Annotated in this window: 50 protein-coding genes and 3 tRNA genes (2 of these 53 running past the window's edge); 23 read left to right on the plus strand and 30 right to left on the minus strand. The window is 68.8% G+C overall.

The window, feature by feature from the left end; genetic code table 11:
• From ACSHV8_RS40970 to ACSHV8_RS40980, 3 genes are all read left to right on the plus strand, one after another.
• Positions 1 to 64: transfer RNA gene (locus ACSHV8_RS40970), tRNA-Leu, on the plus strand; it begins 19 nt to the left of the window's first position.
• Between the two features lie 375 nt (positions 65 to 439).
• Entirely contained in the window at positions 440 to 1,210 is a 771-nt protein-coding gene (locus ACSHV8_RS40975) for a WecB/TagA/CpsF family glycosyltransferase (protein WP_436537154.1), read from the plus strand.
• Between the two features lie 271 nt (positions 1,211 to 1,481).
• Positions 1,482 to 2,105, plus strand: a complete 624-nt coding sequence (locus ACSHV8_RS40980; protein ID WP_436525024.1) for a hypothetical protein — start codon at positions 1,482 to 1,484, stop codon at positions 2,103 to 2,105.
• Between the two features lie 258 nt (positions 2,106 to 2,363).
• On the opposite strand, the gene ACSHV8_RS40985 is transcribed toward ACSHV8_RS40980, so the two are convergent.
• A complete protein-coding gene (locus ACSHV8_RS40985; RefSeq protein WP_436525026.1) occupies positions 2,364 to 2,822 on the minus strand; it encodes a hypothetical protein in 459 nt (152 codons plus the stop codon).
• 170 nt (positions 2,823 to 2,992) lie between these two features.
• Entirely contained in the window at positions 2,993 to 3,217 is a 225-nt protein-coding gene (locus ACSHV8_RS40990) for a DUF397 domain-containing protein (RefSeq protein ID WP_436525028.1), read from the minus strand.
• Positions 3,218 to 3,867: 650 nt separating this feature from the next.
• On the opposite strand from ACSHV8_RS40990, the gene ACSHV8_RS40995 reads away from it, so the two are divergent.
• On the plus strand, positions 3,868 to 4,170 hold the full coding sequence (locus tag ACSHV8_RS40995) for a hypothetical protein (protein ID WP_436525030.1): 303 nt from the start codon (positions 3,868 to 3,870) through the stop codon (positions 4,168 to 4,170).
• Between the two features lie 24 nt (positions 4,171 to 4,194).
• Here ACSHV8_RS40995 and ACSHV8_RS41000 read toward each other — a convergent pair whose 3' ends face one another.
• Positions 4,195 to 4,881, minus strand: coding sequence for a PASTA domain-containing protein (locus ACSHV8_RS41000; protein WP_436525032.1), 687 nt, complete (start codon positions 4,879 to 4,881; stop codon positions 4,195 to 4,197).
• Between the two features lie 195 nt (positions 4,882 to 5,076).
• On the opposite strand from ACSHV8_RS41000, the gene ACSHV8_RS41005 reads away from it, so the two are divergent.
• Positions 5,077 to 6,696, plus strand: coding sequence for a Hansenula MRAKII killer toxin-resistant protein 1 (locus tag ACSHV8_RS41005; protein WP_436525034.1), 1,620 nt, complete (start codon positions 5,077 to 5,079; stop codon positions 6,694 to 6,696).
• On the opposite strand, the gene ACSHV8_RS41010 is transcribed toward ACSHV8_RS41005, so the two are convergent.
• Together ACSHV8_RS41010 and ACSHV8_RS41015 are read right to left on the minus strand one after the other, a co-directional pair.
• Positions 6,680 to 8,164 (minus strand): glutamate--cysteine ligase, encoded by a 1,485-nt coding sequence (locus tag ACSHV8_RS41010; RefSeq protein WP_436537156.1) that lies wholly within the window; start codon positions 8,162 to 8,164, stop codon positions 6,680 to 6,682. The genes ACSHV8_RS41005 and ACSHV8_RS41010 overlap by 17 nt on opposite strands.
• A gap of 238 nt (positions 8,165 to 8,402) precedes the next feature.
• Positions 8,403 to 8,963: a YceI family protein gene (locus ACSHV8_RS41015; protein ID WP_436525036.1), complete on the minus strand. Its 561-nt coding sequence runs from the start codon at positions 8,961 to 8,963 to the stop codon at positions 8,403 to 8,405.
• 100 nt (positions 8,964 to 9,063) lie between these two features.
• Here ACSHV8_RS41015 and ACSHV8_RS41020 point away from each other — a divergent pair, with 100 nt between their 5' ends.
• Entirely contained in the window at positions 9,064 to 9,549 is a 486-nt protein-coding gene (locus tag ACSHV8_RS41020) for a MarR family winged helix-turn-helix transcriptional regulator (protein WP_436525038.1), read from the plus strand.
• A gap of 392 nt (positions 9,550 to 9,941) precedes the next feature.
• On the opposite strand, the gene ACSHV8_RS41025 is transcribed toward ACSHV8_RS41020, so the two are convergent.
• From ACSHV8_RS41025 to ACSHV8_RS41070, 10 genes are all read right to left on the minus strand, one after another.
• The gene (locus ACSHV8_RS41025; RefSeq protein WP_436525040.1) at positions 9,942 to 11,327 is read right to left on the minus strand and encodes an ATP-binding protein; all 1,386 of its coding nucleotides are present in this window, start codon (positions 11,325 to 11,327) and stop codon (positions 9,942 to 9,944) included.
• An 84-nt stretch (positions 11,328 to 11,411) separates the two neighbouring features.
• A complete protein-coding gene (locus tag ACSHV8_RS41030; RefSeq protein WP_436525042.1) occupies positions 11,412 to 12,569 on the minus strand; it encodes an acyl-CoA dehydrogenase family protein in 1,158 nt (385 codons plus the stop codon).
• A 181-nt stretch (positions 12,570 to 12,750) separates the two neighbouring features.
• The gene (locus ACSHV8_RS41035; protein WP_436525044.1) at positions 12,751 to 14,109 is read right to left on the minus strand and encodes a hypothetical protein; all 1,359 of its coding nucleotides are present in this window, start codon (positions 14,107 to 14,109) and stop codon (positions 12,751 to 12,753) included.
• A 249-nt stretch (positions 14,110 to 14,358) separates the two neighbouring features.
• Positions 14,359 to 15,453 (minus strand): hypothetical protein, encoded by a 1,095-nt coding sequence (locus ACSHV8_RS41040; RefSeq protein ID WP_436525046.1) that lies wholly within the window; start codon positions 15,451 to 15,453, stop codon positions 14,359 to 14,361.
• A 170-nt stretch (positions 15,454 to 15,623) separates the two neighbouring features.
• Positions 15,624 to 16,505: a hydroxymethylglutaryl-CoA lyase gene (locus ACSHV8_RS41045; protein ID WP_436537158.1), complete on the minus strand. Its 882-nt coding sequence runs from the start codon at positions 16,503 to 16,505 to the stop codon at positions 15,624 to 15,626.
• A 119-nt stretch (positions 16,506 to 16,624) separates the two neighbouring features.
• Positions 16,625 to 17,230: a TetR/AcrR family transcriptional regulator gene (locus ACSHV8_RS41050; protein WP_436525048.1), complete on the minus strand. Its 606-nt coding sequence runs from the start codon at positions 17,228 to 17,230 to the stop codon at positions 16,625 to 16,627.
• Between the two features lie 32 nt (positions 17,231 to 17,262).
• A complete protein-coding gene (locus ACSHV8_RS41055) occupies positions 17,263 to 20,034 on the minus strand; it encodes a tetratricopeptide repeat protein (protein ID WP_436525050.1) in 2,772 nt (923 codons plus the stop codon).
• Positions 20,031 to 21,770, minus strand: a complete 1,740-nt coding sequence (locus ACSHV8_RS41060; protein WP_436525052.1) for an HSP90 family protein — start codon at positions 21,768 to 21,770, stop codon at positions 20,031 to 20,033. Before ACSHV8_RS41060 ends, ACSHV8_RS41055 begins: the two co-directional genes overlap by 4 nt.
• 63 nt (positions 21,771 to 21,833) lie before the next feature.
• A complete protein-coding gene (locus tag ACSHV8_RS41065) occupies positions 21,834 to 22,733 on the minus strand; it encodes a sulfurtransferase (RefSeq protein WP_436525054.1) in 900 nt (299 codons plus the stop codon).
• A 35-nt stretch (positions 22,734 to 22,768) separates the two neighbouring features.
• Positions 22,769 to 23,539 (minus strand): SGNH/GDSL hydrolase family protein, encoded by a 771-nt coding sequence (locus ACSHV8_RS41070; protein ID WP_436525056.1) that lies wholly within the window; start codon positions 23,537 to 23,539, stop codon positions 22,769 to 22,771.
• A 135-nt stretch (positions 23,540 to 23,674) separates the two neighbouring features.
• Between ACSHV8_RS41070 and ACSHV8_RS41075 the strand changes: the two genes are divergently transcribed.
• From ACSHV8_RS41075 to ACSHV8_RS41090, 4 genes are all read left to right on the plus strand, one after another.
• On the plus strand, positions 23,675 to 25,408 hold the full coding sequence (locus ACSHV8_RS41075) for a proline--tRNA ligase (protein WP_436525058.1): 1,734 nt from the start codon (positions 23,675 to 23,677) through the stop codon (positions 25,406 to 25,408).
• 32 nt (positions 25,409 to 25,440) lie between these two features.
• Positions 25,441 to 25,833 (plus strand): CBS domain-containing protein, encoded by a 393-nt coding sequence (locus ACSHV8_RS41080; RefSeq protein WP_436525060.1) that lies wholly within the window; start codon positions 25,441 to 25,443, stop codon positions 25,831 to 25,833.
• Positions 25,834 to 26,163: 330 nt separating this feature from the next.
• Positions 26,164 to 26,592, plus strand: coding sequence for a SufE family protein (locus ACSHV8_RS41085; RefSeq protein ID WP_436525062.1), 429 nt, complete (start codon positions 26,164 to 26,166; stop codon positions 26,590 to 26,592).
• A 19-nt stretch (positions 26,593 to 26,611) separates the two neighbouring features.
• Positions 26,612 to 27,253, plus strand: a complete 642-nt coding sequence (locus tag ACSHV8_RS41090; protein ID WP_436525064.1) for a DsbA family oxidoreductase — start codon at positions 26,612 to 26,614, stop codon at positions 27,251 to 27,253.
• Positions 27,254 to 27,343: 90 nt separating this feature from the next.
• Here ACSHV8_RS41090 and ACSHV8_RS41095 read toward each other — a convergent pair whose 3' ends face one another.
• Positions 27,344 to 27,895: a YbaK/EbsC family protein gene (locus ACSHV8_RS41095; protein WP_436537160.1), complete on the minus strand. Its 552-nt coding sequence runs from the start codon at positions 27,893 to 27,895 to the stop codon at positions 27,344 to 27,346.
• A gap of 474 nt (positions 27,896 to 28,369) precedes the next feature.
• Here ACSHV8_RS41095 and ACSHV8_RS41100 point away from each other — a divergent pair, with 474 nt between their 5' ends.
• Positions 28,370 to 28,813: a hypothetical protein gene (locus tag ACSHV8_RS41100; protein ID WP_436525066.1), complete on the plus strand. Its 444-nt coding sequence runs from the start codon at positions 28,370 to 28,372 to the stop codon at positions 28,811 to 28,813.
• A 45-nt stretch (positions 28,814 to 28,858) separates the two neighbouring features.
• Here ACSHV8_RS41100 and ACSHV8_RS41105 read toward each other — a convergent pair whose 3' ends face one another.
• The 8 genes from ACSHV8_RS41105 to gyrB all read right to left on the minus strand — a co-directional run bounded on the left by ACSHV8_RS41105 (position 28,859) and on the right by gyrB (position 36,029).
• Positions 28,859 to 29,278 (minus strand): NUDIX domain-containing protein, encoded by a 420-nt coding sequence (locus ACSHV8_RS41105; protein ID WP_436525068.1) that lies wholly within the window; start codon positions 29,276 to 29,278, stop codon positions 28,859 to 28,861.
• Positions 29,279 to 29,369: 91 nt separating this feature from the next.
• A complete protein-coding gene (locus ACSHV8_RS41110) occupies positions 29,370 to 29,942 on the minus strand; it encodes a DUF6461 domain-containing protein (RefSeq protein WP_436525070.1) in 573 nt (190 codons plus the stop codon).
• Positions 29,943 to 30,066: 124 nt separating this feature from the next.
• A tRNA-Ala gene (locus ACSHV8_RS41115) sits at positions 30,067 to 30,139 on the minus strand.
• Between the two features lie 10 nt (positions 30,140 to 30,149).
• The gene (locus tag ACSHV8_RS41120; protein ID WP_212847121.1) at positions 30,150 to 30,278 is read right to left on the minus strand and encodes a DLW-39 family protein; all 129 of its coding nucleotides are present in this window, start codon (positions 30,276 to 30,278) and stop codon (positions 30,150 to 30,152) included.
• Positions 30,279 to 30,379: 101 nt separating this feature from the next.
• Positions 30,380 to 30,453, minus strand: a tRNA-Ile gene (locus ACSHV8_RS41125).
• Between the two features lie 76 nt (positions 30,454 to 30,529).
• Entirely contained in the window at positions 30,530 to 31,435 is a 906-nt protein-coding gene (locus ACSHV8_RS41130) for a DUF3566 domain-containing protein (RefSeq protein WP_436525072.1), read from the minus strand.
• Between the two features lie 3 nt (positions 31,436 to 31,438).
• Positions 31,439 to 33,952 (minus strand): DNA gyrase subunit A, encoded by a 2,514-nt coding sequence (gene gyrA / locus ACSHV8_RS41135; RefSeq protein WP_436525074.1) that lies wholly within the window; start codon positions 33,950 to 33,952, stop codon positions 31,439 to 31,441.
• Between the two features lie 124 nt (positions 33,953 to 34,076).
• The gene (gene gyrB / locus ACSHV8_RS41140) at positions 34,077 to 36,029 is read right to left on the minus strand and encodes a DNA topoisomerase (ATP-hydrolyzing) subunit B (RefSeq protein WP_436525076.1); all 1,953 of its coding nucleotides are present in this window, start codon (positions 36,027 to 36,029) and stop codon (positions 34,077 to 34,079) included.
• 525 nt (positions 36,030 to 36,554) lie between these two features.
• Between gyrB and ACSHV8_RS41145 the strand changes: the two genes are divergently transcribed.
• The gene (locus ACSHV8_RS41145) at positions 36,555 to 37,121 is read left to right on the plus strand and encodes a hypothetical protein (protein ID WP_436525078.1); all 567 of its coding nucleotides are present in this window, start codon (positions 36,555 to 36,557) and stop codon (positions 37,119 to 37,121) included.
• A 278-nt stretch (positions 37,122 to 37,399) separates the two neighbouring features.
• Here the strand turns inward: ACSHV8_RS41145 and ACSHV8_RS41150 are convergent, their stop codons facing one another.
• The 6 genes from ACSHV8_RS41150 to dnaA form a co-directional block, all read right to left on the minus strand.
• Positions 37,400 to 37,624, minus strand: coding sequence for a hypothetical protein (locus ACSHV8_RS41150; protein ID WP_436525080.1), 225 nt, complete (start codon positions 37,622 to 37,624; stop codon positions 37,400 to 37,402).
• 138 nt (positions 37,625 to 37,762) lie between these two features.
• Positions 37,763 to 38,308 (minus strand): DUF721 domain-containing protein, encoded by a 546-nt coding sequence (locus tag ACSHV8_RS41155; protein ID WP_436525081.1) that lies wholly within the window; start codon positions 38,306 to 38,308, stop codon positions 37,763 to 37,765.
• Positions 38,309 to 38,734: 426 nt separating this feature from the next.
• A complete protein-coding gene (recF, locus tag ACSHV8_RS41160) occupies positions 38,735 to 39,865 on the minus strand; it encodes a DNA replication/repair protein RecF (protein WP_436525083.1) in 1,131 nt (376 codons plus the stop codon).
• Positions 39,866 to 39,868: 3 nt separating this feature from the next.
• A complete protein-coding gene (gene gnd, locus ACSHV8_RS41165) occupies positions 39,869 to 40,741 on the minus strand; it encodes a phosphogluconate dehydrogenase (NAD(+)-dependent, decarboxylating) (RefSeq protein WP_436525085.1) in 873 nt (290 codons plus the stop codon).
• A gap of 39 nt (positions 40,742 to 40,780) precedes the next feature.
• Complete coding sequence (gene dnaN, locus ACSHV8_RS41170; protein WP_436525087.1) at positions 40,781 to 41,914, minus strand: DNA polymerase III subunit beta; 1,134 nt, start codon at positions 41,912 to 41,914, stop codon at positions 40,781 to 40,783.
• Positions 41,915 to 43,522: 1,608 nt separating this feature from the next.
• Positions 43,523 to 45,376, minus strand: a complete 1,854-nt coding sequence (gene dnaA, locus ACSHV8_RS41175) for a chromosomal replication initiator protein DnaA (RefSeq protein ID WP_436525089.1) — start codon at positions 45,374 to 45,376, stop codon at positions 43,523 to 43,525.
• A 589-nt stretch (positions 45,377 to 45,965) separates the two neighbouring features.
• On the opposite strand from dnaA, the gene rpmH reads away from it, so the two are divergent.
• The 11 genes from rpmH to ACSHV8_RS41230 all read left to right on the plus strand — a co-directional run.
• Positions 45,966 to 46,103: a 50S ribosomal protein L34 gene (gene rpmH, locus ACSHV8_RS41180; protein WP_436525091.1), complete on the plus strand. Its 138-nt coding sequence runs from the start codon at positions 45,966 to 45,968 to the stop codon at positions 46,101 to 46,103.
• A 36-nt stretch (positions 46,104 to 46,139) separates the two neighbouring features.
• Positions 46,140 to 46,496, plus strand: coding sequence for a ribonuclease P protein component (gene rnpA, locus ACSHV8_RS41185; RefSeq protein WP_436525093.1), 357 nt, complete (start codon positions 46,140 to 46,142; stop codon positions 46,494 to 46,496).
• Positions 46,493 to 46,750 (plus strand): membrane protein insertion efficiency factor YidD, encoded by a 258-nt coding sequence (yidD, locus tag ACSHV8_RS41190; RefSeq protein ID WP_436525095.1) that lies wholly within the window; start codon positions 46,493 to 46,495, stop codon positions 46,748 to 46,750. The genes rnpA and yidD overlap by 4 nt, the downstream gene beginning before the upstream one ends.
• A gap of 1 nt (position 46,751) precedes the next feature.
• Entirely contained in the window at positions 46,752 to 47,783 is a 1,032-nt protein-coding gene (gene yidC, locus ACSHV8_RS41195; protein ID WP_436525097.1) for a membrane protein insertase YidC, read from the plus strand.
• A gap of 136 nt (positions 47,784 to 47,919) precedes the next feature.
• On the plus strand, positions 47,920 to 48,534 hold the full coding sequence (locus ACSHV8_RS41200; protein ID WP_436525099.1) for a protein jag: 615 nt from the start codon (positions 47,920 to 47,922) through the stop codon (positions 48,532 to 48,534).
• Positions 48,535 to 48,709: 175 nt separating this feature from the next.
• The gene (gene rsmG / locus ACSHV8_RS41205; RefSeq protein ID WP_436525101.1) at positions 48,710 to 49,732 is read left to right on the plus strand and encodes a 16S rRNA (guanine(527)-N(7))-methyltransferase RsmG; all 1,023 of its coding nucleotides are present in this window, start codon (positions 48,710 to 48,712) and stop codon (positions 49,730 to 49,732) included.
• A gap of 945 nt (positions 49,733 to 50,677) precedes the next feature.
• Complete coding sequence (locus ACSHV8_RS41210) at positions 50,678 to 51,751, plus strand: ParA family protein (RefSeq protein WP_436537162.1); 1,074 nt, start codon at positions 50,678 to 50,680, stop codon at positions 51,749 to 51,751.
• The gene (locus ACSHV8_RS41215) at positions 51,748 to 52,812 is read left to right on the plus strand and encodes a ParB/RepB/Spo0J family partition protein (protein ID WP_436525103.1); all 1,065 of its coding nucleotides are present in this window, start codon (positions 51,748 to 51,750) and stop codon (positions 52,810 to 52,812) included. Before ACSHV8_RS41210 ends, ACSHV8_RS41215 begins: the two co-directional genes overlap by 4 nt.
• Before the next feature lie 371 nt (positions 52,813 to 53,183).
• Positions 53,184 to 53,816 (plus strand): VC0807 family protein, encoded by a 633-nt coding sequence (locus ACSHV8_RS41220; protein ID WP_436525105.1) that lies wholly within the window; start codon positions 53,184 to 53,186, stop codon positions 53,814 to 53,816.
• 606 nt (positions 53,817 to 54,422) lie between these two features.
• Positions 54,423 to 55,055, plus strand: a complete 633-nt coding sequence (locus tag ACSHV8_RS41225) for a hypothetical protein (RefSeq protein WP_436525107.1) — start codon at positions 54,423 to 54,425, stop codon at positions 55,053 to 55,055.
• Between the two features lie 1,300 nt (positions 55,056 to 56,355).
• Positions 56,356 to 57,671, plus strand: the 5' portion of a protein-coding gene (locus ACSHV8_RS41230) for a hypothetical protein (protein ID WP_436525109.1). The gene runs 85 nt beyond the window's last position; 1,316 of the gene's 1,401 nt are visible here — the first part of the coding sequence; the start codon lies at positions 56,356 to 56,358; its stop codon lies beyond the right edge, outside the window.

Raw genomic sequence — 57,671 nt, forward strand, 5'->3', positions numbered from 1 at the left:
AGACGCGCACGGTTCAGGTCCGTGTGTCCGAAAGGACGTGGGGGTTCAACTCCCCCCATCCCCACGAGTGCGAAAGGGCGACCCCTGTCCGCGGAAAGCGCGGACCGGAGGTCGCCCTCGTCATATCTGCTCCGGGGGCCGAGCCCCCGGAAACCCCACGTTGCGGTGGCTGAGGTGAGTGCCACATGTCACTGCCCGCTTCGTGCGATTCGGGCTCGCCCTTCGGGCTTCGCCGCCTCAACAACTTCTCCTTCGGTACGGGGATTGAGCCGCACTCCTTGCGACTCGCATCCACGATCGGGTGAGGTCTGCGGCGAGGGTATGCTCGCGCGCCTGTTCAGTGCTTGCCAGTAAACAGAGTCTTGTTCGAGCTTGGGGTGTGGTCGTGACCGCTGTGCCTGCTGGGGTGGACCAGGGGAAGCACAACGTGCTGGGGGTGATGGTCGACGCCACGAACTACGCGTCGGCCACCGAGCGGATCATCGCGGCCGCCCGTGAGGGCCGGCCGTTCGCGGTCACCGCCCTGGCCGTGCACGGGGTGATGACCGGCGTGCAGGATCCGGCCCACGAGGCCCGGCTGAATTCGTTCGACCTCGTCACACCGGACGGGCAGCCGGTCCGCTGGGCGCTCAACGTGCTGCACGGCGCCGGGCTGACCGATCGGGTCTACGGGCCGACACTGACCCTGAAGGTGGTCGAGCAGGCCGCCGCCGAGGGTCTGCCGATCTACCTGTACGGGTCGACCCAGCCCACCCTCGACCAGCTGGTGCCCGCCCTGATGCGGATGTTCCCGGCCCTGAAGATCGCCGGGGTGGAGGCGTCCAAGTTCCGCGGCGCCCAGCCCGGTGAGGAGGTCGAGATCGCCGAGCGGATCAAGGCCTCGGGCGCGCGGATCGTGCTGGTCGGCCTGGGCTGCCCGCGGCAGGAGGTCTTCACGTACGCGATGCGTCCGCTTCTGGACATGCCGCTGCTCGCCGTGGGCGCGGCCTTCGACTACCACGCCGGGCTGCTGAAGAACCCGCCGCCGTGGATGCAGAAGTACGCGCTGGAGTGGCTCTGGCGTCTCGGCCTGGAGCCGAAGCGGCTGTGGAAGCGGTACATCCTGCTGAACCCGGCCTACCTGACCCGGCTCGCCGCGCAGAAGACCGGGCTGTGGAAGGCGACGCCGGCCGCGCCGTCGAACGAGCAGGTGCACGGCTTCGCCGTCTGAGATCTTCGGCACCGAATTCAGATCATCCGCGTCTTCGGACGCGGGTGATCTTTTTTCGTCCGGTGGACGACAGTGGGGCAGAGGTCACATTCCGCGCGGCCCTGACTCCACATAGGTCATCTTCGTCGCCATGCCGACACCCCCGATCCTGAGCTGCTTCGGAGAAGTCCGAGGTCAGGCACCTGAGAGCGGGCTGAGACGAACCCCTACGGGTCGCTGATGGGGGCATATCCCGGTTTCGATCCGTGCACGGTGGGTGAACGCTGTCGATGTGAACACCGCTGTGGACGTGATTCTGATCGGCGCCCTCGCCGCCGTCTGGCTCGTGGCCGGACTGCTGGCCGACGGGCTGCCGGCAGCCGGCACCGCGCGCCTGATGCGCCGCCGGGCCGGGCTGCTCGCTGTCCTGGCCGGTGCGGGGGCAGCGTTGTTCGTCGCGGTGCCCGTGGTCACCGCGCTGGTGCCGGGTACTTCGGCGGCGCCGACGGCAGCATTGATCCCGGCCGTGCCGGCCCTGATCGTGCTGACCTCGGGCCTGCGCAAGCTGAGCTGGGTGCGCCGGGGCGCGGGGGCCTTCGCGACCGCCCCGCAGGCTCCCGTGCCGCCCGCGTTGCGGGCTGCCGCGGCGCACCCTCTGATCACCGCGCCGCTCCAGGTGACCGGCCTGGCCGCGATCGTCGCGCTGCCACTGGCCGCGGGTCTGGTCCCGCTGCCCGGCAGCGGGGTGCCGGCGACCACGGGCTTCGCCGGGATCGCCGGGATCGCGATCACCGTGATGGCGCTGGCCGTCGTGGCCATCGGCATCCGGGCCGCGCTGCGCCACGGCCGCCTCGCGCCGCTGGTCCTGGCTCCGATCGACCGCGCCCGCGAGCGGGTCCGCGCCGGCGTCCGCTGACCGTCAGCCGTTCCTGGCGTCGAACCCGCCCCAGCGTCGGCCGCTCCTGACGTTGAGCCCGCCCCGCGCCCGTGCACCCACCGAAGGGCCCGGTCACGGGGTTTGTGGTTTGACCGCAACCAACCGACCACGTCGCCCTTTCGGGCCTCGCGTTCTGGCCGCGCCAGCGGCCTGCGAGGGTCGGAAGGGTCCCCGCGGGAGCGACGATCGGGACCACGGCGGACCTGGGACATGAAGATCTTGAAGTTGATCTTCGGTCTAGTGGGCGGCTTTCTTGGCTTCCTGGACGTAGAGGAGCTCCAAGATGGAGCGGGCCGCCTCGAACCACCGGTCCAGCCAGTCGGACTGCGGAAGCGTGCCGCGGGCCGGGAGTTCGAGGAGCAGGCCGCGCAGCAGCGGGTGGTCGGCCATCGACGTGTTGGTGCCGTCGCTCCAGCTCGCCGAGAAGACCGGCTCGGTCAGCCCGTGCAGGTCGAGCGAGGGCAGCTTGGCCGCTCGGTCGAGGGCGCTGGTCGGCTCAAGGCTGTGGCTGTGGCTGTGGGAACGCCCGGGCGTGCGGGTCGGCAGACCCGAGGTGCCGCGGGACAGGAGGTCGCCGTCGCCGAGGTCGCCGCTGATCGCTTCGCGGCGGCCGTGCCGGTACGCGCTCACGCCTCCGCTGAATCGGTCCTGCGCCGTCGACGAGCCGTTGCTGAGGTTCTCCGAACCAATCGTCATCTCACTGCCTTGCCTCGTTGAAATCCGTCCCGGCCCGTCAGCGCGGTCCGGTCCGCGCTTGGACAATTCAACGAGGCGCGCCGCGCTCGGCGACGGGAAAATCGGGCAAATAGCCACGGCCGGCTCGTTGGCGCAGGTCACCGAGCCGGCCGTAAGAGGGTCAGGAGCGATCAGAGATCGAACTCGCCGTCCTTGGCGCCGTGTACGAACGCGTCCCACTCGGCCGCGGTGAAGATCAGCGCGGCGGCGGCCGGGTTCTTGGAGTCGCGGACCGCGATCGCGTCGTCGACGAACGCTACCTCGACACAATTGTCACTGTCAGCACCGCTTCGAGTGCTCTTGAACCACTCTGCGTGACTCAGGTCGACCCGGAGACCTTTGACCTCGATTTCCACGATGGCACTCCTCTAGCCAGGGGTGTACCGATCCCCGGCGGCGCACGGTCGCCAGCGATCGCTCTGAATCCAGTAACGACCGTTGGTACGTGGGGACGCGCCGACACGGATGGGGTTCTCCGTTCGGGTTAAGCCCATCGGACAACTTGGATCCTGGCTGGTCAGCCGCAATTGGACAGTGATTGTCAGCGTTTGAATAATTATGTCCGAAATGCTCGGACCACTGTGGATCACGCGTCACTGTCCGCTCACATCGACCCCACCTGCGCAGGCATAATGATCACCGAGAGCTTCGCCATGATCACGTAGGATCACGGAAGAGGTACGTGCAACTTGCATCGACGACACTGGTGGTGCAATCTTTCCGTATGGCTTGCATCACTTAACGTTCTTGGTGGTGCGACCAAGTCCGACGCAACCACACCAAACTGACGTCCGACACGGGGTGCCGAGCCACCGAAGGTCCCAACTGGACCTTCTCCCGAGATCTGGGTGGCGGGATCGGCGATGGTGACGTTCTGCAACCACCTTCTATGGTTGGCACCGTCGGAGGGTTGCAAAGGTGCATGAGCCGGGCAGACTGGTGCATCTGTGTCCCAAGTCCATCCAGCGAACTCCATCCGGCAAAGAGTCTCAGGGCAGGAGATGACGTGCTACTTCCTCGGTCCGGTGATGTCATCCACGTGACGAAGGCGGCGAGCGTCCAATTCGCATCACCGATGCTGTTCCGGGTCATCCGGGTACACGACTGGCCGACGTACGAGGGCTGGGCCTGGCTCGACGGCTACGAACTCAACTCGGCCGGCGACGCCGTGGAGCGCCGCTCGATATTTGTGCAGGTCAACGGGCTGCGGCCGGTCGGTAAGGCGCCAGATCCACGCGCCCGGAACGGCCGCCAGCCGGCAACCCGTCCGAACGTGGCTCCCGCCCGGCCGATCCGTACGCCGCGCTGAGCCGACCCGACGCCGAGGAAGCGGTCAGTCCTCGTCGGGCTCGGCGCTGGCACTTCCGGCCGGCGCCGTCGTCGTCGAGGCCGGGCCGCCCGTCCGCGCGGCCGCGACGACGAGGGTGATCTTCGAGTCCGGCGGGACTACCTGGCCCTCGGCCGGATCACAGTCGATGACCGTGCCCGGCTCGGCGTCGCTGGGCAGCTGAATGACCCGATAACTGAGCCCGCTGCGAGCCAGGGCGGCCTCGGCATCGGCCAGCGGCATACCGCGCAGTGCCGGCACGGTCGCCTCGGTGGCGGCCGGATCGGTCGTCGGTGCGGTGCTGACCGGCGGTTCCGTGGTCGGCTGAGTGGTGGCGGGGGCCGTCGTGGCCGCCCGGGTCGGCGTCGGGGTGGGCTGCGGGGTGTCCACATCCGCCCCCGAATTCCGCACGATCAGGTAGATGCCGAACGCCAGCAGGCCGACCAGCAGCAACGCCACGATCCCGACGACGATCGGCATCCACCAGCGGCCCGACGGCTCCTCACCGGGAGGACCGGGCACCCACTCGGTCTCGGGATCCTCACGGGGGCCGGGTGCACGAACCGCGGCCCGACCGGTCCACAGATCACCGTTGTCCCGCGGATCCGGATCCCACGCGCCATCCCCCGATCGGGGACGACCGGACGGCTGATTCGGCTGCACGCGCGTCGCGTCGTCATCGACCGGCCGCATCGGACGAGTCTCGTCCCCACCCGGTTGGCGCTCGTCCGGCATAGCCGCTCCCTCAAGCTCCGTACGCACGTCTCGTCGCAGCGTCAAGGTATCGAATCTTGGAGTAACCCGGGGAGTTCCGTGAGCAACGCGATCCATGGTGTGACCAGGATGGGCATTTCGCGGACATCGGCGATGGACAGTACAGTGCCCGGCATGGCCGAGAAGGGCTGGACATCACAGGCCGGTGCCGCCGCCGGAATCGCCGCCGGCGCGGGCGCCGCACAACTGGGTCTGGGCTACGGCCTCGGCGTCATCGAGTGGCCGGCCGTCGCGACCGCATCGGACAGCACGTGGCTGAACAGCCTCGGCTGGGCCACCTGGATCACCGCGAGCGCCACCGTCCTGGGTGCGGTGATCGCCGGCCGGATGCGCGCCGAGCGCGCCGGCCCTTGGCGCACGCTCCGGCGCATCACGCTGGCCGGCTTCGCGGCCCTCGGCGCACTCGTCTCGGTGGCCCTGGTCGCCCTGCCGGCCCGATCCGCCGTCCGGCCGAACGGGCTTTTCTCCCACTCGCCGCAGCTGGTCGCGGTCGGCTATGCGCTGATCGGCCTGGTCACCGGCGTGGTCGTGGCGTTCTGGGCGATCTCGTCGGCCCCCGTCGCGGCAAACCTCCTCGGCACCGCCGCCTGGCTCTGGGCGCTCGCCGTCATCGGGGTCGCGGCCGAGCTGGTCACCGATCGTGACCTGCAGACCTATCTCACGAGTTGGCAATTCGCCGAGACCAAGACCCCGATCACGTACGGGGGGATCTACTGGCCGAGTGCGGTGCTGACCCTGGCCGCGGCCTTCCTCATCGGGCTGATCATGGCGCTTCCGGCGGCCCGCCGTGGCCGGTTGGGGCTGGGCACCGCGACCTCCGGTGCGGTGGGTCCGCTGCTGGTGGCCGTCTCGTTCCTGTCGCTGGCGCCGCTGCTGACCGGGCCGGCCGGGCCGTTGCAGTCGGCCTATCTGATCGCGCCCTACGCGGTGCTGGCCGGGCTGGCCGGGTCGGCGATCACGGTTTCGCTGGCCAAGGGGCCGCGGTCGCGCGGTGGGGTGGAGGCGGTGGATTCGCCGCTGCCGTTGCCGGCAGGTCAGACGGCCGGGGATGTGGACGATGCGTCCGGTCCTGCTCCTTCTTCTACTTCTGCTCCGCGCGCTACTCCTGTTCCCGCCCCGCGGCCCGCTCCTGGTCCGGCGCAGGCTGCGGCTGCGGCTGCGGTTGCTCCGGCCGACCCGAGCGACAAACCGGCTGTAAAGTCTGCAAAACGGTCCAAATTCACATCGGACCAGGAGCCCTACGCGCCGGATTTGTCCGAAGAGGAAGAACCGGGTCGCCGGCGTTGGCTCTTCGGCCGGCGTCGTCCCGCAGCGGAGGTCACCGAGACCAAGGCCGAACCGACCAGCTCGGAGCCGAAGGGTCGCGGCCGTAAGGCCACCAAACCCGTCGAAGCGGTCGCCACCAAGCCGGAGCCCAAGCCGATCTCCGCCGCGAAGCCGGAACCCAAACCGGTCGGCGCCGCCCGGCCCGAGCCCAAGCCGATCGCCGACGCCTCGAAGGTGGATCCGAAACCGGTTTCCACCACCGCCAGGCCGGAGCCCAAGCCGGTTACCCCCGCCGCGAAACCGAAGCCGGTCGACGACGGCCTGGCCGACCCGGAGATCGCCGCAGCCGCCCGCCCCACCAAGAACGCCGCCAGGCGCGCCGCCGCCCGCAAGGAAGCGACCCCGCGCTCCACGATCACTCCACCGCCGGCGAACCCGCCGATCGCCCGGATCAACCCGAAGGACTGACCGGCCACCCGTGGACGGGTTCGCCGGACTGCTGCAGATCGAGATAGCGCCGGGTCATCTCCCGGAGGGCGACCTCCCGTGAGCGGCCCCGGCGCTCGGCCGCACACACCGCGGCGGTCTGCCACGAGGCCCCGTTCTGCCTGGTCAGGCATCGCCCCTCGATGACTGCGAGGAGCCGATCCCGTTCCACCGGGTCAACCCCGAAACGATCGAGTCCCTCGTACGCCATCGGCAGCAACGTCTCCAGCACCAGCTCGACCACACCCACCTCGCCCAGCCCGGGCCAGCACATCGTGGCGTCCAGCCCGTCCCGGGCACCGGCCCGGAAGTTGGCGTCGGCGACCCGGAAGTCGAGCCGGGACCAGATCGGCCGCTCGGCGTCGGCCAGCCGGCGCACCAGCCCGAAGTAGAAGGCGGCGTTGGCGAGCAGATCCAGCACGGTCGGCCCGGACGGCAGCACCCGGTTCTCCACCCGCAGATGGGGCTTTCCGTCCATCACGTCGTAGACGGGCCGGTTCCACCGGTAGACGGTGCCGTTGTGCAGGCAGAGCTCGGCCAGCCGCGGTATCCCGCCGCCGGACCGCACCTCGACCGGGTCCTCGTCGCTGAGCAGCGGCAACAGCGGCGGGAAGAAGCGGACGTTCTCCTCGTACAGATCGAAGACCGAGGTGATCCATCTCTCACCGAACCAGACCCGCGGTCGCACGCCCTGTTCCTTGAGCTCGTCCGACCGGGTGTCGGTGGCCTGCTCGAACAGCGGGATCCGGGTCTCCGCCCACAGCCGCCGCCCATGCAGGAACGGCGCGTTCGCCCCGACCGCGACCTGCGCGCCGGCCACCGCCTGGGACGCGTTCCAGTAACGGGCGAACCATTCCGGCGCGACCTGCAGGTGGAACTGGGCACTGGTGCAGGCCGACTCGGGCACGATCGTCGGGCTGGCGCTGCACAACCGTTCGGCACCGCGGATGTCCAGCGGGAACTGCTCGCCCCGGGCCGCGACGATCTCGTCGTTGAGCGCCCGGAACCGTTCACCGTCCGACAGATTTTCCAGAACCAGATCTTCCGGTACGAGCGTGGGCAGCATCCCGATGAGCGCCAGGCGACTGTCGGCCTTGGTGGCGCGCTCCGACGCCGTACGCAAAGCATCGGAAATGTCTTTTTCGAACGCCCCGAAACCTTCCGTGGCGATGTGGCGCGGTGGAACGTTGAGTTCGATGTTGAAGCGCCCCAGCTCGGCCTGGAACCGCGGGTCACCGAGGTCGGCCAGCAGTTCGGCGTTGCGCATGGCCGGGGCGGCATCCGCGTCGACCAGGTTGATCTCGATCTCCAGCCCGGTCATTCCGGTGCCGGTGTCGAACGCCTCGGCGTCGAGCAGGCCGCCGAGCACATCCAGGCCCCGGCGCACCTTGTGCCGGAATTGAACCCGATCGTCGGGCGAGAAGACGGCGCGTGCCAGATCTTTGCCCATGGTGCCCTCCCGCTCGGGGTCGGGGACGAAACGGACGTCGATCACCACACTGTGAACGAGTGGATACTGTCGGTCCACCTTCCCATCCCCGGGCGGCTATCGCCAGACGGGCTGTTTTCAGACGGCTCTCGTCCGAGGGACTCTCGGCGGACGGCCCTTCTGCGGACGACTCCCGGCAGACGAGAACGAGGCGCCACCGGAAATCCGGTGACGCCTCGCCTGTGGACGGTGCGGTGGATCAGGCCTGAAGAACGGCCTCGCCCTCGATCTCGATCTTGACCTTCTTGCTGACCATGACGCCGCCGCCCTCGAGCGCGACGTTCCAGTTCAGCTCCCAGTCGGTGCGGTCGATCTCGGTGGAGGCGCTGAAACCGAACAGCGACTGCCCGTACGGGCTGGTGGTGGCGCCCTCGAACTCGACGAGCAGCTCGACCGGCTTGGTGATGTCCTTGATCGTCAGCTCACCGGCGAGGACGAACTCGGTGCCGGCGTGCGACTTGACGCCGGTGCTCCGGAACTCCATCGTCGGGAACTTCTCGGCCTCGAAGAAGTCACCGGTGCGCAGGTGGTTGTCGCGGTCGACCTGACCGGTGGTGACGCTCGCGGTCTTGATCGACGCCGTCACCGAGGACTCCAGCGGGTTCTCCGCCACCACGATGGTCGCGGTGGCCTCGCTGAACTGGCCGCGGACCTTGCTGACCATGAGGTGCTTCACGACGAAGCCGACCCGCTTGTGCGCAGCGTCCAGCTCGTAGGTGCCGGCGTCCGGGAACTGAAGACCCTCGAACTCGCGCGTCATGACTTGTCCTTTTCTCGAGAAGCGGCGGGATGCTTGTCTGACGGAGCAACTATATGCTCGGCAATATTCCTCCTGTCAAGTGCCTGCTAGTGTTGATCGGGTGAACACCGATCTGGACGACCCTCGCCTCACCGCGGTCGGCCTGCTGGCCGAGGCGTACACGGGTCTGATGAACCGCCTCGCCGCACAGTTCGAACAGCACCGTCTCTCCCCGGTCGAGTTCGAGGTGCTGATGCGCCTCGCCCGCTCCCCCGGCAACCGCCTCCGGATGACCGACCTGGCCGGCCAGACCACCCTCTCCACCAGCGGCGTGACCCGCGTCGTGGACCGGATGGAGCGCGGCGGCCTGGTCCGCCGCGAAGCCTGTCCGAGCGACCGGCGCAGCTCCTACGCGGTGATCACCGACGTCGGGCAGGAACGACTCACCCAGGTCCTGCCGGGCCACCTCGAACTGGTCCAACAGTGGTATGTCGGCCTCCTCCCGAAGGATCGGCTGGACGATCTGCTCGACTCGCTCCGCACGGTCCGCGACGCGGTCAACCCGTGCGCGACCGCGGGCAGCTCAGAGACGGTCGCGTCGGTCTGAAGTCGTTGACCACGGTCGATGCTATCCGTCGACTCTGGACGTTCGGAATCGGTCACGCCCAGTCAAGCCGGACCGGCCAGACCGGCAGAACCACCGGCAGAACGGGCGAATTCCCTTGGTCGCGTGCACGGCCCGGCTACTGTTGCGGCCCTGGGGGATGCGGCGCGATCGAGGCGACTGACGGGGCTTTCGGGGGAGTCTTCGTTCTCGCCGCTTGAGGGCGCGGCGTCGCTGCGACCGACGCGCGTGGGGGGCACGAATCGCGCCGGTTGCGCACGTCGCGCCCGGGCCCAGCTGGAGTCAGGCCGCGTCTCGTACGCGGCCTGACGGCTTTTCAGGGAATCACGCCGTCGGGCCGCGTCGGCTTTTCAGACGGTCGACCCGGCCGCCGTTCAGGGGACCAGGCCGTCGCCGGAGGCGGTGGCCGGGCCCAGGCGGGCGTGACGTTTCCGGGCCTCTTCGAGTTCGCCCTCGGCCGCCGCGCGCTCGGCCGCGAAGTCGCGGACCGCGGCCGGCAGACGGAACCGCACGGCGTGATCGCCGCTGACGTTCAGCAGGCCCAGCGCGACCAGGCGATCGAGCAGGTGAACCACGTCGGCGCGATCACTGTCCGATGTGTCGAGCATGGCCTCGGCGTGCTCCCGCGACCAGCGATGCCGGAACATCGCGAGCAGGCGCAACGCGCGTTGCTCGGGCGGTGCGAGCACACGATAGGTCTCTCCCACCACGGCCTGCAGCGGCACGACAAGCTCCGGGTGCCCCGGATCAGGCTGCGGCGGCGAGCCCGCCGCGTCAGGCTGCGACTCGGTCGCGTCGGGCTGCCATCGCGGCTGCGGATAGCTGGTCAGGATCTCCGGGATCGTGAGAACGCGTCCGCGGGCCGCCGCCAGCTCGATCGCCAGCGGCAGGCCGCCCAGCCGCCGGACCAGCGCGGCCAGCGGATCGATCTCGTGCGGCGCCAGGCGCGTCCTGCGCACCCGTCCGAGGCGTTCCAGAAAAAGACCGATTGCCGAGTACGGCATCAGCTCCGCGACCGTCCCGGCGGACAGCCCGACCGGCGGGGTCGCCAGCGGAACCACCGGCCAGACCCGTTCCCCACCGAGCCCGGACGGCTGCCGCCCGGTCGCCAGAAACCGTAGCCGCGGCACCCGTTCCAGCAGCTCGGCCAGTGCTTCCCCGACCGCCCCGGGCGCGCGGTCCATCCCGTCGACGAAGAGCAGCGCGGGCCTGCCGGCCAGCTGTTCCGGCAGGTCCTGCCGGTGGGCCGCCCCGAATCCGGCGGCCACGCTCCGGAGCAGTTCACCGGCGGTCGAGTCGTCGCCGACCGCGACGCCGGCCACGCCGCCCGGGTGGGCGCCGGCCAGCCGGTGTGCGATCACCGTGGCCAGGCTTGTCTTGCCGACGCCGGCGACACCGATCAGGGTCGTGACGCGCGGCCCGTCACCGGCCGAGAGTCGCGCGACGAGTTCGGCGAGGTCGGCGTCCCGGCCGATCAGTTCGTCGGTCGGTGCGGTGCGCAGGAACGGGGTGTCGGTGGCTTCGGCGGCGGGCCGTCCGCGGGCCGCGGCCAGGAATTCCTCCCGATCAGAACCGGTCAGTCCCAGGGCCTGCACCAGCAACTCCGCGGTGGTCCTCTGTGGACGGGAGGCGCGGCCACGCTCCAGATCACGGACCGTACGCACGCCGATGGCGGCGCGGACGGCCAACTCGTCCTGAGTCAGGCCGGCGCGCCGCCGATGACTGCGCAGCAGGGCCGAAAAACCCTGATCGGACGCCATGCTGAGAATCTAGGCATCGGACTCGATCGAGGCGAACCCAGAAGGCCCTTTGTCGGGAATTCGACTCCGGAGAGTTACTAAAAACTAAAGTCCAAGTCCGCGGGCGATGATCATGCGCTGGACCTCGCTGGTGCCCTCGCCGATCTCCAGGATCTTGGCGTCGCGGTAGAAGCGACCGACCGCCGACTCGTTCATGAAGCCGTAGCCGCCGTGCACCTGGGTCGCATACCGACTGTTCTCCATGGCGGCGTTGCCGGCGTTCAGCTTGGCGATCGCGGCGAACCGTTTGAAGTCGGCGCCGGCGACCAGCCGGGAGGCCGCGTCGTAGTAGCCGAGCCGGGCCACGTGGGCCCGCAGCTCCATGTCGGCGATCATGAACTGGACGGCCTGGTTGTCGCCGATCGGGCGGCCGAACGCGATGCGCTGCTTGGCGTAGGACACCGACTCGTCGACGCAGCCCTGGGCCAGGCCGACGGCGAGAGCGGCGATCGCTATCCGGCCCTCGTCGAGAATCCGCAGGAACTGGGCGAGACCCCGGCCGCGCTCGCCGAGCAGGTTCTCCGCCGGGACACGGACGCCGTCGAGGGCGAGCTCGTGGGTGTCGGACGCGCACCAGCCGACCTTCGAATACGGCGGCGAGACGGTGAGGCCCGGCGTGCCCGACGGGACGATGATCGTGGAGAGCTCGCGGGAGCCGTCCGGGTTCGTCCCGGTCACCGCCATGACCGTGATCAGGGCGGTCAGGTCGGTGCCGGAGTTGGTGATGAACGCTTTGGTCCCGTTGATCACCCACTCGCCGGCGGCCTCGTCCAGCACCGCGCGTGTGGTGATGGCCGACGCGTCCGATCCCGAGCCGGGCTCGGTCAAGCCGAATGCGGCCAGGGCGTCGCCGCTGGTCAGGGCCGGCATCCAGCGCTTTTTCTGGGCCGCGGTGCCGTACCGGAAAATGGGCATCGCGCCCAGGGAGACGCCGGCCTCCAGCGTGACCGCGATCGAACTGTCGACGCGGGCCAGCTCCTCCAGCGCGATGCAGAGGGCGAAGTAGTCGCCGCCCATCCCGCCGAGCTCCTCGGGGAACGGGAGGCCGAAGAGGCCCATCTTGCCCATCTCGCGGACCACCGCGTACGGGAAAGTCTTCTTTTCGTAGTGCTCGGCGATGATCGGCGCCACCTGCTCACGGGCGAACTGCCGGACGGTGCCGCGCAAATCCTCGAGCTCGTCGCTGAGCCGGAAATCGACCATCGTTCGCCCTCGCTCACGTCTCCTTAACGCTCGTTAGGGTATCCCAGACGAAGATCCTCGACAACGACGAACGGGAGCCCTCGCGATGAGCGAGGACTCCCGTCCGGTTACCGGCGCGTGGAGGAGCACCGGTGTGCGAGCGGCGCCCGGAACGACGCCGCCGGCTTGTGGGTCAGTGCGATCAGCGCAGGGTGTTGAGCAGGTCCAGGCCACCCAGGCTGCCGGTCAGGCCGCTGACCGGGGTGCTCTCGACCGAGTTGCGGCCACCGGTCTTGTCGCCGTACTTGTCGTCCTGGACGTCGCCGTAGCCCTTGCCGCCCTTGTCACCCTTGACGTGGCCCGGGTGGTCGTTCTTGACGTCGCCGTAGCCCTGGTCGCCCTGGTCGCCCTGGACGTCGGCGGGCTGCTCGTCGTTGGTGTAGCCGTTGTCGTCGTTGACGGCCGGGGCGTCGCCGTGGTTGACGTAGCCACCGTGGTCGCCGCGGACGCCACCGTTGTCGTCGCCGCCGCAGCCGCAGTCGTCACCGTTGTCGCCCTGGACCGCGCCACCGTGGTTGTGGCCCTTGGCCGGCTTCTTGACCCACACGACGTCGTTGCCGGTGTCGCCGATCCGGTTCACGCAGATCGCGGACGACTGCGCGGAGCCCAGCAGCGAGCCGAGCGAGTTGCCGCAGGCGTTGATCGGGGCGACGATCGGCGCCGCGAACTGGCTGCCGTTCAGGAACCCGATGTTGCCGTAGCTGGTCTGGTTGATGCCGTTGTCCCAGCCACCGACCCGGTTGCCGCCCTGGACGACCCCGTTGTTCCAGCCGCCGACGCCACCCTGGCCGCCCTGCACGCCGTGACCGCCCTGGGCACCGTGGCCGCCCTGGACGAAGCTGCGGCCGAAGCCGCTGCCGCCGATGAAGTTGCCACAGGTGGCGCGGGCCGAGGAGACCCCGAACAGGCTGTCCGCGTTGCCGCACTGGTTGATCGGGATGGTCACCGGCACGGCGATCTGGGTGCCGTTCAGGAAGCCGACGTTGCCACCGGACTGCTGGCCGATCCCGTTGCCCCAGCCGCCGCCGGTCGCCTGAGCGCCCTCGGTGACGTGGTTGACCCCGGTGCCACGGGCCGAGCTGACCCCGAAGAGGCTGTCGGCGTTGCCGTTCTGGTTGATCGGCACGGTGACCGGCACGGCGATCTGGGTGCCGTTCAGGAAGCCGACGTTGCCACCGGACTGCTGGCCGATCCCGTTACCGCCGCGGCGGGCCTGCGAGCCCTCGACGCGGTTGACGCCGCCACCGGTCGCGGACGAGATGCCGCCCAGCGCCAGCGCGTTGCCGTTCATGTTCAGCGGCGCGACGACCGGAGCCGCGAACTGGGTGCCGTTGAGGGCGCCCAGGTTGGTCGAGGAGACCTGCGTGATCCCGCCCTGGCCGACCGGAGCGAAGCTGCCGTGGCCGTGCCCGCCGGCCTGGGCCGCGGCCGGGGCCATCAGCAGTGCGCCGGCGGCCATGATCCCGACGCTCAGCGTCTTACGAACCCACGTCTTCTTCATGAGAAAAGAGATGCCTTTCAGAAATGGTCGGCAAGGAATTGCGCGTATTCAATTGACGATTCTGTTTTTGGGCGCAGCGGTGCCCTGGCTCAATTAATAACGGCCCTGACCCGCTCGTCGACGTGCGCCCACAGCGGTGCGGTGATGGTGGTGGTGGCCGGCGCGCGATTCGCCGCTTGTACGCAAACGGTTCGGGAATCGCCGCGGCCTCGCGCGGGCCCGGATTCGGCCCGCCGGAGGTCACATCACCTAGTCAGGTGAGACGGTCGGAGCCTCGGCATCGTGCCGCCGGGCGTCGACATCGGGCGCGACCGGGCAGCGGTGGCAGGCCACCGGGCCGTTCGCGATCCCGCCCGGAAGAACGGCCGACGAGCCGTTCTCCGTGTTCGCTCCCGACCCACTGCTACTGGCCGGGATACCGCTGACCGCCCCGAGGTTCGTCCGCGCGGGCGCGGGTCCGTCACCGCCGGGAATGTCGTCCCGGATCGCCTCCGGCGCTACCGGCCGGGCGGCCGGGGCATGCCGGTGGACGTGCGACCGGGAGTGGGCCGCCTTGATGCGCCGGGCCGGTGCGACGCCGTCAACGGCGTCCCCGGCCGGGACACGGGAGGCCCGGGTCCTGCTGCTCGCCGCGAGCGTCCCGCTCACGGCGGCGGGCGCTGCCGTCTCCCCGACCGCGTCGGTCGCGACTGGATGTTCCAGCAGCTCAGCGACGGGTGATGGGGTCACGGCGGCGTCATCGGCCGGGGCTTGCGCCGCCGGCTCGGCCTCGTGATCGGCCGTTTCGTCCCCGATGGCCGGCCGCTCCCGGTCGTCCGCGTATCCGCTGCTGGAACGCAGCGGCGCGAGCGCCGATCGCGGGGCATTGCCGGGCGACTCCGCGTCGATCGCGGGCTCGTCGTCCACGACCAGGTCCTCCAGCGGCTCATCGGCCGCTTCGAGGAGCGTCGTCAGGACGTGCTGGTGGGCCTTCGGTACGGACTCCAACGGCTGGACGGCCGCCTTCAGGAGTTCGCTGACCACGGGTTCCCGGTTCGAGTCGAACCAGGTGGTCGCCGGCTCGACATCGTCGTCGAGCACGATCCCGAACGCCGAGCCGGGCAACGGCTCCGTGTCGGGCTCCGCGGCGTTCGCGGCGGCGCCGGTGAGCAGCCAGGCCGCTCCGGCCAGACCGCCGATGACGAGTGCACGCAGGACCCACCGGGAACCGGTACGTCCGGCGCGGCGCTCCGGCCGCCGCTCCGCCCCCTGGCTCTGGGGCGGCATGAGCGGGGAGCCGCCGGGGGTGACCGGTGCGGAACCGGACGCCGTGCGCGGCGTGCGCTCGACCCTCCAGCCCGTCATCGTTTCCACCCCTCGTCGTCGGCCTCGCATTTATATTCCGGACTGATCCGGAACTTCTTCCGGACTGATCCGGAAGGCGATATCGGCCACTCGGTATTGGTAACGACGTGAGCGAGCGAGAAGTCACGCGAGCAAATCAGAAAAATGATCGCAGGAATCGCGCCGAAGAATCACACGAGACGGGTACGCGGGCCGGCCCGCAGAACGCCCGACGGAAGGGGACGGCCGACCAGGCGTTCGGCCAGTTCGGCGGCCTCGATCAACTTATCCAGGTCGATCCCGGTGTCGAAGCCCATGTCATGGAGCATGTGGACGACCTCCTCGGTCGCCACGTTGCCGGAGGCGCCGGGAGCGTACGGGCACCCGCCCAGGCCCCCGGCGCTGGCGTCGAACTCGACGATCCCCAGCTCCAGGGCGGTCAGGATGTTGGCCAGGCCGGTGCCACGCGTGTTGTGGAAGTGGAGCAGGTCCGGCCGTACGGCGGAAAGAAGGTCTTTGACCCGGCGCGGAGTCGCCATGCCGGTGGTGTCGCCGAAGGCGATGCGGTCCGCGCCGTCGGCGCGGACCCGCGAGACGATGCCGGCCACCCGGTCCGGGGCGATGTCGCCCTCGAAGGGGCAGCCGAAGCTGGTCGCGACGATGACCTCAAGCGTCGCCCCGGCATCGTGGATCAGCGGGATCAGAGCGGTGATGTCGTCGAGCGACTCGTCGGTCGAACGGTTCAGGTTGCGCCGGTTGTGGGTGTCGCTGGCCGAGACGACGACCTCGATCTCGCGGAAGCCGGCGGCCAGGGCGCGCTGGGCGCCCCGGGTGTTCGGGATCAACGCGGAGTATCGGACGTCCGGGTTCCTGGTGATCCGGGACCAGACCTCGTCGGCGTCGGCCATCTGCGGGATGGCCTTGGGGTGCACGAACGAGACGGCCTCGATGCGGCTCACGCCTGTCCGGCTCAGGGCGTCGAGCAGCTCGACCTTGCCGTCGGCCGGGATCGGGTCCTCGTTCTGCAGGCCGTCGCGTGGCGCGACCTCGCGGATGCTGATGAAACTCACGATTCACCCTCGTTCTGGCGTCGTTGCCAGGTGTCGGCCGGTCATCGGCGCGTCTGTTCAGTGTCCGTCGACCGGCGCCGGTCTTTTGGCGGTGGCCGGTTTTTGGGTGGCCGCCGCTCTGGTCAGCGGCCGGTCAGGGCGTGCATCGTCGCGTCGCGCAGCAGGTCAGCCCGCCGGCGCCGCTCCACCTCCCCGCCCAGGAACGGCGTCGAGTTCATCAGGCCGAACGCGGCGTGCGCGAGCACCCGCGCCTCGGCCGGATCCAGCTCGGGCCGCAGCAGGGTGAGCACGCCGACCCACTCCTCCACATAGAGCCGCTGCAGCTTGCGGATCTGCCGGCGCGGCTCCTCGGGCAGGCGGTCCAGCTCGTGCAGGTGCAGGGCGATCACCGCCGGGTTGGCCAGCGCGAAGTCGACGTGGAAGTCGATCAGGTCGGCCAGCGCCGCCTCGGCCTCGGCCGGATGGCGGGCGACGCGTTCGCGGCCACCCTCCAGCAGGCCGTCGCTGACCGGGATCAGCGCGGCGACCAGCATCGCCTCCTTGCCGGCGAAGTGGTGATACAACGCCGGGCCGGTGACGCCGGCCGCCGAGCCGATGTCGTCCATCGAGACACCGTGATAGCCCCGAGCGGCGAAGAGCCCGACCGCGATCTCGAGGATTTCGTCCCGGCGTGACCGCCGCCGGGGCGCCGGCGGGGTGGTCCGGTGCCGCTGTTCTACCGTCGTCACCTCGCCACTTTAACGTGTCGTCAAGTCCCTGCTTAACGGTCGTTCAGTCGATCTACGGCCGCGCGGGCCTCGTCGTAGAGTTCCGGGAACCGGACCTCCTCCGGCAACGAATCCATCAAAGCCAGCGCCTCGACCGGATGCCCGGACCGCAGCAGCGCCTCCGAACGCATCCCGGCCACCCGGTCGGCGTCCTCCTCGGCACCGATCGCGCGCAGCCGTTCGGGCGCCCCCTCCAGGTGCGGCAGCGCCTCCGCCCACCGGCCCCGGCGCATCAGAAGATTGCCGATCTCGAATGCGAGCATGCCGCGACCCCATTGGACGCCGGGCTGTTCGGCCAGTTCGGCGGGCAGTTCTTCGTACCGACGAGTAACCACGCCGATCAGCTCTTCGGCCTCCTCGACCTGATCGGCGTAGTTCAGCGCCTGCAGGCGTCGTCGCAGCACACGGAGCTCGCCGACCGGATCGCCGGCCTCGCGCAGCGACTCGGCGGCGGCCTGGAACGTCAGGGCGGCCTCGGCGTCACGGTCCAGTTTGTAGAGAACCCCGCCCGCGTCCTCACCGATCTGACCCCGGCCGGCCGGGTTGTCGGCCAGCACCTCGATCAGCTCGCGATACAGCTCCAGTGCGCGGGCGCTGTCGTCAAGATCACGATAAATTCCGGCCAGCATGTACCGGGTGTCGTTGCCCGGCTCGGCGAAGCCCAGCCGATCGAATCCGAGCACCGCTTCCTCGGCCACCTCGGCCGCCTCGGGCAAGCGGCCGGCCATCCGATACGCCCGCGCCAGGTCCTGTCGGGCGAAAGTCCCGGAATGTTCGTTCTCCTGCTCGGTGCAGATCGCGACCGTCTCCACCAGGTCGTCGACCGCCTCGGCGGGCCGATCCAGCTCCAGCAGGGCGCGACCGCGCAGGGCGTGAGCGACCAGCTCGGCGCCGGGCAGTCCGACGGTCAGCGACTCGGTCATCGCGGCCACCACCTCGGCCGGGTCCTCGGTCATCTGGCCGTACATCGTCGCCGCCTCGGCGCTGGATCGGGCCGGGCCGTGCTCCCGGTAGAAGTCCCAGGCCGCCCGGGCCGACTCGTGAGCCTCGTGATCGCGGTCGGCGGCGGAACGGTTACGTGCCCGCAGCAGCGCGTGATAAGCCATCCGGCGCGGGTTGCCGAACTCGGCGGCGTGCTGGTCAGCGCGGTCGCCGGCCTCGTTCGCCTCGTCGATCCGGCCCATCGCGAAGTACACCATGGACACTCGCAGCCAGGCGCTCGCCCGGTCGCGGTGCGTGCCGTGCTCGTCCTGATACTCGGCGTCGGCCTGGACGATCGACAGCGCTTCCTCGGGCGGAAGCTTGTCGTTGCGGGCGCGTTCGAACGCGGCCCGGGACCGCATCGAGCTGACCCGGCCGGGGTCGCCCGCCGCCTCGTACGCCGAAATCGCCTTTTCGAAGGCCTCGATGGTGGCCTCGGGGTCGTCGAAGCTGCGGCGGAAGCCGCGGAACATCCACAGCCGGCCGGCGCGGGACGGGTCGGCCGGATCGGGGAAGCGGCTCGCGAACGCATCCAGAACCGCGCCGAACTCGGTGTGCTCGTCCGCGTCGAGGTGCTTCTCGGCCAGGTCGAGCAGCTCGACCTCCGTCAGTCCGGACGGGATCTCGGCGATTTGCGGCTTTTCTACCGTCGGCACCGTCGGCTGTGGAGCCGGGGTCCGGCGAGCCGTCGGGGACAGCGGGAGAACCACCGCATACGGCTCCGAGGCCATCCGCTCGGCGACCAGTTTCCCCTGGTGGGGCGTGCCGTTACGGGCGTCGAAGCGGGCGGCCAGGTCGGTCGCGAACACCGTCAGCTCGTCGGCCAGCTCGGCCGCCGTGGTGTCCGGCCGGTCGGCCCGGCGGATCGGCGAGTCACCGTGGCCCAGCGCGACGAGCCGGCGCAGCAGCGCCACCGCCGACGCCGCGAAGTCCAGCCCCGCGGCCGGGGACGGCGCCCGGTCCAGCCAGTCGATGTGCCGCTGCAGGATCTCCAGGCCGCGCGCCTCGTTGCCGGTGCGGGCGCAGAACAGGATGTGATCGCCGATGCCCGAGAGGTCGGCCAGGTTGCCGCGCTCGACCAGGTACGACCGGCGGTGCGCGTCGGCCGCGTCGTCGAGACGACCGGTCTGCAGGTACGACACCATCAGCTCGCTGAGAATGCTCTGCGGCTGCTCGGTGCAGTTCAGCTCGCCGGCCAGGACCGGCGTGGCCACCTCGACCGCCTCCTCGAACCGCTCGCGGTAGTTCAGGTGCCAGACCAGCGAGGTCGGGTCGCAGCCGGCGCAGTCGGAGAGCGACGTGCGGGGCGCGGCCCGCCACTTCTCGAACCAGTCGTGCGCCTCGTCGGTCGCGCCGATGTGCCGGGCGACCAGGTATCGGTGCTTGAAGACCGGCTGCAGGCCGTGACCGCCCTCGCGATAGCGGCGCTCCATGTCGTCGAGCACCGAATACGTCCGCGCGAGCGGGATCTCCGGGAACTTGGTGAGCGCGCTGATCATGGTCTTGAACAGCCAGAGCAGGTTGTGCGTCCAACGCTCGTGGTACGGCTGCGGGTTGCGGTCGAAGTCGCTGACGCACCAGGAGAACGTCGAGAACGCCTTCACCGACTCGCCGCCGTAGATGTACGCCGTCGTCGCGAACAGCCGGGTGTAGAACGCCAGCGCCTGGTCGCCCGTCCCGTCGGCGTGCCGCAGCACCTGCTCGACCAGGGCGATCTGGGCGGCCCCATGGGGCAGGTGATGCGCCTCGTCGAGAACGCCCCACAGCTCTTCCGCGGTCTTCATCGGCTCTCCCCCTCCGGGACGGCCCGGTCCAGCAGGCCGAGGAACGATGTGGTCAGCAGGGCCGCGTCGGCCGGCCGGATCGGATGGTGACCGAGCAGCAGCGCCTGGCCGTAGAGAGACTCCACGGCCAGCCCGGCGAGTTCCGAGTCGCCCAGCTGGGCCACCCGCCGGATCAGCGGATTCCGATGGTTGAGCACCAGCTGCGGCCGGTCGGTCGGCACGGTCGAGGAGAGCGCGTCGAGCACCCCGCCCCACAGGTCGTCGGCCTGGTCACGGCTCGCGGTGAACTCGTCGTGGAAGGCCGCGGCCCGGCTCACCAGGTACAGCGCGGGCAGGTTGGCCGGGTCGAACGAGCGGACCACGACCTCGCAGCCGAGCTTGTCCAGACGGCGCTGGGCGGCCGACAGGAACGGGCGCAGCCGCAGCTCCGACTCGGCGTCGACGGCGGTGAACCGGGTGGTCAGATCGGTCGGGTCGAGGCGCTCGGCGGTCGCCGTCTCGTCGACCACGGCCAGACGCTGGATCAGGTCGGAGTCGTAGACGTAACCACCGTTGATCAGGCCCACGTCCTGCGCGGCGGCGACGGCGGCGAGCTGGCGGAACTCGTCGGCGGTGGCGGCATACCGCAGCACGCCGAATCGGGCCCGGAACTCGGCCAGCGTCAGCTCGCCGACGTTGGTCTGCATCGGATACCACTGCTCGACCAGGCGCAACATCTCGTCGTCGTGCAGGGCCAGTGCCTTCACACCGAGGTGGTGGATCTGCAGGAACTGGGCGAGTCGCCGCGGATCGGTCGCGGAGAGCCGGACCAGCCAGCCACGCAGCTGATCGGCGATCGCCTCACGGGTCTCGGCCAGCATGCCGTCGTCGTAGAGCGCCTCGCGGCTCGCGGTCGGGCGCAGCTCGGTGCTGTCCACCACACAGCGGGCGAAGAACGCCCAATCCGGGAGCAAACCCTCGACGCTCTCGGAGAGCAGCATCCGCTTGAGGTAGACGCGATGACCGCCGCGACTGGCCGGGTTGACCGGCGTGGGCAGCACGAACGCGGCGCCGGTGAGCCCCGCGCCGGGCACGTTCAGCTCGATCACGTCGAAGGGACGAAAACCCAGGACCTCTTCGGCGTACGTGTTCCGCTCGCCCACCGGCAGCGCCCAGGGAACCGTGCCGGCCGTGACCCGGCGCCCGTCGACCGCCACCTCGACCGGCAGCAGCGAACCGTAGAGCGTGGCCAGCTCGGTCACGGTCGCGCCGGTCAGGTAGTGCTCGGCGCCCCGCCGCGGCATCAGGGTGACGGTGGTGCCGGGCTCGCGCTCGTCACCGGGCCGCACGTCGTAACGCCCGTCGGAGTAACCGGTCCAGAGCACCGGCGTCGCGCCCTCGCGCCGCGTGTGCACCCGGATCTCGTCGGCCACCAGGAAGCAGGAGAGCAGGCCGATGCCGAACTGGCCGAGGAACTCGTGCCGGGCGAAGCCCAGCTCGTCCCGCTTCGAGCTGCGGCCGATCGTGGCCAGCAGCTCGTGCACCTGGGCCTCGGTGAGCCCGATGCCGTTGTCGGTGATCTGCAACACATCGCCGGTGGTGATCTCGACGCGGCCGGCGTGATCCGGGCCGACCGCGGTGATCGCGTCGACGGCGTTCTGCAGGAGCTCGCGAATGTACACGCGGGGGCTCGCGTAGAGGTGATGACTGAGCAGGTCGACGATGCCCCGTAGATCAACCTGGAAGGTGTTGCTCACGGCAGCGCACGGTACCGGGTCCGTCTGACAAAAAGGGGCCCTTTATGGGGGCCCCTTCAAAGATCAGCTGAGTCCGCCGGGCTCGGCACCCTTGGCGATCGGTGCACGGACCAGGTTGCCCCATTCCGTCCAGGAACCGTCGTAGTTGCGGACCTGCGGGTAGCCCAACAGGTGTCGCAGCACGAACCAGGTGTGGCTGGACCGCTCGCCGATCCGGCAGTAGGCGATGATGTCGTCGCCCGTCTCCAGGCCCAGCTCGTCGCGGTAGATCTTGATCAGGTCGTCGTGGGCCTTGAACGTGCCGTCCTCGTTGGCCGCGGACTTCCACGGCTTGCTCACCGCGCCCGGGATGTGCCCGCCGCGCAGCGCGCCCTCCTGCGGGTAGGCCGCCATGTGGGTCAGCTCGCCCGTGTACTCCTGCGGGGAGCGCACGTCGACCAGCGGCCGCCCGCTGGCGATGTGGCCCATCACCTGGTCGCGGAACGCGCGGATCTCCGCGTCGTTACGGACCGGCGCCGGGTACTCCGCCTTGGGGCGAGCCGTCTTGTCCCGCGTCACGGGACGCTCCTCGGCCACCCACTTCTGCCGGCCACCGTCGAGCAGACGCACGTCGCGGTGTCCGAAAAGAGTGAAGACCCAGAGGGCGTACGCCGCCCACCAGTTGAAGTTGTCGCCGTAGAAGACGATCGTGTCGTCGCGGCCGATGCCCTTGGCCTCGCACATCGCGGCGAACGCGACCGGATCCAGGTAATCCCGGGTCACCTGGTCGTTCAGCTCCAGGTGCCAGTCGACCTTGACCGCGCCCGGGATGTGCCCGGTGTCGTAGAGCAGCACGTCCTCATCCGACTCGACGACCACCAGGCCGGGGGTGTCCAGATTCGCGGCGAGCCACTCGGTGGTGACCAGTTTGTCGGGGTGGGCGTAGGCCTGCAGAGCCTGCGCCGGATCGTTCGGAACGGACATGCCTGTCACGTTAGCGCTTGTGGCCGGGCCCATCGTCACTCTTCCATCGGGGCCAGCACCGGGCGCTTGGCCCGGACCAGGTCGCCCGACGACCGCCCGAGCAGATGCCGCCCCACCCAGGGCGCCAGGTGCTCACGGGCCCAGCGCAGGTCCGAACTCAGCGCCAGCCGCCACGGCGTGGTCTGCGGAGCCGGCGGCACCAGCATCCACTCCTCCTCGACACCGACGCCGAGCGCGTTCAGCACGTGCCCGGCGACCCGGCGATGCCCGGTCTCGGACAGGTGCAGCCGGTCGTCGCTCCACATGTTGCGATGCAGGTAGGCGTGGTCGGCGAAGAGGTCGATGAGGTACGCACCGTGCCGCCGCGCAATGCTCTCGAACCCGTCGTTGAGGATCGCCGCACGAGCGCCGATCATGCGCTGACCACCGGGGATGTGCACGGCCACATCCGCGAACCGGAACATGATCACGTCGGCGCCGGTGGCCCGGATCCGGGCGATCACCGGGTCGATCCTCTCGACCAGGGTGTGCGGATCCACCCGGGGCCGCAGGACGTCGTTGCCCCCGGCCGCGAAACTCACCAGGTCCGGCCTCATCGCCAGAGTCGGTTCGAGCTGCTCGGCGATCACCTGGTCGAGGAGCCGGCCGCGGATCGCCAGGTTGGCATATCCGAAGTCGGGCCCGGAGTCGACCGCGAGCCGGGCCGCCACCAGATCCGCCCAGCCCCGATAGGTGCCGTCCGGATACTCGTCGCACATGCCCTCGGTGAAGCTGTCGCCCATTGCTACGAAGCTGCGCCAGGCCATCGTTCCCCCTAACGGCTGTTCAGCTGTGGTTGCCGGATCAGTTTTCCACCGGACAGGTAAGGAGCGGAACGTGACGATGGCGACACCTAGATAAGCGCGTGATTTAGTCGCGCGTCAGTTCTAGGCTCGGTGGTCATGCTGTTACGGATGTCCACTTTGCTGCTCAAGACCCTGCGCGAGGAGCCGGCGGACGCGGAGGTGCCGAGTCATCGGCTCCTGGTGCGCGCCGGATTCGTCCGTCGCGCCGCCCCGGGCGGCTACACCTGGCTGCCGCTCGGCAAGCTGGTCCTGGACCGGATCACGGCCATCGTCCGCGAGGAGATGACCGCCGTCGACGGCCAGGAGGTCTCGTTCCCGGCACTGCTGCCCCGGGAGCCGTATGACGTGAGCGGCCGCTGGACCGAGTACGGCGACGACATCTTCACGCTGAAGGACCGCCGCGGCGCCGACTACCTGCTCGCGCCCACCCACGAGGAGATGTTCACGCTCCTCGTGCAGGACATGACGACGTCCTACCGCGACTTCCCGCTCCGCCTCTTCCAGATCCAGACGAAGTTCCGCGACGAGGCCCGGCCCCGTGGCGGCCTGCTCCGTGGACGCGAATTCCTGATGAAGGACGCCTACTCCTTCGACCTGACAAACGAAGGACTGATTGAGGCGTACGGCGTGATGCGCGCCGCCTACCAGCGAATCTTCCGCCGGCTCGGCCTCGACCACACGATCGTCTCCGCGGTCTCCGGAGCGATGGGCGGGTCCGCGTCGGAGGAGTTCCTGGCCGCCGCCGAGGTCGGCGAGGACACTTTCGTCGGCTGCACGAGCTGCGACTACGCCGCGAACACGGAAGCCGTCACCACGCCCGCGCCCGCCACCCGGCCGGACACCGCACCGGCCCTGGAGGTGCACGACACCCCGGACACCCCGACCATCGCCGCCCTGGTCGACGTCGCCAACGACCGCAAGCTGGCCGGCCGCTCCGACTGGACCGCCGCCGACACCCTGAAGAACGTGGTCGTCACCGTCCACCACCCGGGCCGCGAACCCGAGATCGTGGCGATCGGCGTGCCCGGCGACCGCGAGGTCGACCTGAAGCGCCTCAACGCCGCGCTGGCCCCGGCCACGGCCACCCTCTTCGACGACTTCGCGTCCCACCCCGACCTGGTCAAGGGCTACATCGGCCCGCAGGGCATCAAGCTGCGCTACCTGGCCGACCCGCGCGTCGCGCCCGGCACGGCCTGGCTGACCGGCGCCAACGAGCCCGGCCGGCACGCCACCGGCGTGGTCAGCGGCCGCGACTTCACCCCGGACGCGACCATCGAAGCGGCCGAGGTCCGGGCCGGCGACCCGTGCCCGGCCTGCGGCGACGGCACCCTGACGATCCGGCGCGGCATCGAGATCGGGCACATCTTCCAGCTCGGCCGGCGCTACACCGACGCGTTCAAGGTGGACGTGCTCGGCACCGACGGCAAACCGGTCCGGCCGACCATGGGCAGTTACGGCATCGGCCTGTCCCGCGCCGTCGCCGCGATCGCCGAACAGCACCACGACGAGCGCGGGCTCGTCTGGCCGGACGAGATCGCACCGGCCGACGTGCACATCGTCGCGGCCGGCAAGGACGGGCAGATCGAGGCCGCGCTGTCGCTGGCCGCCACCCTGACCGCCGCCGGATTCCAGGTGCTGGTCGACGACCGGCCCAACGTGTCGGCCGGCGTCAAATTCACCGACGCCGAGCTCATCGGCATCTCCCGGTCCGTCGTGGTCGGCCGCCGCCTCGCCGAGGGGTACGCCGAATGGCGCGACCGTCGAACCGGCGAGCGAAAAGACGTTCCGCTGGTGGACGTTCCGGGGTTAGTCGTGGGAACACTGGAGTAATCGACGTATCGACGGCGAGAGGGGTTTCTGGGATGGCGAGGCTGGTTGCTGACGCGATGACCCGACGGGTGGTCTACCTCCCCTCGGACACTTCCCTCGACGAGGCCGCGCAGGCCATGCGCGACCAGGGGATCGGCGATGTGGTGGTGACGAGCGGCCCGACCATGGCCGGCATCGTCACCGACCGGGACATCGTGATCCGGGCCGTCGCCGAGGGTCTGCCCGCGAAGACCACGACGCTCGGCGCGATCGCGACCCGCGAGCTCATCATGATCGAGCAGAACGCGACGGTGGAGGAGGCGGTCCAGGCGATGCGGTCGCGGGCGGTCCGTCGCCTCCTGGTCTGCGACGCCGACCGCAAGGTGGTCGGCCTGATCAGTCTCAGCGACGTCGCCCTCCTCCCCGCCTCCTCCGCCGCCGCCTGAACCCAGCTCCACCCCCACCGTCGGCCGACCTCGGCTCCGCCTCCACCGCCGCCTGACTTTCGGCCACCTCCACCTGCGTTGCCGCCGCCCACCCCAGTCCACCTCCGTCGCCGCCCGGCCCCGGCCCGCCTCTGCTCCTCAGCCAGGTCACCGCTGGGATCAGGCGCCGTTCCAGCCGCAGACGCCGGGACGAGCGCGGGGTGCGGTGGGCCAACCTCCCCGCGGCCGACAGTGAGCAGGAGGGCGAGTCTCCCTGCGGCCGGCGGGGAGTGACGTGGGCCTCTGTCGAGGGCCGTCGACGTCTGGCGTCGGCGCGTTAAGTTGGTCTTCGTGACCGACATGCCGCCGAAGCTGGCCGAGATCGTCGAGGAGTTCGCGTCCGCGCCCCGCGACGTGGTCCTGGAGATGCTGCTGGAGTTCTCCGACGCGGTGCCGCCCCTGCCCGCCGAGTTGGCCGGGCACGCGGGCATGGAGCAGGTGCCGGAGTGTCAGACCGCGTTCTTCCTCAAGGCCGACGTCCAGCCGGATTCCACCGTGACGACGTTCTTCGACTGCCCGCCCGAGGCGCCCACCACCCGGGCGTTCGCCGGCATCCTGGCCGAGGGGCTGGCCGGGGCATCCGCGACGGAGATCCTGGCCGTGCCGGATGATCTCTACGGCCGGATGGGTCTGGGTCAGGCGATCAGCCCGCTGCGGGTGCGCGGCGGCACGGCGATCCTGGCCCGCCTCAAGCGCCAGATCGCCGACCAGCTGAACTGACCCCCTCGAACGGAGAAGCGTGGACATCCAGGTCTGGTCCGACGTCATCTGCCCGTGGTGCTACATCGGCAAGCGCCGCCTCGAGAACGCCCTGGCCGAGTGGGACGGCGACGTCACCGTCACCTACCGGGCGTATCAGTTGGATGCCTCCCCCGTCCCGCAACCGGTGTCGATCCGGCAGGTGATGGCCGAGAAATTCGGCGGCCCGGAGCGGGCCGAGGAGATGTTCGCCCACGTCACCGCCGTGGCCGCGGCCGACGGTCTGGCCCTCGACTTCGGCCGGGCGCTGACCGCCAACACGCTCGCCGCGCATCGACTGATCGCCTGGGCCGCCACCCAGGGCCGGCAGTCCGACATGCTCGACGCCCTGCAGCGGGCCCACTTCGTCGAGGGCGCCGACCTCGGGTCGCTCTGGGCGCTGGCCCGGGTCGCCGGCTCGATCGGGCTGGACCCTTCGGCCGCGCTGGCCTACCTGGAGTCGGATGCCGGCACCAGCGCGGTCGTCACCGACTTCACCGAGGCTCAGGAGCTGGGCATCACCAGCGTCCCGTTCCTGGTCATCGACGGAAAGTACGCCATCCCGGGCGCGCAGGAGACCACGGCACTCCTGGCCGCCTTCGCCGAGATTACGCGCCGGGAAGCCGTCGACGCTGGTCTATAGCGTTTCACGTGGAACGGTATTGATAGTTGTCCACGTTTCGGTGGCTCATCCGTACCCAAATCGGAATTTGATCTTCGGTTGAGCCCCGGGTCAGGCAACCTCTTTGGCCAGGCCTTCGATGACCTGGGCGCCGGGCAGGGCACCGAGCGCCGGCCCGGCCACCGCGATCTTGCTGTGCCGAACGCCGGATCCGATGATCACGTGCGGCGCGGCGATCACGCGGGAGTCGACCAAGATCGGCCAGTCGGCGGGCAGCCCGATCGGGGTGATCCCGCCATACTCCATCCCGGTCAGCGACACGGCCTCATCCATCGGCGCGAAGCTGCATTTACGCACGTCAAGGTGCCGCCGGACCACCCCGTTCACGTCGGCACGTGTCGTGGCCAGGATGACGCAGGCCGCGTACTTGGTGACCTCCCCGCGCCGGCCCGCCACGATCACACAGTTGGCCGACTCGGCCAGCGTCACCCCGTAGGCCGCACAGAACGCCGCGGTGTCGGCCAGCCCGGCATCGATCGGCGCCACCAGCACCTGATCGACGTCGACCGGCGCGTCCTCCGGCCAGACGGCCAGGGCCTTGGCCACCGGCGCGGCGAGCAGGTCGGGTCGAGACTGGGCAGATTCGGTCTGCAGGCTTCCCATCACGCCCGCCATCATCACCCAACCTCGGCCTCACAGCCACAGGACACGGCCCCGCTCCCGATCCGGCTGGTGGCGGGGGTCAGGCTGGGCCGAGCAAAGCCCGGGTGGAACCAGGCCGGACCGGGCCGGCCCGACTTGCCGGCCTTCAGCGCGGCTTCACCTGACGCGGCTTCAGCTGGCCGAGCCGGCGCCCGTTGCCGATGGCCGTCCGGCTCGTCAACGCCACTCGTTGTCGCCCGCCCGGTCCGGCCGCGCCCGGCTTGCCCGGCCTCGGCCCAGGTCCCACGAAGCGCCGCAACCACGGTCGTACCACAGCCCTGCCGGCGCGAAGCCGACATGCCCGGAAAAGCGGGATTCCCCGCCACGGCCCGCTCAGGTTTCGACGGATCATGCCGAACGTCAGTGGTTGTGGAGGAGGAGTACATCGCTGAACGACGCAAGTCCCGAGTCGGAACCGTAAGCGGCCTGGCGCTGATGACCGGCGCCACCGCCATGGCCGCGGTCGGCGGCGGCCACCATTCGGTGTTCGCGACGATCCTCCTGGCCCTGCTGGCGCTCGGCATGGCCCACGCCTTCACCGTTGAGATCCAGCGCCAGGCCCATCGCCGCGCCGGCCGCTGGGGCCGTGGCGACCTGATCAACACCGTGCTTCTGGCCAGCTGGGCGGTCGCCTCGCTGACGATCGCCGCCCTGCCCTACCCGTCCGTCCAGGTCCGCGTCCTGGCGCTGCTGCTGACCTTCAGCTACGCCGCCGCCGCGGCCTACTTCGTGGCGGAACGCCACCGCGCCATCGCCGCCCCGGCCCACGTCCGCTCGTCGCATTCCGAGTCGGCCGAAGCCAACACTCCTTCATCGGATTCCGAACTCGCCCCGGCACACGTCCCCTCGCCGGTCTCCGAGGCCACCACGGCCAGCTGAACCACCCCGGTGCTGCGGGCCCACCAAGGACCCGCAGACCGATCTCTAGGCCCGCTCAGCCGGCGAGGCCATGGTCGGCAACACCACCATCAACGGCGGCACCGCCACCCCGCTCGTCTCGATCGGCAGCTCCGGCACCGGCAACCAGTCCAACCCGAGCGGCTCCGGCCCCGATCCGTCGTCCCGCCCGGCCCGAGGTTCCCCATCGGCCACGGAAACCGCGAAGACCGAAGTCATCCCCGACGGGTACGGCATCTCCAACACATATCGCAGGTCGCTGACGACGAGCCCGGTCTCCTCGAAGACCTCGCGCCGCACCGCGTCCTCGGCACTCTCGCCGGGCTCCACCCCGCCACCGGGCAGGGTCCACCATTCGCCCCCGCCGGATCGCCGGCTGCGCTCGTGGACCATCAGCACACGCCCGTCCCGCACGATCACGGCGGCGGCCCGTCTTCGTTCGCTCACGAATCGCAGGCTAACCGCAGGAATCGCCGTGTGCAGGATTCCTTCATTCCTCTGTGGATAACTGGCAGACCCAGATCGGGCAAATGCGTTGCTACACCTTCGGAACGGTGACCAGCGAATACTTCTTCCGCTCGAGAAGCGCCCCGGTCAGCCTCATCCCGATCTGCCCCTCGATGTGCGTGATCGCCGTCTCGGTGTGATCAGTCACGTCCTCGTTGATCTTGCCGTTTTTGTAGGTCCGCCGAGTCCCCCGCCCCGAGGCGTCCCCCCGGTAGACCACCACGTCCGTCCTGGCCGACAGCGGCCCCGCGATCTCGGTGTCCATCCCGAGCCCGCCGTCCCCGTCCTCCAGGAGCAGCGTCCACCGGCCCAGCCCGGTTATCCCCAGGAAGTACCGCCCGCCGTTCAACTCGCCGTCGCCCGGCCCGACGAGCTGCACCCAGGGGACGACCAGAAGGCTGGTCCCGCCGATCAGCTTCAGCACCGCGGACACCCGCCGGCCGCGCACGAGGGTGAGACAGAATCCCCGGCCCAGCGGCCCGTCCGGGCTCACCCAGGCGTGTCCGTTGTCACGCTGCACGGCCTGGAAGGTCGCGCCCGAGGAACTGTCACACCCGGCCAGCGGCATCAACGCCACGGCCGCCAGAAGAGCCCGCCGTCTCACCGCGTCAGTAGACCAAAGATCTGACAAACGGGGAACGGAAAGATTGAGAAGCGATGACGATCTGTCCGGCTAGGACCGAAATACGCTGAAGCCCCCACCAGGAGGTGAGGGCTTGAGAAGTCTGTGGAGCCCAGGGGACTTGAACCCCTAACCCCCGCCTTGCAAAGGCGGTGCTCTGCCAGTTGAGCTAGGGCCCCGGACAGCGCCTCAGCGCAGATCAGGTGCGGTGGTCGCCTCGTGCCACAGGGCCCGCTCGTCGCTGGAGGCCTTGACCTTCTTGACCACCAGGGCGGCAGCACCGACAACGGCGGCCACGATCAGAAGCTTCTTCAGCATCAACTACCCCCACTCTGGGACGGGAGACGCAACTGGGAGAAAAACAATGGGCGACCCGTAGTCCGCGCTATTCGTGCGGACAGGGATCGCCCGATCGCTCGTGGGGCTAGATGGAATCGAACCATCGACCTCAGAGTTATCAGCTCTGCGCTCTAACCGACTGAGCTATAGCCCCTCACCTGCGGACAGAACATTACCGCATCGGGTTGCGAGCCACCAAAACGGGGGTGGCTCACAACCCGACCAGCACGTCAGTCGCGCTCCGCGAGCGTCAGCTCGATCCCGCCGACCAGGTCGGCGCAAACGTTGTAGATGAACGCCCCGAGCGTCGCCAGCGCCGTGAACAGCACGACGTTGACCGCGCCGATCAGCATCGAGGTGCCGATGACGCCCCACGCGGTGATCCGGAAGCCACCGGAGGTGTCCGTGCCACCGCTCGCGCTGACCAGTTCCTTGAGGCTGTCGTTGACCGACGTCCACACGCCCATCGTGTCCAGGGCCAGGTAGAGCACCGAGGTCGCGACGACCACCACGATGAAGAGCACGATCGAGACCGCGAACGCGAACTTCATCACGGACCATGGGTCGATCCGCTTGAGGTTCAGCCGGGCCCGGCGCGGACCGCGGGCCGCGGCCGAGGACACGGTGGAACGGGCCGAACGAACCGCTTCGGAGACCCGGGCCGCCCCGACCGCCGACGTGCCACCGGGGCCGGCCGGCGAGGCCGTCCCGCTGACCGGCGCCGTGCGCTGTTTCGCAGCCCCGGGCGGGGTCACCGTGGGACCGCTGCCCACGGGGCGCGCAGCGGAGCCGGTGATGGGCCCCGAGGTCGTCCCGGGGCGCGCCTGAACGGCCCCGGGCGCGGCACCCTTGCCCTTGGTCACGACCGGGACCGCCGCTGAGGCCTTGGCCACAGCGGGGCCGCCGGGCTGCTGCTGCCGCTTGGCATCGGCTTCCGGTCCGTTAGCGGACGGCTCACCGGGCGGCGGGGCCATGCCCGGCGCCCTGGTGAACTTCGGCGGGGACGGGGCATCGGCGGGGACAGCGGCGCGCCCAGCGGACTCGCGTCCGGGCGTTGCGGCGCCGTCGTTCTTCGCCGCATCGCCCGGAGCCGCTGAGCTTCCGGGGCCCCCCGACTTCGCCTGTGTCTCCGGCATCAACTAGTCCTGTTCGTCAGGCTCGTCGGCATTGCGAGCAAGCGCCACGATGGTTACACCTTCAGGGAGGTCCATCAGCTTGACCCCCATTGTGTTCCGATCCCGTGTGCGCCGTACAGGCTTCACGGGAGTCCGGATGACACCACCATTGCTGGTGATGGCAAACAGTTCATCCTCCGGGCTGATCACCAGAGCGCCGACAAGTCCACCACGACGTTCGGTGATCTTCGCGGTGAGCACCCCCTTGCCGCCACGTCCCTGCACCGGATATTCCTCGATCGGCGTCCGCTTCGCATACCCACCATTGGTGGCGACCAACACATCCATGTCGTCGCGAACCACTTCCATGGCGAGAAGCTCGTCGTTGTCGCCGAAGCGCATGCCGATCACACCGGACGTCGCCCGTCCCATCGGCCGCAGCGCCTCGTCGGTCGCGTTGAACCTGATGGCCTGAGCGTGCTTGGACACGAGCAGGAGGTCGTCCTCCGGTGCCACCAGAGCCGCGCCCACCAATTCGTCATCCTCCCGCAGGTTGATGGCGATGATGCCACCGCTGCGGTTGGAGTCAAATTCGTCGAGGCGGGTCTTCTTCACGAGACCATTCTTAGTGGCGAGCACAAGGTAGGGCGCGACCTGGTAATTCGGGATCTGGATGACCTGGGCGATCTGCTCGTCCGGCTGGAACGCCAGCAGGTTCGCGACGTGCTGTCCCTTGGCCGTACGGTTCGCTTCGGGCAGTTCATAGGCTTTCGCCCGATAGACCCGACCCTTGTTCGTGAAGAACAGCATCCAGTCGTGCGTCGAGATCACGTAGAAGTGCGAGACGATGTCGTCCTGACGCAGAGTCGCGCCGCTCACGCCCTTGCCGCCGCGCTTCTGCGATCGATACATGTCGACCTTGGTGCGCTTGGCATATCCCGTACGTGTGATCGTCACCACAACGTCCTCGCGCGCGATGAGGTCCTCCATGGAGACCTCGCCGTCGAACGGGATGATCTGGGTACGCCGGTCGTCCCCGAACTTCTGCACGATCTCGCCGAGCTCCTCGGAGATGATCGCCCGCTGGCGCTCCGGCTTCGCGAGGATGTCCTTGAAGTCGGCGATCTCGATCTCGATCTTCGCGAGCTCGTCGATGATCCGCTGCCGCTCCAGGGCGGCCAGGCGGCGCAGCTGCATGTCGAGGATCGCGGTGGCCTGGATCTCGTCGACGTCGAGCAGCGACATCAGGCCCTGGCGGGAGTCCTCCACCGTGGGCGAGCGCCGGATCAGGGCGATGACCTCGTCGAGCATGTCCAGCGCCTTGGCCAGACCGCGCAGGATGTGCGCGCGCTCCTCGGCCTTGCGCAGGCGGTACGCGGTCCGCCGGCGGATGACCTCGATCTGGTGCTCGACGTAGTACCGGATGAACTGCGCCAGGTTCAGCGTCCGCGGCACCCCGTCGACCAGGGCCAGCATGTTGGCGCCGAAGGTCTCCTGCAGCTGGGTGTGCTTGTAGAGGTTGTTCAGCACCACCTTGGCGACCGCGTCGCGCTTGAGCACCAGGATGAGCCGCATACCGGTACGCCCGGACGACTCGTCCCGGATGTCGGCGATGCCGGTGAGCTTGCCCTCCTTGACGAGCTCGGCGACCCGCTCGGCCAGGTTGTCCGGGTTGACCTGGTACGGCAGCTCGGTCACCACGAGACAGGGACGGCCGCGGGTGTCCTCTTCGACCTCGACGACGGCGCGCATCCTGATCGAGCCACGGCCCGTCCGGTACGCGTCCTGGATCGCCTGTTGTCCCACGATGAGGCCGTACGTCGGGAAGTCGGGTCCCTTGACGATGTCGAGCAGCGCCTCGAGGGTGGTCGCCTCGTCCGCGTCGATGTTGTCCAGGCACCACTGGACGGCGGCCGCGATCTCCCGCAGGTTGTGCGGCGGGATCTTCGTGGCCATGCCGACGGCGATGCCCTCGGAGCCGTTGACCAGCAGGTTCGGGAAGCGCGCGGGCAGGATCGTCGGCTCTTTGGTACGGCCGTCGTAGTTGTCCTGCATGTCGACGGTGTCCTCGTCGATGTCCCGCAGCATCTCCATCGCCAGCGGGGACAGCTTCGACTCGGTGTACCGCATGGCGGCCGGCGGGTCGTTACCCGGCGAGCCGAAGTTGCCGTTGCCGTCGATCAGCGGGTACCGCAGCGACCACGGCTGGCCCATCCGGACCAGGGCGTCGTAGATCGACGAGTCGCCGTGCGGGTGGTAGTTGCCCATCACGTCGCCGACGACGCGCGCGCACTTCACGTACCCACGGTCGGGCCGGAAGCCGGCGTCGTACATCGCATAAAGGATCTTGCGGTGTACCGGCTTCAGACCGTCACGGACGTCAGGCAGGGCCCGGCCGACGATGACGCTCATCGCGTAGTCGAGGTACGAGCGCTGCATCTCGACCTCGAGACCCACCGGCTCGACGCGCTGGCTCACTCCGCCGCCGGTTTCCTCCGGGGTCGCGTCGCCGTCAGGGGGTTCGGGAATGTCAGTCACTGTTAACCCTTACTCAAGGTGTAGCCAGACAAATTCGGCCAAAGACCCGCGAACTGCTGTGGATAACATTGTGGAAAGGTGCCCAACGCTGTGGACACCTGACCACCTAAATGCCACCCAGGACTCAGATGTCGAGGAACCTGACGTCCTTGGCGTTGCGCTGGATGAAGGACCGCCGAGCCTCGACGTCCTCACCCATCAGCACGCTGAACAGCTCGTCGGCCACCGCGGCGTCGTCCAGGGTCACCTGGCGCAGCGTCCGCGTCTCGGGGTCCATCGTGGTGTCCCACAGCTCGTGGAAGTTCATCTCGCCGAGACCCTTGAACCGCTGGATGTCGTCCGGCTTGGCGTTCGCCTTCTTCTGCTGACGCAACGCGATCAGGCCGTCACGCTCGCGGTCGGAGTACGCGTACTGCGCGTCGTCACCACGCTTGTTCCACTTGATCTTGTAGAGCGGCGGGGCGGCCAGGTAGACGTGGCCCAGCTCGACCATCGGTCGCATGAAGCGGAACAGCAGCGTGAGCAGCAGCGTCTGGATGTGCTGGCCGTCGACGTCGGCGTCGGCCATCAGGATGATCTTGTGGTAGCGCAGCTTGCTGATGTCGAACTCGTCGTGGATACCGGTGCCCATGGCCGTGATCAGCGACTGGACCTCGTTGTTCTTCAGCACCCGGTCGATCCGGGCCTTCTCCACGTTGAGGATCTTGCCGCGAATCGGAAGAATCGCCTGGTACTTGCTGGAGCGGCCCTGCTTGGCCGAGCCGCCGGCCGAGTCACCCTCGACGATGAACAGCTCGGTCTCACGCGGGTCGGTGGACTGGCAGTCGGCCAGCTTGCCCGGCATCGAGCCGGACTCCAGCAGCGACTTGCGACGGGCCAGCTTGCGCGCCTGCTGCGCGGCGATCCGGGCCCGGGCGGCCTGGTCAGCCTTGGTGATGATCATTTTGGCGTCGGCCGGGTTACGGTCGAACCAGTCGGCGAGCTGCTCGTTGGCGACCCGCTGGACGAAGCTCTTCATGTCGGTGTTGCCGAGCTTCGTCTTGGTCTGGCCCTCGAACTGCGGCTCGCGCAGGGTCACCGAGATGATCGCGGCGAGACCCTCGCGGATGTCCTCACCGGACAGCTTCTGGTCGCCCTTGAGGAACTTCTTCTCGGTGCCATACTTGTTGACGATCGTGGTCAGCGCGGCGCGGAAGCCCTCTTCATGGGTGCCGCCCTCGTGGGTGTTGATGCGGTTCGCGAACGTGTAGACCGACTCGCCGTAGGACTCGTTCCACTGCATTGCGATCTCGACGCCCATGCCGGCCTCGTTGTCCTCGGTGCCGAACTCGATCACCGTCTTGTGGATCGCGCTCTTGGTGGCGTTGAGGTGCCGCACGAAGTCCGCGATGCCGTCCGCGTACATGAACGTGACCTTGCGGGGCTCACCGTTCTCGTCGGCCGACACGGCCCGCTCGTCGGTGAAGTTGATGGTGAGAGCGCGGTTCAGGAACGCCATCTCCTGAAGCCGGCGGTAGATCGTCTGGAAGTCGAACTCCACCGTCTCGAAGATGTTCGGGTCCGGCCAGAACTGCACGGTCGACCCGGTCGTCTCGGTGGGCTCGCCCTTGATCAGCTCAGTGGGGACGGAGAGGTTGTACTTCTGCCGCCAGACGAAGCCGGACTTGTGGATAACTACCGCCATCCGGGTGGAGAGCGCGTTCACCACCGAGACGCCGACGCCGTGCAGACCACCGGAGACCTTGTAGGCCTGGTTGTCGAACTTGCCACCCGCGTGCAGCACGGTCAGCGCCACCTCGACGCCCGGCTTCTTCAGCTTGGGGTGCAGGTCGACCGGGAAACCACGGCCGTTGTCGGTGACCGAGACACCACCGTCGGCCAGCAGGACCACGTCGATGGTGTCGCAATACCCCGCGAGCGCCTCGTCGACCGCGTTGTCCACAACCTCCCAGACAAGGTGATGCAGACCCCGTTCGCCGGTGGAGCCGATGTACATACCGGGACGCTTGCGAACCGCCTCAAGGCCTTCGAGCACGGTGATCGACTCGGCACCATACTGCTGATTGTTCTCTGCCACCCTCGGCCGCTTTCTCGCACCGGACCCAGCGGGCCCCGCACGGGGTTGACGGGCGCCCAGCAGCGATCGGCGCGCACCGAAGCACCGGCTGATGACACCGCGGAAGAAGCGGACCACCGGTGGAACCGTGCACGCCGGTCGCCGCGGACTGCCCGCGGATAGTGATCGGCTGGAAAAACCGCGTAGCGTGACGAAGGTGGCTGCGTGTAGCAGTCCGAACACCGTCAAGCACAGTTTTCCCGGTCGCTGTCGATTCTACTCCGCTGAGGCGAGTTGGCGAGGGCACGCACCCCTTCCGGGCGTCTGAGAGTCCCGTAGCGCGATTCAGCCCGCCTCCCGAGTCTCCCCCTACACGGAACGCCTAGTCGCGCAATCGCAAACGCTGCCAGCCGGGCGCGCCTTCCGGACCCGGTCCGCAGTCGCTGCCACACTGCCTGTCAACGGCAGGCGCTGGTGTCGTAACCTCGCCCGCGCGGGCCGTGCATGGCGCAAGGCCGCAAGGTCATGTCGAGGAAGGGTTGCCCGATGGCGCACGACAAGGGCCTGGACAACGTCGCGGTGCACTGGCCGCGGACGAACCAGTACTACGACCCGGTGGCTCCCGCCGAGTTCGTCGACTTCGGCGCGATCGCCGACGCCCCGGAGATCGCCGCCCCCACCGGCGCGCTCGCGCTGCACATCGCCAAGACCGGCACGGTCCGCGCGACGGCGTACACCGAGCTTGTCGACCTGCTGCTCGGTCTGGAAGGCGTGCTCTACGCGACCGACGCCGCCGCCGAGGACGAGGACCCGGTGATCGACCCGGACGGCTGCGCCTGGATCGCCGGCGGTCTGGAGCGCTTCGTCGAGGGCCACGAGAAGTTCGGTGACCTGGTCACTTTCGACACGGTGGCCGAGGTCATGCGGACCGCGATCGCCGGCGGACGCCTCGCCGAGCAGCAGCTGCGCTGGCTCGACCACCGGCTCGCCGCGCTGCGCGACGACGCCGGCAACGCGCCGCACTGGAGCTTCGCGCGCACCGAGCTCGCGATCCTGGCCGGTTTCTACCGCCGCTGCGCGGAGCGCGGCTTCGCGGTCTTCGCCGACTACTGACCGATCACTTCCGGTCAGACCACCAAGACCGAAGATCAAATTCAAGAGATTTATGTCCCATGTGGGCGGTGGGTACAGACCGCCGCTCCCGCGGGGACCCTTCCGGGCTGAGTAGGGCGCTGGCGCGCCCAGGACGCTCAGCCCGAAAGGGCGACGTGGTCGGTTGGTCGCGGTCAAACCACAAAACCCCGTGACGGATTCCGGAGCTTCTCCCTCCACGGGTGGGCCCAGTCAGAACCGTCGAGCCCCCGGCCGGGCCTCAAGGCCCGCAGCCGAGGTCACGGCACGTCGGATTCCGCGGCCGCATCCTGGCGGCCCAGCCACCACATCTCGCCCAGGATCACGAGCAGCAGAACCCCGATCCCGGTGCCCAGGAACAGGGACCAGCGCATGCCGTCCCGAACCGAGCCGCCGCCGTAAGCCGCGGCCCAGGCAGGACTCGACGCGGCCGCGATCACGCCCGACACGAGCAGGAACAGAGCCAGCAATCGCCGAAGGACCATGCCGGCTAAGACGCTCGAAGTCGCGACTTGGTTGCAAGAACCTCAAAAGTTCATCAAAGTTCGGCCGTCGGTGACGGCCGCATCACAGCCAGGTCCGAACCCGGCCGCCGGCGCCGAGGCCGGATCATGAGCCCCGCCTCAGCCGTAGGTGTCGCGCGGCCCGCGCCCCTGCACCCGCCGCGGCCCCCGATTCCACGACGGCGCCGCCGGCCCGTGAATGTTCAGCCTGGTCACGACGTTATGACCGACCTCGCCGGCGATCTGCTGGAGCAGCCGCCCGGTCAGCATCCGCAGCTGGGTGGCCCACGCGGTCGACTCCGCCTCCACGGTCAGCACCCCGCCGTCGAGCTTCATCGGCCGGCTGTGCGCGGCGATGTCCGGCCCGACCACCTTCTCCCAGGCCCCGAACACGGTCGCCTCGGCTTTCGGTCGCTCCCAGCCCCGAGCCTTCATCAGGCGTTCGAGCATCACGCCGAACAGCTGTGGATCCCGCGGATCCGGCCCCGGCCCCGAATACCCCCGCAGCCGCTTCTCGCCGCCCCGCCCACCGGCCCGCCGCCGCGGCTGCTGAGCCGCCGCCCGCCGTTTGGCCAGGGCCGCGTCCAGCACCGCCCGCGCCAGCTCCGGCCCGGCCTTCCCGTCCTCCGCGCTGCTCGCAGCGGTGATCGCATCCCCACCGGACACCCCACCACCAGCGCCGCCGGTCTTACCGGCACTCCCACCGGCACTACTCGCGCCGCCAGGCCCGCCCGATTCGCTGCCCTCCGGCGATCCGGCGCCCGCCGCGGGTCGCCGGCCTCGCCGATTGCCGTCCGTCCCACTCACTTCGCGCGGCATCCCGCCACCTCCTGTGGATAACTCGCGCTCGCGCGATCGGCCGACAACCCGTCAACAAGCGCATCTGCCCCACGAGGCGCATCGGGCCATACTCGCCCCAGCATCGCGCCGTTCCGCTCGCCCCACGGCGCGCTCAGACCCGCGAAACGATGACCGACTCTCGCGCCGACCCCCTGTATCGCGCGAGTCGTCGCGCCAAATCCGTCCAAAGTCCACCGTTCCCCGCAAAACACCACAGCCGTTGTCCACAGCCTGTGGGTGTTTCCACAGGCATCAGGGGACACGGGACACCGACCCGGTCGTCACGTCGAAACGGGCCCCCCGCAACGCCGCCGGCACGTCCTCCGGCACCGCGCACGTCACCAGCAGCTGGGCCGCATCGGACACCAGTGCCGCCAGCCGATCACGACGCCCGCCGTCCAGCTCCGCGAACACGTCGTCCAGCACCAGGACCGGCTCGATCCCGTCCGACCGCAACAGGTCATAGGCCGCGAGCCGCAACGCCAGCGCGAACGACCACGACTCCCCGTGGCTCGCGTACCCCTTGGCCGGCAGTTCACCCAGCGCCAGCGCCAGGTCGTCACGGTGCGGGCCGACAAGCGTCGTACCCCGCTCGATCTCGGCCGGCCGACGCTCCTGCATCTTGGCCAGCAGCGCCGTCTCCAGCGCGGCCCGGTCCGGCGTCACGTCCTCGCCCAGCCGCGACGCGTACGTGATGGACGCCGCCGACTTCCCGGCCGCCACCGCGTCGTACGCCTTGGTCAGGTGCGGCCCGAGAGCGGCCGCGAGCTCGATCCGCCCGGCCAGCAGTTCGGCCCCGTGATGGGCCAGATGCTGATCCCAGACGGCCAGCGTCGACAGGTCCTGGCCCCGGGTCCCGCCCACCTTGCGGGTCAGATACGCCGTGCGCAGCAACGCGTTCCGCTGCTTGACCACCCGGTCGTAGTCGGCGCGCACCCCGGCGTACCGCGGCTGCCGAGCGACCAGCAGGTCGTCCAGGTAACGCCGGCGCTCGGACGGATCGCCGCGGACCAGCTCCAGGTCCTCGGGCGCGAAGAGCACCATCCGCAGGGCGCCGAGCACCTCACGCGGACGCCGCACCGGGGAACGGTTGAGCCGTGCCCGATTTGCCCGGCCCGGCACGATCTCCAGCTCGACCAGCAACTCCCGGCCGTCGTGGACGATCGCGCAGCGGATCACGGCCGACGTCGCACCGAACCGCACCAGCGGGGCATCGGTGGCCACCCGGTGACTGTCCAGAGTGGCCACGTAACCGAGCGCCTCGATGAGGTTCGTCTTGCCCATGCCGTTCATCCCGACCAGCACGGACACGCCGGGTTCGAGATCGACGGCAACCCGCTCGTAGGAACGGAAGTCGACGAGCTCGACCCGGCGTACGTGCATCGATCAGCGCTTGACGGCGTGGCCGCCGAACTGGTTGCGCAGCGCCGCGACGGCCTTCATGGCCGGCGAGTCATCCTGGCGCGACGCGAAACGGGCGAACAGCGACGCCGAGATGACGTGGGCCGGCACGGCGAGACGAACCGCCTCGTCGACCGTCCAGCGGCCCTCACCGGTGTCATCCGCGTACCCCTTGATGGCGGCCAGCTTCGGGTCCTCGTCGAGGGCCCGGTCCAGCAGGTCGAGCAGCCACGACTTGACGACGCTGCCCTCGCGCCAGCTCTTGATGATCGCCGGAACGTTGTCCACGTGCTCGGACGCCTCGAGGATCTCGAAGCCCTCCGCGTACGCGTGCATCAGGCCGTACTCGATGCCGTTGTGCACCATCTTGGCGTAGTGACCGGCGCCCGGGCCGCCCGCGTGCGCGAACCCGAACTCACCGGCCGGCTTCAGCGCCTCGAAGATCGGCATGCAGTGCGCCACCGTCTCCTTCTCGCCGCCGACCATCAGCGCGTAGCCGTTGGTGATGCCCCAGACGCCGCCGGACACGCCGACGTCCATGTACTTGATGCCCTTCTTGGCCAGGCGCTCGGCCCGCGGGGCATCGTCGGTGAACTTGGAGTTTCCGCCGTCGATGATGATGTCGCCGGGCGACAGCACCTCGGCGAGGGCGTCGATGGTGTCCTCGGTGATCTTGCCGGACGGCACCATGGTCCACACCACGCGCGGTGCGGCCAACTTCCCGGCCAGGTCGGCCAGGCTGCTGGCGTCGCTGATGTCCAGGTTCTGGTCGAATCCGACAACTTCGTGCCCGGCAGCACGGAGTCGTTCCCGCATGTTGCCACCCATGCGGCCGAGACCGATCAGGCCGAGTTGCATGGTCTTCCCCCTAGAAGTGCGAATGATTCTCGCTCAGTATCAGCGCGTTACCCGGATCGGCATGATCAGATAGCGGTATCCCGGGATGATTTCGCCGCTTTCGCCCGCGGGCGAGATCACAGCGGGCTTGAACGCGTCGACGAACGAGAACAGCGCGGTGGGTGCGCCGAGGTTCTGCAGACCGTCGATCAGGTACTGCGGGTTGAAGCCGATCGTCAGCGCCTCACCGGTGAACGCGGCCTCCATCGCCTCGCTGGCGCGCGCCTCCTCGGTGGTGCCGGCCTCGACCACCAGCCCGTCCTCGCTGAAGCTGAGCAGCACGGGGGTGGTGCGCTCGGCCACCAGGGCGACCCGGCGGACCACCTCGACCAGGGCGGACACGCTAATCCGGGCCTCGGCGTTGTGCGAGGTCGGGAAGAGCGAGCGGACCGGCGGGTAGTTCGCCCCGTCGAGCAGGCGGCTGGTCGTGCGCCGGGCGCCACCGGCAAAGCCGATCATGCCCTCGCCGGCGTTGCCCTGAGCCAGGGCCAGGGTGACCGAGCCACCGGCCGGGCCGAGCGCCTTGGCCGTGTCGTTGAGCGTCTTCGCCGGGACCAGCGCGTTCAGGCTGATGTCCGGGTCGTCCGGGTTCCAGTCGATCTCGCGCATGGCCAGGCGGTAGCGGTCGGTGGCCAGCATGGCCATCTTCGTGCCGTTCAGCTCCAGGCGCACGCCGGTCATCATCGGCAGCGTCTCGTCACGCCCGGCGGCGATGGCCACCTGCGAGACCGCTGAGGCGAACGTAGCGGCGTCGACGGTCCCCGCGCTGGACGGCATATCCGGGAGGGTCGGATAGTCCTCCACCGGCATCGTGGGCAGGGTGAAACGCGCACTGCCGCAGACGAGCTCGAGGTGGGCACCCACGGCGGCGATGTCGACCGGCTTGCCCGGCAGCGCCTTGGTGATCTCGGCGAGCAGGCGGCCGGAGACCAGCGCGGCGCCGTCGGCGTCGGCCTGGACCTCGACGGAGACCTGACTGGAGACCTCGTAGTCGAACCCCGAGACCTGCAGGCGGCCGTCGGTCACTCGCAGCAGGACACCGGCGAGCACCGGCACTGACGGCCGGCTGGGCAGGCTCTTGGCCGTCCAGGCCACGGCCTCGGCGAGCGAGTCTCGCTCCACCCGGAACTTCATGCTGTCCTCCGCGATGCTTCCTCTACGGGGCGTGGAGCCCACTGAAACTCTATGGCGCTGACCAGTTACACGTGTGCCCGGCCCCGGGTGCGGCAGGCGGGGCCCGCCGAGCCGTACGGCACGGACCTACCTTGCCTTGCTTCGGCCGGAGAAGCGAAACGCCGACGCCTTCCGGTGCTGACGCCCTTCCGACTGAACTCGGCCGATCCGGCGCCGATCGGTGCTGAAGCTCGGTGCGAGCGTGCGCGGCGAGGCAGCGACGCTCATGGGTGCTAACTCTCCACCGACCCGGAAGGGCGCGTCCACTCCCTCTTGACGCTCCTGGGCGAAGCCTGACGGTCAGCAGGACGGGTGTGGGCTCGGATGGCTTGCCGAGGCATGGGGGCTACCGGTCCTCAACGGCCCGAGCGTCAGCGACCTGAGGTTCAACGACTCGAAGGTCTTGGCACCTGCCTCTGCTCCTGATGCGGGTTTTCAAGGCCTCAGCCCCGAGCGCTCCGCGAGCCTCCCAGCCAACCTTCCACACGCTGATGATTTCTTTTTGATCTATTAGAGAAATATCTAGTCGTCTTCATAGGTCCTGTGCATTCTGTGGAGAACCCGCGTTTCCGCTGGTGAGAGGGTTATCCACCGGTGATTCACATGTGGGAAACCGGGGTACAACCAGGCCCTCCTGTCCACAGCCACTGCCGGCGAGCAGGGTTGTCCACCGTTATCCACCGGCTATCCACCGGTAATCCACCGGCGTTGTCCCCTGCCCTGTGGACAACGCCGGAACGCAACCGGCTCGTCGTCCCCAGAACCTTCAACAGGTAATCCACAGCCGTCCACAGGCAGTGGACTAGCAGATAACTCTCTGTGTTTGTCCACATCGATTTCCCCAGGAGTTGTCCACATCTGTGGTGAACGGGCGAAAAGATATCCACTGTCTGGGGAGAAACCCTGTGGACGCCTGTGGATGACTGTGGACAACGTTGGCACGAAACTGACCCGTTCCGACGTTGACAACTTCGCCTCGACCGCACAAAAAAGTAGACATACAAGGATGCCGATTTCCCCAGGTCAGGCCTAAATCTGGGGACAGATCTGTGGGTAACTAGCGAAAAACCCGTGGATAAAGATGTGGATCCACCTGTTCTCCCAGTTCAGCCCCGTTGACACGTGCCTGTGGGAAACCGCCCTACCCGGGCCTGCCTCACCGGCCTGTACACAACCGCTGTCATCGGGCGAACGGCTCGGTTGTCCACACCTTCCCCGCGCGTCCACACCTTCCCCACTCGACTCCTTCACCCCGCCGCCTCCTTATTCCGCTTGCCCGACCGCGCACCTTGCCGGACCACCCGGCGACCGAGACAGGCGACCGCGATGGCGACCGCGATGGCGGCGGCAGTGGCAGTGGCGGGTGGCAGTGGCAGGTGGCAGAGGCGGCCGGCAGCGGGCGAGCGCGCCTGGTGCGGCCGGAGATGCGGTGTTCGGCCTGGTGGGCGGCCGGCCTGTCCTGCGCGGGCCGCGTTCGGCCCGGCCTGGGGACAAAGAAGCGCGGCCGGGCCCGAGGGGCTCGGCCGCGCTGAGGCGGTTCTACGGGACGGTGCTCACTCCGTACCCAAATCAGGTGTTTTGTTTGATTCTGTTGGTGAGCTCGGCGATCTGGTTGTAGAGGGATCGGCGCTCCGCCATGTGTTGTCGGATCTTGCGGTCCGCGTGCATGACGGTGGTGTGGTCGCGTCCGCCGAAGGCCTGGCCGATGCGCGGCAGGGAGAGATCGGTCAGCTCGCGGCAGAGGTACATGGCGACCTGGCGCGCGTTGACCAGCACCCGGCTCCGGGAGTGTCCGCGCAGATCCTCCAGTGAGACCCCGAAGTAGTCCGCGGTCGAGACCATGATCTGGTCGGCGGTGATCTCCGGGCCGGCACCGTCGGGCATGAAGTCGCGCAGGACCTCCTCGGCCAGCGAGAGCTGCACCGGCGAGCGGGTGAGGCTGGCGAACGCGGTCACCCGGATGAGGGCGCCCTCGAGTTCGCGGATCGAGTTGGAGACCCGGGACGCGATGAACTCCAGGACGTCGTCGGGCGCGTACATGCGCTCCTGCGCGGCCTTCTTCTGCAGGATCGCGATGCGTGTTTCGAGGTCCGGCGGCTGGATGTCGGCGAGCAGTCCCCACTCGAAGCGGGTGCGCATCCGGTCCTCGAGCGTCGCCAGCTGGCGCGGCGAGCGGTCGGAGCTGATGACGATCTGCTTGTTCGCGTTGTGGAGCGTGTTGAACGTGTGGAAGAACTCCTCCTGCGTCCGCTCACGGTTCTCCAGGAACTGGATGTCGTCGATCAGCAGGATGTCGACGTCCCGGTAGCGGCGCTGGAACGCCTGCGTCTTGTCGTCCCGCAGGCTGTTGATGAAATCGTTGGTGAACTCCTCGGTCGAGACATAGCGCACGGAGCGTGCATGCCCCAGGGTGGTTGCGTAATGACCGATGGCGTGCAGGAGGTGGGTCTTGCCCAGCCCGGAGCTGCCGTAGATGAACAGCGGGTTGTACGCCTTCGCCGGTGACTCGGCCACCGCGACCGATGCCGCGTGCGCGAATCGGTTGGACGAGCCGATGACGAACGTCTCGAACATGTACTTCGGGTTGAGCCGGTTTCCGTCGTTGCCACCCGGGCGCGGCGAAGCGCCGGGGCCGCGCAGATCGACCTGCGGACGGCCGGGACCGTTGTCGCCGCGCATCGGCATCGTGTCGTCGCGCCGGTCGTCGTGGCGCTGGTTGTCCCGCAGATGGGCCTGGTCGGAGGGCATCCGCAGGGCGGACGCCTCGTTCGGCGCGGGCGGCATCTCGCGCTCGGGACCTCGTTCCGGCGCTCGGGCCGGGGCCGGACGGTTGTGCTGCTGGGCGGGCGGCATCGGGTCGGCGAAGAGCGCTTCCTGGCCGTCGCGATTGCCCGGGACGTTCCGGGAGTACGGCGATGACGGCGAGGAATGCTGTGCGGAACCCGTCGGGTACGGCTCGGGGGCGCGGTCCGGCGGGCCGAAGGCCGACTGCTGGTACGACGGCGGCTCGGGCGGATAGGCCGGAAGCTCGGGTTGGTACGGCCTAGGGTCCGGGTTGCGCGGCGAGTCGGCGTAGTGCAGCGGCTGCGGTTCGCGGGCCGGCGGCTCGGACGCCTCCTCCACCGGGGTGCCGTAGACGGTGCCGGGCATGCCGGTGCCGTCCTCGGGCGGGCGGACCGTGACAGCGACCTGTATCGGTCGATTCAGCCTGCGGGTGAGTGCCTCGGTGATCGCCGGCCGCAGGCGCAGCTCGATCACGTCCCGGGTGTAGGCGTCCGGAACCGACAACAGCGCGGTGTCCTCAACGATCGCCCGCAGACGGGTGAACCGGAGATAGGCACGCTGCTGCCGTGAAGCGATCTCCTCGGACAATTCGCTGAGCGTGTCCTGCCACAGCAAGCCCAGGTCGACCTGATCGGCCACCGCCGCGCCACCCCCATCGCCACCGACCCCCGGTGGACCTTGTGTCCGGCCTTCCTCTGTGCCTGTCGGCGCCCGTGCAGGCGGCCGATCGGCTCCCCCAACCCCAGCACAGTTAACGCGCTGAACACGCACGGCGCCACCGGCTATCCACAGGTTATCCACAACCCATGGAGGTGCCGATGGCGCTCCCGGCCGGTCGGTCGGCAGATTCACCGGAGCCTGTAGCGGCGCGGGCTTGAAACAGGCTCACCGTGGCGAACGATCCACCTGCTTGTCCGGTTTTGGCCGCTGCTTCGCGGTATGCGAACGGCCGGGTAAGACCAGCAACCGCGCACGCTAACAGCGCCTGCCCGGGGACTACAACCGCCGTCCCAGGCAACCGCCGCCCGTACGCAGGAAAAGATTCACTTTGTGCGTGGAAAGACCTGCTGGTGGTTCCCGGGTTCCCGCATGTCGACGTGCCGACCCAGGATATGGTTGACCGCTGCAACAGCCCTGCGTAGGGTTGAGCGGTTGCTCCGCCGCGCTCTGATAAAGTGGCGTCTTGCAGCTGGATGCCCCCTGACGTAGTTGAAGACGGAGTTCTGACGTGAGCAAGCGCACCTATCAGCCGAACAACCGCCGGCGCGCCAAGACCCACGGCTTCCGGCTGCGGATGCGCACCCGTGCCGGGCGCGCCATCCTTTCCGCCCGTCGTGGCAAGGGCCGCGGCACGCTGTCGGCCTGAGCCGACACTTAGCCGGGTCGGAATGTCCAGGTAGTCGTGCTGGCCGAGGCGCAACGCCTACGGCGTAGCGCGGAGTTCGCCGCAGCGATCCGCGGTGGCCGTCGCGCCGGTCGTGGAACCCTGGTCGTTCACCTGCTTATCGAGGAGCCGGCGCACGCCACGATGGCGCGCGCCGGCTTCGTCGTATCCAAAGCCGTGGGCAACGCGGTGGTGCGGAACAAGGTCAAGCGCAGGCTGCGTGACCTGGTCCGGCCCCTGCTGGCCGACCTCCCACCAGGCGCTTCGCTGGTGGTGCGGGCGCTGCCGCCAGCCGCTCAGGCGGGGTTCACCGATCTCGCCACGGATCTCGAGGGCGCGCTGGCGTCCGCCCGGCGCCCCCGGCGGCCGCGATGAGCCTGGCTGCCCGCATCCTGACCGGCGCAGTCGTCGCGTACCGTCGATACTTGAGTCCGGCGTTGCCGGCCCGCTGTCGGTTCTATCCCTCGTGCAGCGCGTACGCCCAGGAGGCCCTGGCGCGGCACGGCGCCTTGCGAGGGACAGGCCTGGCGATCTGGCGGCTCCTACGTTGTCATCCCTTCCACCCTGGCGGGTACGACCCGGTGCCTGACCCGATCCGTCACCGTCCTGCCGATGTGACTGGAGATTAGATTGAGTCTCGACTGGATCTACTACGCCATTTCGTGGATCCTCCTTCGCTGGCATGCCCTCTGGGACGCGATCGGGATTCCGGACGACCGTGTGCTCGGCACCAACTGGTCGTGGGTCCTCTCCATCTTCTTCCTGGTGGTGACGCTCCGCGTCATCCTGTTCCCGGTCTTCGTCAAGCAGATCAAGAGCCAGCGCGCCATGCAGGCGCTGCAGCCGAAGGTCAAGGCCCTGCAGGAGAAGCACAAGGGCGACCGGGAGACGCTCCAGAAGGAAATGATGGAGCTCTACAAGACCGAGAAGGCGAACCCGCTGATGGGTTGCCTTCCGATGGTCCTGCAGATCCCCGTCTTCCTCGGCCTCTTCCACGTGCTGCGCCACCTGAACCCGAACCTGCCGGACCGTCTGAAGACGATCTACGGCTGGTCGCTGGAGCAGTTCACCAGCGCGTCCGGTGCGCACCTGTTCAACGCCCCGATCAGTGCCAAGTTCGGCTCCACCCCGGCCGAGCTCGCCGCCCTGGGCGCGAACGGGACCACGGTCAAGATCCTGGCCGCCATCCTGATCCTGCTGATGATGACCACCACGTTCCTCACCAGCCGCCAGATGATCCTGAAGACCGGCTGGGCCGAGGACCCGCAGCAGAAGATGATCCAGCGGCTGATGCTCTACGGCATCCCGTTCTCGCTGCTCATCTCCGGCTCGCTGTTCCCGATCGGTGTGGTCATCTACTGGGTGACGAACAACCTGTTCACCCTCGGCCAGCAGCAGTGGGTGCTGCGCAAGTTCCCGCCGCCGCAGATGGCCGGCGCCAAGACCGGCTCCGGTACCCGCCCGGCCAACGCGACCGCCGGCGACATCAAGGGCGCGAAGAACCCGGTGCAGCCCGGCCGCAGCGGTGGACTCTTCGGCCGGAAGAACACCGTCGAGGAGCCCGCGCCGGTCGTTGACACCAAGGCGCTCGCCCCGAAGCCGGGCGCCAAACCGGTGAATCCGAAGAAGGGCGCCCGGCCGGCCAACAAACCCAAGGGATGATCGCGGCGCGGGGCCCGGCTCACCGGACCCCGCGCGCTCCCCTTGCCACAGACCTCCCCGCGACGCGTACGCGAGTCGGCGGCGCGGGAAACAGCGGACCGATCTCGGTCCGGACGAATGACAACGGAGATGAACCGTGACCGACACCAGTACTCCCCCTGCTTCCGACGCCTCCGCTCCGGTTTCGGAATCGGTTGCATCCGCTGCTTCGGCCAGTTCCGGTGCCGCGGCCGCCACGCCGGCGGAGGAGACCTCCACGGAGGTGAAGAAGTCGGAGAGCGTCGCCTCGGACAGCGACCTGTTCCGGCAGAGCGAGATCGCCGCGGACTACATCGAGGGGCTGCTGGACATCCTCGACTACGACGGCGACATCGACGAACTGGTCTCGGCCGGTCGGCCGATGGTCGAGGTGGTCGGCGGCCGGCTGCAGCCGTTGGTCGGGCAGCGCGGTGCCACGCTGGAGGCGCTGCAGGAGCTGACCCGTCTGGCCATCTTCCGGGCCACCGGATCGCCGAGCCGGCTGCTCCTGGACATCGGCGGGTACCGTGCGGCCCGGCGCAAGGAGCTGGCCGCGGTGGCGCGCAACGCCGTCGAGAAGGTCAAGGAGCACGGTGACGCGGTGCGGCTGGAGCCGATGTCGGCGTTCGAGCGCAAGTGCGTGCACGACGTGGTGAACGCTATTCCGGGCGTGCAGAGCGAGTCCGAGGGCGTGGAGCCGAACCGGCGCATCGTGGTTCGTGTGGCGGATTGAGATGACTGACCCTCGCTTTGGCGCGGGGGAGGTCGGCCCGGGTGTTTCGACGCCCGGGCCGTCTTCTTTCCCGGCCCCTTCTTCCGCGGCGTCTTCTCCGGCGGCGTCGTATGCGTCGCGGCCGGGACTCTCCCCCGGCGCCGGCTCGTCCCCCGAGCCGCTTGATCTTTCGACCGTGGATGTGCGGCGGCCTCCGGACGAGATCGCGGCCGTGGCCGCCGAGGTTTTCGGTGACCGGTTGGAGCTGGCCGGGCGGTTCACTCAGTTGCTGGCGACCGAGGGCGTGGTGCGGGGTCTGATCGGCCCTCGGGAGACGCCCCGGCTGTGGGAAAGACACCTGGTCAACTGCGGAGTTATGTCCCAGTTATTCCCTTTCGGGGCGTCCGTGGTGGACGTGGGTTCTGGTGCCGGTTTGCCCGGTATCGTGCTGGCAGTGGCCCGTCCTGATCTTCGGATCACGCTGGTCGAGCCGCTGGCCCGGCGTACCGCCTTCCTCGACGAGGTGGTCGACGAGCTCGACCTGGACAACGTCACGGTCGTGCGCGGACGGGCCGAAGAAGTCGTGAGCGAAGTCGGCGGGGCGGACATCGTCACGGCGCGAGCGGTGGCGGCACTGGACCGGCTGGCCGGATGGTGCCTACCGCTGGCCGCGGTCGGAGGCAGGTTGCTGGCGCTCAAGGGGGCGTCCGCGGAGGAGGAGATCGGTGAGCACGGCGCCGCCATCGCGCGGCTGGGCGGCGGGCCGCCGGAGCTTCGGCTCTGCGGAGTGGGGCTGATCGACCCGCCGGCGACGGTGGTGGAGATCGTCAAGGAACGGGAAGTCAAGGTCGGGCGCGGTGGCGCCGGGTCCGATCGGAGCCGCGGCGGTGGTTCGGGTCGTCGGTCCGGCGGTTCCTCCGGGGATCGCGGTGGTGCCGGGGGTCGGTCCGGCCGCAGCGGTTCAAGCGGCCGTCCGGCGCAGGGTGGTGGCGATGGCCGCTCCGGACAGGGCGGTGGCGACGGTCGTTTTGGTCAGGGCGGTGGGGTCGGTCAGGGCGGTGGCGATGGCCGCTCTGGGCAGGGTGGTTCCGGCGGACGAGCCGGGCAGGGCGGTAGTGGTGGCGGGCGGTTCGGTCAAGGTGGCCGGGCCGGAGGGTCCGGTGGTCGGGCGGCTGGTGACGGTCGCGACGGCGGACGGGGGAACCCACGGAGGGGTTAGATGGGCCGGCGGGGTGCGAGGAAGCGGAATGCGCGCGATACGCGCCCTGACCCATCAAAAACTTTGGACGTACGTCCGGAGCAGTCCCGTGAGCCGGACCGTTCCGGACGTGGCGGGTCGGCGTCGGCCCCACCGGGGCTCGGCCCGCAGCCGCCCGCTGAGGGGTCGCGCGGACGCTCGCACGCGCCGACTGACGGTTCGCGCGGTCTCGGCGGTGAGGTCCCCGCACATCCGCGGAGCGCCAAAGCTCGCATGCCGAACCGCTCTGCCGATGAACGTGGTGGCCGTTCCCCACGTTCGAGGTCGGCAGCGCCCGATCGGCGCTCTGGAGCGAGCGCTGCTCCCGCCTCAGCGGAACGCGATGTTTCACGGGAAACATTCACACCCGGACGTACGGCGTCAGCCGCCGCCCCGGGCGCCGCTGAGTCGCGTGGTCGTGCGGCGGATGGACGGAAGCCTGTGCTGAACGAGTCGCTGGGCGGGACTTCGCTGGCTGATACGCGCGCCGGCAATGGCCGTACGGGAAATGGCTTGTCGGGGTCTTTGTCGGAAGCGGACCGCGAGCAAAAGGATGACCTGGACCCGTCGGTGGTCTCGGGTTATGGAGGCGATTTGCGCCTTGTGTCGGGCGTGATGGTGTTTGTCGACGCACCTGTGGACAACAATGCGGCGTTGCGCTCGACTCATCCTGTGCACGAACATGGCGACGTTCGCCCGGCGGCCGTAGGCTGGCCAGGCGTCGATAGTGTGGACCGGATCTCTCCCGCCGGGACACACGTTTCGCCGGCCGACCCGTTCCTAGCCAACAGGGATAAAGCGGTGCATGAGTACGGTGTTTCACGTGAAACCGAGTCGCCTCTCGACCGGCCGTCGGGAGTGAGCGCGAGCGGACCACACGCCGGTGACCAGGGCGTTCCTCAGCCGCGTCCCGGCGGCTACCAGCCGATGGCCTCCGGCTCGACCTACGGGTACGGCGTTCCGACGCCACATCAGCCGGATGACTTCCGTGGGCCCGCGCCATCGCCACGATCGGGTGCACCAGCGGTCGGGCAGGTTTCCGCTGCCCCCACTTCGGCCGGAATCCCCACTCCCGGTGTGTCGGTTCAGCCCGACGAGCATGTTTCACGTGAAACGCCGGGCGGGGATGAGGACGATCCGCCCCTGGCCATGGAAGCGTTGCGAGCTGTGCAGATCCTCAACCCGAGCGGCGAGATCATCATGCCGCGCCCGGACCACCCGCGGGTGATTTGCGTCGCCAACCAGAAGGGTGGCGTCGGGAAGACGACCACCACGGTGAACCTGGCGGTGGCGCTCGCGCTTCACGGCAACCGGGTTCTGGTGGTCGACCTGGACCCGCAGGGCAACGCTTCCACCGGTCTCAACGTGCCGCACCATGCCGGCGTGCCGGACGTCTACGACTGTCTGATCGACAACGTGCCGCTGGCCGAAGTGGCCCAGGCCGTCGAGGGCATTCCGAACCTCTACTGCGTGCCGGCCACGATCGACCTGGCCGGCGCCGAGATCGAGCTGGTCTCGGTGGTGGCCCGTGAGTCCCGCCTGGCCCGCGCGATCGCTGGTCACCCGGAGAAGTTCGACTACGTCTTCATCGACTGCCCGCCGTCGCTTGGCCTGCTGACGGTCAACGCGCTCTGCGCGGCGCAGGAGGTGCTGATTCCGATCCAGTGCGAGTACTACGCGCTGGAGGGCCTCAACCAGCTGATCAACAACATCAACCTGGTAAGGCAACACCTGAACCCGACCCTGGACGTCTCCACGATCCTTCTCACCATGTACGACCGGCGTACCCGTCTGGCCGACGCGGTGGAGCAGGACGTCCGGAACCACTTCGGAACCAAGGTTCTGAACGCGGTGATTCCCCGTAACGTGCGCGTGTCGGAGGCTCCGAGCTACGGCCAGTCGGTGATGACCTACGATCCGGGATCAAGAGGCGCGACCAGCTACTTCGAGGCGGCTCTGGAGATCGCGATGCGTGGGGTCAACACGGGAGGCACGGCATGAAGAACCGTCCGCGGGGAGGCCTGGGCCGAGGCCTGGGAGCACTGATCCCCACGGCACCTGCCGCCGAGCCGTTGGAAAACGGCTCGGAGATCGCCCCGGTGTCGGCGGTTCCGAGTGCGGCGGTTGCCGTCGCGCCCGATGGGCTGCCCTCCCCCCAAGCCGGCCCGTCCATCCCGGCTCCGGCGCTGGCTCCCTCGCTCCCCCTGGAGAACGAGCTCGCCCCGGTTCCGGGTGCCCGGTTCGCCGAGCTGCCCGTCGGGTCCATCGAGCCGAACGCCAAGCAGCCGCGGCACGTCTTCGACGAAGAAGCTCTTGAGGAGCTGAAGATCTCCATCCAGGAGATCGGTTTCCTGCAGCCGATCGTGGTTCGGGAACTCGGCGACGGCCGGTACGAACTGGTCATGGGCGAGCGTCGGTGGCGGGCGGCTCAGGCCGTTGGCAAAGACACGATCCCGGCGATCATCCGGGACACGCCCGACGACGCCATGCTGCGGGACGCGCTGCTGGAGAACATCCACCGGGCGAACCTGAACCCGCTCGAAGAGGCGGCCGCGTACTCGCAGCTGCTCGAAGAGTTCGGGGTCTCGCACGAGGAACTCGCCCGGCGGATCGGGCGCAGTCGTCCGCAGATCTCCAACACGATCCGGCTGATGAACCTGCCGGCACCGGTGCAGCGTCGGGTCGCGGCCGGAGTGCTGTCGGCCGGGCACGCCCGGGCACTGCTCGGGTTGAACGGGGCCGAGGCTCAAGGCGACCTGGCCAAGCGGATCGTCGAAGAAGGCCTGTCAGTCCGGGCGACCGAAGAGATCGTCAAGATGGCCGAGATCGACGGGCCGACGGCGAAGAAGGCGTCACCGGCTCGGCGGGCCAAGGTGCACGCGCCGGCTCTGAACGATCTGGCCGAGCGGCTGTCGGACCGGTTCGACACTCGGGTCAAGGTCGACATCGGTCGGAACAAAGGCAAGATCACGATCGAGTTCGCGACCGTGGATGACCTTGAGCGGATAGTGAGCATGATCGGGGTCGAGGAAGAAGGGGCTCGGGCCGAAGCCGAGGAGTAGACCGGCTGGGTTCGGGTGGGCGCGCGTTCTCTGAACGCGCGCCTTCTTCGTTTTCTGGGCGCCATTTCGGTTCTGTCAGAGCCATTCTCCTGGGATTTCGGGACGGCCGGTGTGTGGGACGGCCGGGCTTTCGGATGTACCTTTGGCGGCTTTTGCGGGTCCGGCGGGGTGACTGTCCATCGAGTGGTTGACAGCCGCTCTCCGTGGCTCGGTCGTCCCGTGAAAGAGGGCCTCGGCGCGAAGATTTATCCATCGCCGCTGAACTTGGTTCTCGGCTCCCTTGATCTTCCGGCCTTCGTGGATCTCTCGGCCCGCTTCGGGCTCTGCGATCTTCGGGCTCCCTGATCTCTCGGCTCTTTAGGAGAACTGCGATGCGACTCGACGCCGGCACCACCGCCATGATTCGCTCGATGGTCGCGGACCTTGGTCTGCCCGTGATCACCTACTACGGGTTGCATGCCCTCGGGGCTGACGACACGACCGCGCTCCTCGCCGGAACCCTCGCGGCCGGCGCCCGTCTCGTGTGGGTCGCGGTTCGGAGCCGTACCGTCAACTACTTCTCGATGGTGATGGGCGCGCTGTTCGGGGTGGGGCTGCTCTTCACGTTGCTGACCGGGGATCCGCGCTTCCTGCTGATCAAGCACTCGGTGCTGTCCGCGGTGATCGGATCGCTGTTCCTGATCACCGGGCTCCGTGGGAGCAAGCCGTTGACGCTCTCGGCGCAGCAGAGCTTCATGCCGGCGAAGGCGGCCGACCTCGCGGCTGAGTATGCGAGCAATCCTGCGGTGCGGCGGGGGCATCGGGTGGCTTCGGTGGTCTGGGGTGCCGGCTGGCTGGTGGAGGCGGTAGTTCGGGCTGCGCTCGTTTACCTGCTTCCGGTTGATGTGATGGTCGGGCTGTCGACGGTGCTGACCGTCATTACCTTCACGCTGCTGATCGGGTGGAACGCTCGGTACATTGCCGCTCGTAAGCGGGCTGCGGTGGGTGCGCTGGCCATCGCCTGAGGCTCTGCCTTCTCTGCCTGCTCCCTTAACTCCGTCTGATCTTCCGCCCTTCCAGCTCCCTGCTCGGCTACCTTTTCGCCCTGTCGCTCCCTGCCCTCGCTCTTTTGCCCCCTCACTCCCCCTGTTCCTTTCGGACTGCGCCGTGTGCCGGCCGTGCGTTTCTCGCGCGGGCCGGCACTTGTGCTGTTCGGGGCTCAGGTTTTCGGGGCCACGGCCGACCTGCTGCGGTGATGGCTTCTTTTGAGCTTCGTCCGAGCTTTCTCCGGGTGGGTCATGGTTGATCAGTTGAACGAGCCCGACGATGGTTCCGTTCGGTCGGTGGCTGGCTCGTGGTCGGCGCTCGATGCTCTCTTCGAAGACAGATCATCGGCGTACGCCTCGTCGTCTGGCCCTGACGGATGGGCGAGGTGGGCGGTTCTTGCGGTTGCGGGCGTGGCCCTGGTCGGGGGCGGAGTTGCGGTGGCCGCCTTCCGGATCGGCTCTACCGCATGCGCCGAAGCGGAGGCCGGCGACTCGACTCGGTCTCCGGTTCTCTCTGCGGGATCAGCTGTTCATCGCGCGGGCCCGATGGTTGCCGACGCGGGAGCGGTGCCTCTTGGCGCAGGCTTGGTGATTCCCGACGCGGGAGCGGTGCCTCTTGGCGTGGGGTCGGCGGTTCATGACGCGGAATCGGCGTCGCCTGTATTCGCGGCGGGAATCACGGATCTTGCGTTGGTTGCCCAGGGCGCGTGCGTAGGTGCGGCCGAGCCGGTGATCGGCAGTGGCGCAGGTGTGGAATCTGCAGCGCCGACGGAGGACGCTGAACCCTCTGATTCCGGGGAGACGGTTGACGCGGAGGAGCCGGTGTCGGGCCAGCCGGCTGCTCAGCGGAGGCAGGCCAGCGCGGCCCCGAAGTACACGCCGTCGGCTTCCGAGTTGACGGCCGCGCAGGACGCTGTGGATGCGGCTACCTTGCGGTACCAACAGCTGCAGTTGGAAGTGACGGCGTCCGACCTTGAGCGCCGGATCGTGGCGTATGAGCTTGAGGCGGCTCTGCAGCGTCAGTCAGATCTTGAGGCCGGTGATCCGGGCGCGTTCCACCGCGAGTTGGAGATCAAGGGGGCGACGGTCTACCTGGAGGCGGCGCGGGAGGCGTACCAGCAGACCCTGGCCGACCCGACTGCCACCGCCGAAGATCGCATCGCAGCAGCCGCGGCGGTCACGGAATGGCAGGATCGCCTTCACCGTCTTCAGTCCTGATCCCTCAGTTCTGATCCCGACCCTCATCTGTAGTCCCGACCTTCACCCGCAACTCTGCCCCTCAATCCTCACTCGGAGCCCCGCCGGCTTACGTCGGTGGCTGTGACATGAGGTACGAGCCCGAACATGGGCCTTGAGACTGTTGGGCCGTTTCACGTGAAACGGCCCAACAGCTCGGGGCGGGAGCTGGTGTGTATTTCCCGCAAGCGGGCATCCGTCGAATCACTCAGAACAGCTGCATCCCGGCCCCGTTTCACGTGAAACGCGCATCCGACGCACCTAAGCCCGGGCCGTTGGGCGCGACCCTTTTGTAGGGCTGAACACCCAGGGTGCGTTTCACGTGAAACGGACTCTTTAGGGACGCTGCAGCGGGGTGCCTGGGGTTGGCTGTCCGATCCAGCCGGATGGAGGGCCCACATCTTGGTCGCCAGCCGTTGGTCGGCCCGGCCCGACCCGACCCGACCCGGCCCGGCCCTGGCCGAAATCCCGCTTCGGCTCGACGCTCCCCTGCCGGCGTAGCCTTTCGACTCGCCCGGCCAACGGACTTAGGACCCATCCGGCGTCGCCCAGCTCGGGGCAGCTGGAGTGGGGAGACCCGCGGCGACTCCACACTGCCGACGGGCGCCACCAGGATGTGGCAGACCGAGGCCGAGGTGAGGCGTGCGGCAGAGCTAGGCCGGCGCCCGGATGTGGTGGAGCGAGATCGACGTGGGGCGCGTGGCGGGGCGAGACCCGACACAGGGCGAGACGGACACGCGCGCGCGGCAGAGCGGAACCCAGATGGGCGTGATCGGTGTCAAGGCCGGCTGGGAGGTATTCGGCCCGTAGGGGCGTTTGGATCGGATGGCGCCGCCAGGGTGACGGACTGGTGGTGCGACGCGCCGGTAGGCGATTTTGAAGTGCCGAAGTGGGGCCCTGCGCCGACTTTCTGGCTGGGGATCGCATGGGCGGCCGCCACTATCCACAGGCTGTGAGTTTGAGGTGTTGGCAACCGGCTGAGACCCGTTTCACGTGAAACCACGTTGATGGCCTGGGAGTTGTCCACTGCGCTATCCACAGGGCCTGCAAGCGTTCTACGTCGCGTTTCACGTGAAACGGGTGGGGCTGTGGATAACTTCTGTGGATAACTTAGCGGTGGGTGTGTGGAGAAACACGCGCTCACGATGGTCGACATATCGGCGCTGCGAACGCGCCGGCGAGATCAGGATCGGGGCCCTGGTGCGGGGCGTCTCAGGCGATACCCACGATCGTGCGAAATTGACCCGGGACAGCCCGTCCTGACCTGGGCTAAGGTCACGTCGTGTCCGAGAACACCGCCCCCCTGCCCGACTTCACCCGCTGGCCGTCCTTCCCTTTTGAAGGCGACATGCGGGTCAAGAAGCTCGCCCCGCCTGTGGAAGTCGAGCCGCCGCGAAGTGGTGAGGACGGGGCGGATTGCGTTGCCTGCGGGACGCCCGATGATGCGTACATCTGGGTCTCGGAACGTTGGCGAGTCCGGGCAATGGATCGGCCTACGGGACTCCCGATGGTTTTGATCCTGGAGTGCCGGTCGCATCTCGACCTCGGCGACCTGCCCAACCTCCTGGCCGCCGAGCTCGGTGTGATGACGGTGCGGCTCGAACGCTCGATCCGCTCGCTCGACGATGTGGCTCGGGTTCACGTGAATCGGTGGGGCGACGGTTCGGCGCACCTGCACATGTGGTTCCTGGCGCGGCCGTATGGGAGGTTGCAGCTGCGCGGAACGTTCCTTTCGCTCTGGGACGACATACTGCCGGTCATCCCCGAACAGAAGTGGCGAGAGAACCTCGCACTTGTCGCGGCCTGGCTCGCGGACTTCGGCGGCAAGGCGATCGCGGAGCCGGCCCACATCGAGTGGGAGTCTTCGGGAACTTTGAACGTCCCGGGCTCGAATGCGGACGGCGCTGAGAGTTCGGCCGCCACTGCGGATGGCACGGGGAACTCGGCGGGCGCGGCCAGCGCGACGGCCTCGGCGGCCGGAGCCAGCGCGACAGCCCCAGCAGGCGAAGCCAGTTCGACGGCTTCGGCAGGCGGAGCCAGCGCGACGGCTTCGGCAAGCGGAGCCAATGCGGGAGGACACTCGGACCGCGGAGTCGGCGCTGAGTACTCCGAACATGGAGCGAGCCCGGAACACACGGGACGCAGTGGCGGCGCGGAATACCTGAGCGGCGCGACGGCCGCGGAACGCGCGGAAAGCCCAAGCCGAGACCAAGACGAAAGCCCCCGCCCAGAAACGCTGGGCGACTCCCGGGCCGGTTCGCCGGGTTCCTGGGCACGACACGTCGATGACCCCTCGGCCGGCAGCCCGCCAGCGAACCCCCTTCTGGCCGACGCCGCCTCCACCATCCCCCGCCAACAGATCCCGCCCCACGAGCCGGTAGGCGCGGCGCCCGAGTACACCGACAACGCCACTCATCACCCGGCGCAAGATCGCTGGACGACCGGCACACCCTCGGATTCAGCCGGCCAGCCCGGCAACCCGACCGATGACGGGCCGGACCGGGAGACCACCGCAACCGCAGCAACGGATTCCGATCCCGCCCGCTCAACCCAACCCGGAACACCCAGCGCCGCCCACGGGCAAACCCAGAGCGGCTC

Source organism: Actinoplanes sp. HUAS TT8 (genome assembly GCF_051380535.1).
GTDB lineage: Bacteria > Actinomycetota > Actinomycetes > Mycobacteriales > Micromonosporaceae > Actinoplanes.

Bases quoted from the DNA above. Each gene is read 5' to 3' on its own strand.
- ACSHV8_RS41120 (WP_212847121.1), bottom strand. From the start codon at position 30,278: ATGCTGAAGAAGCTTCTGATCGTGGCCGCCGTTGTCGGTGCTGCCGCC.
- ACSHV8_RS41030 (WP_436525042.1), bottom strand. From the start codon at position 12,569: ATGGTCGATTTCCGGCTCAGCGACGAGCTCGAGGATTTGCGCGGCACC.
- ACSHV8_RS41000 (WP_436525032.1), bottom strand. From the start codon at position 4,881: ATGCGGCCGGTCGATGACGACGCGACGCGCGTGCAGCCGAATCAGCCG.
- ACSHV8_RS41220 (WP_436525105.1), top strand. From the start codon at position 53,184: ATGCGACTCGACGCCGGCACCACCGCCATGATTCGCTCGATGGTCGCG.
- ACSHV8_RS41055 (WP_436525050.1), bottom strand. From the start codon at position 20,034: ATGAAGACCGCGGAAGAGCTGTGGGGCGTTCTCGACGAGGCGCATCAC.
- ACSHV8_RS41070 (WP_436525056.1), bottom strand. From the start codon at position 23,539: ATGGCCTGGCGCAGCTTCGTAGCAATGGGCGACAGCTTCACCGAGGGC.
- recF (WP_436525083.1), bottom strand. From the start codon at position 39,865: ATGCACGTACGCCGGGTCGAGCTCGTCGACTTCCGTTCCTACGAGCGG.
- ACSHV8_RS41080 (WP_436525060.1), top strand. From the start codon at position 25,441: ATGGCGAGGCTGGTTGCTGACGCGATGACCCGACGGGTGGTCTACCTC.
- ACSHV8_RS41210 (WP_436537162.1), top strand. From the start codon at position 50,678: ATGGCCTCCGGCTCGACCTACGGGTACGGCGTTCCGACGCCACATCAG.
- ACSHV8_RS41035 (WP_436525044.1), bottom strand. From the start codon at position 14,109: ATGAAGAAGACGTGGGTTCGTAAGACGCTGAGCGTCGGGATCATGGCC.
- ACSHV8_RS41010 (WP_436537156.1), bottom strand. From the start codon at position 8,164: ATGGGCAAAGATCTGGCACGCGCCGTCTTCTCGCCCGACGATCGGGTT.
- ACSHV8_RS41015 (WP_436525036.1), bottom strand. From the start codon at position 8,963: ATGACGCGCGAGTTCGAGGGTCTTCAGTTCCCGGACGCCGGCACCTAC.
- gnd (WP_436525085.1), bottom strand. From the start codon at position 40,741: ATGCAACTCGGCCTGATCGGTCTCGGCCGCATGGGTGGCAACATGCGG.
- yidD (WP_436525095.1), top strand. From the start codon at position 46,493: ATGAGCCTGGCTGCCCGCATCCTGACCGGCGCAGTCGTCGCGTACCGT.
- ACSHV8_RS41100 (WP_436525066.1), top strand. From the start codon at position 28,370: ATGACCGGCGCCACCGCCATGGCCGCGGTCGGCGGCGGCCACCATTCG.
- ACSHV8_RS41095 (WP_436537160.1), bottom strand. From the start codon at position 27,895: ATGGGAAGCCTGCAGACCGAATCTGCCCAGTCTCGACCCGACCTGCTC.
- ACSHV8_RS41215 (WP_436525103.1), top strand. From the start codon at position 51,748: ATGAAGAACCGTCCGCGGGGAGGCCTGGGCCGAGGCCTGGGAGCACTG.
- dnaN (WP_436525087.1), bottom strand. From the start codon at position 41,914: ATGAAGTTCCGGGTGGAGCGAGACTCGCTCGCCGAGGCCGTGGCCTGG.
- ACSHV8_RS41005 (WP_436525034.1), top strand. From the start codon at position 5,077: ATGGCCGAGAAGGGCTGGACATCACAGGCCGGTGCCGCCGCCGGAATC.
- ACSHV8_RS41130 (WP_436525072.1), bottom strand. From the start codon at position 31,435: ATGCCGGAGACACAGGCGAAGTCGGGGGGCCCCGGAAGCTCAGCGGCT.
- ACSHV8_RS41065 (WP_436525054.1), bottom strand. From the start codon at position 22,733: ATGTCCGTTCCGAACGATCCGGCGCAGGCTCTGCAGGCCTACGCCCAC.
- ACSHV8_RS41150 (WP_436525080.1), bottom strand. From the start codon at position 37,624: ATGGTCCTTCGGCGATTGCTGGCTCTGTTCCTGCTCGTGTCGGGCGTG.
- ACSHV8_RS41075 (WP_436525058.1), top strand. From the start codon at position 23,675: ATGCTGTTACGGATGTCCACTTTGCTGCTCAAGACCCTGCGCGAGGAG.
- ACSHV8_RS40975 (WP_436537154.1), top strand. From the start codon at position 440: ATGGTCGACGCCACGAACTACGCGTCGGCCACCGAGCGGATCATCGCG.
- ACSHV8_RS41145 (WP_436525078.1), top strand. From the start codon at position 36,555: ATGGCGCACGACAAGGGCCTGGACAACGTCGCGGTGCACTGGCCGCGG.
- ACSHV8_RS41040 (WP_436525046.1), bottom strand. From the start codon at position 15,453: ATGACGGGCTGGAGGGTCGAGCGCACGCCGCGCACGGCGTCCGGTTCC.
- ACSHV8_RS40985 (WP_436525026.1), bottom strand. From the start codon at position 2,822: ATGACGATTGGTTCGGAGAACCTCAGCAACGGCTCGTCGACGGCGCAG.
- ACSHV8_RS41025 (WP_436525040.1), bottom strand. From the start codon at position 11,327: ATGGCGTCCGATCAGGGTTTTTCGGCCCTGCTGCGCAGTCATCGGCGG.